Source organism: Sphingobium fluviale (genome assembly GCF_004122115.1).
In the GTDB taxonomy this organism is placed as follows: domain Bacteria; phylum Pseudomonadota; class Alphaproteobacteria; order Sphingomonadales; family Sphingomonadaceae; genus Sphingobium; species Sphingobium fluviale.
The window spans coordinates 1-41,629 of the sequence record NZ_SBKP01000020.1 but is presented as its reverse complement, the minus strand read 5'-3'; the positions used below and the strand labels follow the sequence as shown (position 1 = coordinate 41,629).

The window sequence follows — 41,629 nt, the reverse complement described above, 5'->3', positions numbered from 1 at the left end:
CCCAGCAGGCAAAACCCAAAAAGGAGAAAGCACTATCTTGACCCACAGGAATTAATCGAAACATAATCACAAGACGGGTCACTTCTCAGTGAAAACACCGGGTCAACTCTCAATGAAAATCAACAGCATGCGGCTCCTCTACGCCGTCTATGCACTGGCCCTGGTGTTGCTGGTCATCGTTGTGCCGCTCATGACCCATGGTGGCGGGAGCAGTGCCGTCAAGGGCTGGACAGCACTGGTCGATCCTGGCCCGCTGTCCTTCCAACATGCTTCCTTGAAGGCGGATTGCGAAACCTGCCATACCCCGCACAAGGGGGCCGAGCCGGTCAAATGCATTGCCTGCCATGTCGGAACGGACTTTGGCACCAAGGCATCGACCCGGTTTCACGCCAACGCGAAGCAATGCACAACCTGCCATGTCGAACATGACGGCGGCGCGAGCCTCACACGCATGGATCATTTGGCGTTGCTCGACCCCAAGCTCTGGCAAGGCCCGACCGTAACAGCGGATGCACGTCCGATGAGCACTCCATCCAAGACCAGCAATGCTCTATCGTGCGCAAGCTGTCACGCGGCGCGCGATCCGCATCAGGGCCTATTCGGCAAGGACTGCAAGAGCTGTCACACGCTGACGGACTGGAAAATTGCCGAATTTCGTCACCCGTCGGTCAATTCACGGCAATGCGCCGAATGTCACAAGGCACCGCCAAGTCACTTGATGATGCACTTTGAAATGGTGTCGCAACGCGTGGCCAAAGAGCGCGCTTCCGTCAATCAATGCGTCGCCTGTCATACCACCGACAGCTGGAACAATATTCGCAAGGTCGGATGGTATGACCATCATTGAGCCTGCAAACGCCGCGCTCGACACGCTCGTCCGTTTCGCGGTGCTGTCTCTCGAACTTGCCGGGACGCTGACGATATTGGGGTGACTACACGAAAGTGACGTATCTGCACGCTAAGGGCGAACAAATCCGGTACGATGCCAGCAGATGCTATTCGCAGGCTTTCCTGCCCCTTTTATGTGGTGCCGCCCTACGGGCGCCGATATGGGAGGGCGGCAATCCGATTGACCAACGATCGAGGTAGAACCCTGCTCGCCAAATATGTGAGCTGGTTGCCCATCCCCGGTATGGCGAAGGATTGCCGATAAACCAGAGCGTGGACTGCATGGGCCGCGCACCGGTCAACGTCCATCAAACCCAACCTCCCCCACTTCAAATCGCTGAGGGCAGCCATGTCTGTGTCGATTCCACCGGGTGCAAAAGACCCAACACTCACTCCCGTCCCGGCAAGCTCCACGGAAAGCGCTCGCATGAGGGTGCTCACATAGGCTTTCGACGCGCCGTAGACCGCTTGGAAGGGCACGGATGTTTCGCCCGCCAGGCTCGACACGGCGATTACTGAGGATTCAAACGGCTGCTCCCTGAAAATCGCAATCAGGCGAGCCAGCAAATCCGTGAAACCGAGTATGTTTGTTTCAATTACCTCGGCATAAGTGTCGGCACGGCCTGCATCAAATGAACCAACGCTCGTCATTCCGGCAACCAACAAAGCGGCTGTTACTTGCAATTCTGCAACCTTAGCCGCGATTTTCTCCCTGCCCTCGATTTCACGTTGATCAGCCACTATAATCTCGCACGGCACATTGAACCGCTCGTCAATTTCGGTCTGTAGCTCCCGCAAGTTGTCGAGCCTTCGTCCAACAATCAGGGGCTTGGCCTGGTACGATGCCGCCAAGCGGAGGGCGGACGCTCTGCCCAAACCGGTCGAAGCCCCTGTGACCAGCACCCACGAGTTCTTGATCGCCAGCGGTTTCACGCGTTTTCCAGAGCCTTGTATAGGGCGGTTTTGCCGATCTTGAGCCGGGCCGCCGCCTCACGAACAGTGAGGCCCGCTGCGATATGCGCCCGCGCTTTACGTAGTTTGTCGGGGGTAACGACAGGCCGGCGACCACCCTTGTTGCCCCGCTCGCGTGCGGCCTTGAGGCCGGCATGAGTGCGTTCACGGATCAGGTCACGCTCGAATTGGGCCAGCGAGCCGAAGATGTTGAACACCAGCATGCCGCCCGAAGTGGTGGTGTCGATATTCTCGGTGAGTGAGCGGAACCCGATGCCGCGCGCCGCAAGCTCGCCGACCTTCTCGATCAGGTGGCTCATCGAGCGGCCGAGGCGGTCGAGTTTCCAGACCACCAGCGTGTCGCCGGGGCGCAAATAGGCGAGCGCTTCGGTTAGGCCAGGCCGATCGGCTTTTGCCCCGGATGCGTGATCGTCGAATATACGGTCGCACCCGGCAGTGTTCAGCGCGTCAAGCTGGAGCGACAGCTTCTGGTCTGCGGTCGAGACGCGCGCATAGCCGATCAGCGCCACATGATGCCCGATCCTGTCCGTTTTCCCGTCATTATGCGATCTTGTCCGAATCGCCGTTACAGGTCCAGAGTTAACGGACATATTCCTGTTGGCCGCCAGAGGACCGTCTGACGGACACGCAAAGCGAAGGAGATGATGCTTGGCGAGACGGCGACTGGTGAGCCTGGAAATCTGGGCGAGGCATTATGGCGCGCCGCTCGATGAGCGCGAGATCGCGCGTCATTATACGCTGACCAGCGACGACCTGGAAATTGTCGGCCGCCGTCGCGGCGATGCCACCCGGCTCGGCTATGCGATGCTCATGCTATATATGAGATGGCCTGGCCGTGCGCTGGAAGCGGGCGAAGTCCCGCCCGCTCCTGTGCTCGCCTATGTGGCGCAGCAACTCGGCGTCGCGCCGGCAGCCTTCGCGGATTATGCCCATCGGGACCAGACCCGTCGCGAGCATCTCGTCGAAATCCGACGATCGCACGGGTTCAGGATTTTTGACCGCAACGCTTTCCGTGAAGTTGTCGCCTTCTCGGTCCCAATCGCGCAGACCATCATACACCCCGGCCAGATGGCAGACGTCATCGTCGATGAACTCCGGCGCCTGCAGATCCTCCTGCCTTCTCCGTCGATTCTCGAAGCGGTGCTGCGGCGGGCGCGCCAGCAAGCCGAACAGCTTACCTATGAAGTGCTCACGAATGGCCTGCTGCCTGACACCCTTCAGGGCCTGGACGATTTGCTGGCCCGACGACCGGGGCAGGTCGCGACATGGCTATCCTGGATGCGCAATGCGCCACAATCGCCGGCAGCGCGCAACATCCTGCGCCTGATCGAACGGCTCGCCTATATCCGCGCGCTGGGCCTCGATCGCGCCCGTGCCGACATGATCCCGGCTTTGACTTTTGACAGGCTGGCGGACGAAGGCAGCCGCATCACACCCCAGCACCTTGGCGAACTCAATGCCCTGCGCCGCCATGCGACGCTGGCGGCAACCGGCATCCGGCTTGAGGAAAGCCTGACCGACGCCACCCTGACGATGTTCGACAAGCTGTTGGGCAGCATGGCGCGCCGCGCCGAGAACCGGACCCGCGACAAAGCCCTCAAGACGGTGCGCGAGTTGCAAGGCCACCTCCGGACGCTCACGGGGTCTTGCCGCCTCCTCATCGACGCGCGCAGCAAGGGCGTGGATTCTCTGGCGCAGATCGAGGCGCTGGACTGGCAGCACTTCGCCGTGGCCGTCGAGCAGGCCGAAGTGCTCGGGCGACCGGAAACCGTCGATCGCACCGCCGAATTGATCGAGCGGCATCGGACGGTGAAGCTCTTTGTCGGCGCTTTTCTCAACGCCTTCGAGTTTCGCGGCGCCGGCGCGGTTCAGGGGCTCCTGTCAGCGCTGGCCATCATCGCGGAGCTATATCGGACCGGCAAACGGCGCTTGCCTGATCGCGTGCCGCTACGCTTTGTGCCGCCCGCATGGCGCCCGTTCGTCCTGCGGGATGGCATCGTTGATCGTGCCGCTTATGAACTATGCGCCTTGTCGCAACTACGCGAGCGGTTGCGAGCCGGGGATATATGGGTCGCGGGAAGCCGGCAGTTTCGCGATTTCGACAGCTATCTCATACCGCCGGCGACCTTTGCGGCGCTGCGCGAGAAGGGGCCGTTGCCGCTCGCCATCGAAACGGATTTCGAGCGCCATATCGAGGAACGGCGCACCAGGCTCGACACGGCGATCGAGCAGGTAACGGTCCTTGCACGGCAAGGGGAGCTGCCCCAGGTTAAGCTTGACGAAAACGGTCTCATCATCTCGCCGCTGAAGGCGGCAACACCGCCCGCCACCGAGATTGCCCGTCGCGCCGCCTATGATCGACTGCCGCGCGTGAAGATCACCGATCTTCTGCTGGAGGTCGATGCCTGGACCGGGTTCAGCGAATGCTTCATCCATCGTCGTTCGGGCCGGGAAGCCGACGATCGCAATGCGCTGCTCACGGTCATCCTCGCCGATGGCATCAATCTCGGCCTCACACGCATGGCGGAAACCTGCCGGGGCGCAAGTCTGCGTCAGCTCGCCCATCTTCACGACTGGCACATCAGCGAAGCCGCCTATGGCGAAGCGTTGGGAAGGCTGATCGACGCCCATCGCGCCATGCCGCTCGCCGCGCTGTGGGGAGACGGCACCACTTCGTCGAGCGACGGACAGCAATTTCATGCCGGGGGCCGTGGGGCCGCGATCGGCGACATCAACGCGCGCAGCGGCAACGAACCAGGCGTTGCCTTCTACACCCATGTCTCGGATCGATATGACCCCTTCGCAAGTCGGGTGATCGCGGCGACCGCTGGCGAAGCGCCCTATGTGCTGGATGGCTTGCTGTATCACCAGACCGGCCTGACGATCGAGGAGCACTACACCGATACGGGCGGGGCATCGGACCATGTGTTCGGCCTCATGCCCTTCTTCGGCTACCGCTTCGCGCCGCGCCTGCGCGACATCAAGGAGCGTCGTTTACACCTCCTTCCCGGCCAAGAATCCGGCCCCTTGCTTCCCGGCATGACGGCCGAACCGATCGCATTGGGTCATGTCGCGGCGCATTGGGACGAACTGCTGCGGTTCGCCACGTCGATCCGCACCGGCACCGTCACTGCTTCGGCAATGCTGCGCCGCTTGTCCGCCTATCCGCGACAGAACGGACTGGCCCTCGCACTACGCGAGCTGGGCCGCCTCGAACGCTCCATTTTCATGCTCGACTGGCTGCGCGACATCGACCTGCGCCGGCGCACCCAGGCGGGCCTCAACAAAGGCGAAGCCCGCAACGCGCTCGCCCGCGCGCTCTTCTTCAACCAGCTCGGCGAACTGCGCGATCGTCGGTTCGAGAACCAGACCTATCGCGCCTCCGGCCTCAACCTGCTCGTCGCCGCCATCATCTTGTGGAACACTCGCTATCTCGAAATGGCGCTGGCGGACATCGGCACAGCCGACGAAATCGCACGCCACATCGCGCCATTGGGCTGGGAGCATATCTCGCTGACCGGTGACTATAGCTGGAATGTTGAAGATCAACCCGATCCGGACGCCTTGCGACCGCTGCGCGCCGTCAACTCCCTACTTGCCGCGTGACGTTCGCTATCCGTTCGCCCTTTCCGTGCAGATACGTCACTTTCGTGTAGTCACCCCATATTGGCAGGCGCTGTTGCCGCCATTTTCCTGTTCGTGTCGCGCGTGCGCGCCTGCGGCATTCAGGCCGCTTACCAGCCTGTCCGAGCCGTTTTGGGCCGCAGCATTCTGCTTGGTCTCGAGTTTCTGGTGGCTGGCGACATATTAAAGTCGCTCGTCATCAATCCCAGCCTCGATGATCTTCTTGTCCTTGCCGGCCTTATTCTCGTCCGAACATTTTTGAGCGTTTCGCTCGGGGTTGAGATCAACGGCCATTGGCCTTGGCAGGAAACAGCCATAGCGGCACGGGCCCAACCCGTTGCACGCCCCAACAATCGCGCGAAGAACAATCAACCAGGAGGCCGGGATGAGGGATAGCGATCGCCCGGCTCCAGGCGAAAATCGGCTTGCTCGCGCCACTGCCCGCCATGTCCAAAGCCTTTGCGCGCAGGCCCCGCATTGCCACACTCCCGCTCATCCCGACGAGGGTTGCCAATGAGCCGACAAGCGGAGCCGGGCCAGACCGGTGCCATTCCCCATGGTCCAACCGGACATGGCCTCAAAGCTCGGAAATTGGGGCTGATTGCGGGGTCGGCCGAGCCGATTGCGGTGATGCCCGAAGACTGCGCCATATGCCGGGCCGAGGGATTGACGGCGCGCACTACGATTCTTGTCGAAGCAGGTGATCGCCAGATCGTTGCCCGATTGATGCGATCGACAAACGATCTGGTGGCCGAGGGCGAGATCGGACTTTCCGATGAAGCCTGGACCAGGCTCGGTCTCAGCGGCGGTGAGCCTGTCAATGTTCGACATCCGCAGCCGGTGCCGTCGCTCAGCGCCTTGCGCAAGCGCATCTACGGCAACCGACTCGCCCAAGCCGACTTTACAAGTATCATGTCTGACCTTGTCGCCGGGAGGTACAGCGATGTCCATCTCGCCTCGTTCGTGACCGCCTGTTCGGCCTTTCCCCTCGACCTCGATGAAATGATCGCGCTCACGCAGGCGATGATCGGCGCGGGCAAGATGCTGACCTGGCATCAGCCGGTTATCGTCGACAAGCACAGCGTCGGCGGACTACCCGGAAATCGGACAACACCGATCATTGTCTCTATCGTCGCCGCCTTGGGTTTGGTCATGCCGAAAACGTCGTCGCGGGCCATTACCTCTCCGGCCGGCACCGCCGACACGATGGAAACGCTTGCACCGGTCGATCTCGACATCGAACAAATCCGCGACGTGGTTGCGCGGCAGAACGGCTGCCTGGTCTGGGGGGGAGCCGTCGACCTCAGTCCAGCCGATGATATCATCATCGGGGTCGAACGCATTCTTGACCTCGATTCCTCAGGCCAGCTGGTCGCATCTGTGCTATCAAAGAAAATTGCGGCAGGTGCCACGCACCTGGTCATCGATATGCCGGTCGGTCCGACGGCAAAGGTCAGGACCGCCCAGGCCGCTGATGAATTGAGCTATTGGCTCGAGGCGGTTGCCGCCGCATTCGGTGTCAAGATCCGTATCCTTCTGGGCCGCGGAGACCAGCCCATTGGCGGCGGCATTGGGCCAGCGCTCGAAGCCCGAGATGTGTTGGCGGTGTTGCAGCAGCGCGACCCGCCCGCCGACCTTGCCACTCGCGCATGCGACCTGGCCGGTGCGCTGCTTGAGCTCGCCGAGTTCGCGCCCCAAGGCAGCGGAGCGATGCTCGCCCGAGATGTTCTCGAAAGCGGGCGAGCCTGGGCCAAATTCCAGGCAATTTGCGCGGCACAGGGCGGATTGCGCGAGCCGCCGGTGCCGAGCCATAGGCAGGTAGTGCTTGCCCCGCATGCCGGAACGCTGGGCTCCATCGATAACCGCCGCCTGGCCCAGCTCGCCAAGCTCGCCGGTGCACCGGCGGCGAAGGCGGCAGGCGTCGAACTACACTACCGGCTCGGAGACGCAGTTGAAGCCGGCTCCGCGCTGTGCACCGTTCACGCAGAAAGCCGCGGCGAGCTTGACTATGCCATGCAATTCTATGCCGGAGCTGGCGCAATATTCGGAATCGAAGAGCCATGAACTCGCCCATTCTCATCCCGCTACCGGGAAACGAGCACCTCGCTGCCGGCATTGCCGGCGCCATCGATGCCGAAATTGGTATGCTGGAGATGCACCAGTTTCCTGACGGCGAAACCTATCTGCGCTTTGCCTGCGGAGTCGCTAAACGCCCGGTCATCCTGCTGTGCACGCTCGCGCGGCCCAACGAACTCGTCATGCCGCTGCTGCTGGCCGCCGATGCGGCCCGGGACCTGGGGGCGAGCGAAGTGGCTCTGGTTGCGCCCTATCTGGCCTATATGCGTCAGGACCGGCGCTTCAGATCAGGCGAGGCGATCAGTGCGCGGACATTTGCGCGTCTGCTGTCGAACGCGTTCGACTGGTTCGTCACCGTCGACCCCCACCTTCACCGCTATGCGTCGCTCGATGCGATCTATTCGATTCGCTCCCGGGTCGTCCAATCCGCCCCGTCGATCGCGCGCTGGATAAAGGCGAACGTCACTGACCCTGTGATCGTCGGTCCGGACATTGAGAGCGAACAATGGGTGAGCAGTGTCGCCCAGCAAATTGGTGCCCCGCACTTCGTCTTGAGCAAATCCCGTACCGGAGATCGCAGGGTCAGCGTCACCCTGCCAGACATCGAACCCTTCGCGCACCGCCGACCCGTCATTGTCGATGATATCGGCTCGTCGGGCCAAACGCTTGTGGAAGCTGTGCGCGCACTCAACCATGCGGGCTTCGAAACCAGCTGCTGCATTGTCGTCCATGCGCTGTTTGATTGCAAGGTCGAGGATGTCTTCGATGATCGATCGGTCCAGATCCTCAGCACCGACACGGTCGCGCATGACACCAATGCGATTGCCTTGGGCGATGTCCTCGCCAAGGCGGTCGAAGAGATGCGCCTGGGTACCGAACCGGCGCGCAAACCAATTGAATGAAGGGATAGAGAGATGGCGAGCTTTGGAATCTATGGATTGGGTCGGATGGGCCAGGCTATCGCGCTTCGGCTGCTCAGAAATGGTCATCGACTTCATGTTTACAATCGAAGCCCGGGGCCAATCGACTTGCTTGTCCAAGCGGGTGCTCAAGGAGCGACTTCGCTCGCCCACCTTGTCAGCCAGTTGGAAGCGCCGCGTTGCATCTGGCTCATGCTCCCGGCTGGCGAGCCTACCGATGAGGCGCTTGTTGCCCTGTCCGAATTGCTTTCCCCAGGCGATGTGCTGATCGATGGCGGCAACTCCTATTGGAAGGACGCAGCCAGACGTGCCGCCATGCTTGAGAAGCGCGGAATCGCATTTCTTGATGTCGGAACCTCAGGCGGGGTACATGGGCTGGACCGCGGCTTCTGCCTGATGGTGGGAGGGCCAGCTGAAGCGGCCGACTTAGTTGATCCGATTTTCGCCAGTCTGGCCCCGGCAGAGCTTGCACCCAATGGCAAGGAACCGCATGGCAATCGTCCGGGATTCGTCAGAACCGGTCCTTGCGGGTCGGGCCATTTCGTGAAGATGGTCCACAACGGCATTGAATATGGCATGATGCAGTCGATCGCCGAAGGTTTCGAATTTCTGGCAGCGGCGGCTGCACCGTCCAGGCTGGCGAACGAGAAATTTGAGCTGAAACTCGATGAAATTGCGGAAGCCTGGCGCCGTTCGAGCGTCATTTCCTCATGGCTGGTCGATCTTGCCGCTGAAGCTCTGCTCAATGATCCGCAGCTTTCGGCCTTTTCGGGAAGGATCGAGGATTCAGGTGAGGGTCGCTGGATGCTGCACGAAGCGATCGAAAATCGCATTCCGGCACCCTCTCTCGCAGCTGCCCTATTCGCCCGGTTCGAATCCCGAACAGACGCCAGGTTCGGCAATCAGCTGCTCTCTGCCATGCGCATGGGTTTTGGGGGGCATAAAGAGCCCCCCAGCCCAAACTGAGGCGCAAACCCAATCAGTGCCGGGCGTAAATCTTTTGACCTGCCGATCCGAAAGAATAGACGATATAGGATTGGGGTTTTTGCCCCGGCACTTCCATTCCGGGCGATCCCAGTGGCATTCCGCCGACAGCGAGACCGCTCACGCCCTTGGGCTTTGCCGCGAGAACGCGCTTGATGTCAGCGATCGGAACATGACCTTCAAAAGCAATCCCGTCGATGAACGCCGTGTGGCACGATTGCAGCGACGAGGTTATGCCGAGCCTCTTCTGAAGTGCAGCCCGATTTACATTATCGACCACCTTGACCGATCGGCCAAGCGCCGCTTTGACCTGAGCTGCCCACTTCATACAGCAACCGCAGCCGGGGTCGCGGTGCATAACCATTTCGGACGCGGCGAACGCCGGCGTCGCAACAAGGGCTAAGGCCAAAAATAGCTTTCGCATGAAAAACTCCTTTTAATTCGGAATGCGGGAGGCTGTCACCAGCCTCCCGCCAAGGTTGTTCACTTGTGATCCATACCGCCCATGTCGTGGCCTTTGTGATTATCTTCGGCTTTTTCAGCCTTGTCCTTGCAGCAGGCCATCTTGCCCTGCTCGTCCTTCTTGCAGCAACAGCACTCCTTCTTGGGCGCGGGTGCCGGTTCGGTGGCAAAGGCAGCACTGGACATGCTGAGCGCAAACGCGCCGATAAGATATTTGATTTTCATGATCTCACTCCAATTAAAATGTTGATTCCTGGTCTTGCGTGGGCGGCGCGCGGCGGCGGTACCGGCGGCTCGGGAACATGGCCAGCAGATGGCTGCACCACTCCTAGTGTGTGCGGCAGCTCGGCCCAATTCCGGAGCACGGTCTGCGGGCCAAGTCCCGCGACTGGAAAGGCGCAAGCGTGGCAGAGCCTCGCCTCGGCCGTCGGTTCGTGCTGGTCTCCGGGCACTACATCCTTGGCCATATCATCGCAGCTGAAGCTTGTCGAAATTGTCGAACTTGCCGCCGTCGCCGCGCATGAGGGGTCGGCGCGTAGCAGGATGGCCAAGGCAAGCAAAATGACGCTCAAAAGCTTCATGCGGTGCGTTTCTTCCGCCTGAAAGGCCAGCGCATCACGAGCAAGGCCGTGCCCGCCAATCCAAGCAGCAGTCCGCCGACCGCGAAAGCGAGCAGCCACCATGAGTTGAAGTTCTCATGATTCTTCCAGTCCATGATGTGAAGGCTCCAGAAGAAGTCATAGAGCCGCCATGTGCCGGTACGCACGGCAGTGATCCTGCCAGTGTCAGCGGCAACGAATATGCTGGTATTGTCGGGGTCGGCGAACGCGATCCGCCAAGCAGGAAGCGCAGCTCGATATTCGGGGCTTTCCTGCTTGATCAGGCTTGCCTCTGCCTTGGGTTTTTTCGCGGATTTCCAGGCTGCTTCGGCAATCCGCGTTGCGAGTTTTGAATCAACTGGAGGAACGGGCCTGCCGGTCACGGCATCAAAGAGCTTGATACCTCGCTTGGTTGCCACCTCGGCAATAGGTCGACCATCGAGCATGCGCCAGGTCATTGCCTCGACGGGTGCACCGGCTTGGGCCACGATCCGCTGCGGATCGGCAAAAACGGCGCCGCCAGGAATTGCAACGATAGTCTCGCGGTCAACAAGATGTTCACCGCGCACCTTGTCGATCGGCAGGAAGCTCATGATTGCGCCGCTGGCGAACCAGATCAGCAGCTGCGCGCCGATAACTAACGCCAGCCATTTGTGGATGCGGCTCGCGGCGAGATGGAAGCGCGTCCTGAGTGCCATCAGCTGCGGAGCGACGAACGAAGGGGACGATGGTTCATGGTTCGGCGGTCGTGATGGTCTATTTCATTCAAGGTTGCGTGCCTTTCATATCATGTCCGGCATGCGGATCAGGGGTTCGTTCGGCAGGCGCCGCGGTTTCGCGGGCCGCGGGAGTTTTGGGGCCGGTTTCTGTCTTGGCAGCAGGTTTGGCCGGCTTCGCTTTGTCTCGCACGGTCACCGTCTCGGCGCGGCGCGCGGGAACTACCGCCGGAACGCCGTCGTCTGGAGCGACGGCCTTTTTGTCCGCCGCTGCGGGTTGGGGCACGGGATCTTTGGCAGGCACAGCCTCCGTATTGACCTGCGTGTTTACCTCCGGTGTATTTTTGTCATGAGCCTCTTGAGTGCCGCAAGCAGCAAGTACACCGGACAATAAGGCGGCTCCGAAAATCGCTGTTGGCCGTCTCATTTCCCTATTCCTTCCATTTCGCGGCATCCCTTGCCCAGACAATTCGCATCCCAACCATCGCAAGGATCGCCACATGACGCCGGGGCGCTTCAAAACCAGACCCGCACACCCATTACGAAGTGCGGATCGGATACCTGCCCGCCGCTCGCTCTGGTGAAACGCGCCGATTCGCCAAATTGGCGGACCCACTCAAAACCGATATAGGGTGCGAACTCTTTTTTGATTTCGTAGCGAAGGCGCGCGCCCAATTCGAGATTGTTGAGACCGGCACCAACGCCAAGTTCGCGAATGGTTTGTGCGGACAGATTTGCTTCGAACCGCGGCTGAAATATCAGCTTCTGCGTGATGCGTTGGTCGTAATAGCCTTCAATGCGGCCCCGGACTTCGCCCTTGTTCGAAACAAAGGCCGCTGCTGTGATCTCAAACCAGTAGGGTGCCAGGCCTTCGACGCCAATAACCGCGTAAGTCCGCGACGGATCGGGTTTGACATCGTAGCGGACACCGGCCTGCAAATTCCAATAGGGTGATATCGCACGCGAATAGAGCCCGAAGAGTTCCAGATCGTCGAGCGGTCCGCCAAATTCTCCTTCACCTTCATATTTGAACACAAAGCGGTTGATGTCACCGCCGAACCACGCCTCGCCGTCCCAGCGATAACTCTCCTTGCCTTTGTGGACGACAAACTCAGCCAGATCGAAAGAGAGATAACGGAAGGTCGAGCCCCCGCTTTCCTTCATCATCTCCTCGCGCGATTTCGCCATCTCCTCGCCGGGGAAGATGCGATCAGCATACCAGTCAGATGGCGGCGCCGGGGCCGGTGCATCGCCGGGTTCCAGATCCGTGCCGCTCGCAGCACCCGCTGCCGAAGACAGTTTTGGCATTGATTTGGGCGTGCAATGGCCCATCTGTGCGTGTTCGGGCGGACAATCGGGATCGACCGCAGGCTCAGCCATGGGCGAACCTGGCATCGTCATACCAGACATGCCTTCATCAGCCGGGGTGCAATGCCCCATTTTGGCGTGCTCGGGCGGACAGTCGGATGTGGTACTTTGCCCCTCCATTGGCGCGGCCATTTCCGGCATACTACGATGATCCATTTTTTGCATAGGATCGGAGGCCGGCTGTGCGGCAGGCTTTTGCGCCACGGGCTGCTTTGGCTTTGCGTCCGGCTTTTTGGGTTTGGCCGCAGGCATTGAGGAATGATCCATGCCTTGCATCGATTGGGCCTGCAAGGGCATGGTGAAGGCCAGTGCCGCGGTCGCGACCAACATGATACGGGTCAAGCTCATGCTGCTTCTCCCCGCGGGCGCACACTGACAACGCGCATCATCCCTGCATGCATATGGTAGAGAAGATGGCAGTGGAAGGCCCAGTCGCCAAGCGCATCGGCGGTAAAATCAAAGCTTGCCTTGCCGCCCGGTTGAACGAGCACAGTATGCTTCCTCGGGGCATAGTCCCCTTTGCCCGTGACCAGTTCGAAAAAATGCCCATGCAGGTGGATGGGATGGCTCATCATAGAATCGTTGATGAGATTGACGCGAACCCGCTCACCCTCGAGGAAGGGAATGGGTTCGTGATAGTCCGACATCTTGATGCCGTCGAACGACCACATGAAGCGCTCCATATTGCCCGTAAGGTGTATGTCGAGCGAGCGTTCGGGGGCGCGCACGTCAGGGTTTTTGTCGAGCGCGACGAGGTCATGATAGGTGAGCACCTTGTGACCGGCATTTTCGAGGCCCTGTCCAGGCTCGCCCATACGATCCACCGGCATAGGCGAAATTGTCTGCACGCTTGGATCGCGCTTGACCTGCGGGGCAACGCTGAAATCGCGCATGCTATGGCTCATGCCCGCGGCACCATGCCCCATCGCACTATGATCAACTGGCGCTGCCGCCGCATCGGCAGGGGTGCAATGACCCATTTTGGCATGTTCGGGCGAACAATCTGGCACGGGTGCTGCACCTACGGACGTCGGGTCCATCCCTTCCATCGCACCGCCTCCGGACATGTCCATGTCCCCCATGCCCATGTCTTTCATGGTTGCCAGCGGCCGCTCCCGCAAGGCGGGAACTTCTGCCGCCATCCCGGCACGCGGCGCGAGTGTTGCGCGGCCCAATCCCGAACGGTCATTTGCTTCGGCCACCAGCGTATAGGCGCGGTCGTCGGTCGGCGTAACAATCACATCATAGGTTTCAGCAACGCCCATCTGGAACTCGTCGACCTCGACGGGACGGACGTTCAATCCGTCCGCTTGCACGATCGTCATACGCAACCCGGGGATGCGAACGTTGAAGATCGTCATCGCTGCCGCATTGATGATGCGAAGGCGCACCCGCTCGCCGGGTTCAAAAAGCGCCGTCCAATTGTCTTTGGGACCATAGCCGTTCACAAGGAAATTATAGGTCGATCCATTGACATCGGCGACATCGGTTGGGTCCATGCGCATCGCACCCCACTCCAGCCGATCCTTAAGAGGCTGATCCTTACCGGCAAGCAATCCGCCCAATGTCTGACGCTGCATGTTGAAATGGCCTGGATTGACCTTCAACTTGCGAAAGATGGCCTCCGGTGAGATCTCGCTGTGATCGGAGAGCACGACAACATGCTCACGGTCATAGCCGATTGGATCGGTTCCTTTTGGATCGATGACGATGGGGCCATAATGGCCAAGTTGCTCCTGAAGCCCTGAATGACTGTGATACCAATAGGTACCGGATTGAACCACCGGGAATTCATAAACGAAGGTCGAACGCGGCTTGATGCCAGGAAAACTGACGCCCGGCACCCCGTCCATATGGAAAGGCAGTATCAGACCGTGCCAATGAATTGAGGAGTCTTCATCGAGATCGTTCGTCACCGAAAGCCGGACATTCTGCCCTTCGCGAAGCCTGATCAAAGGTGCTGGAACCGTCCCGTTAATGCCAATAGCCCGACTGACCTTGCCATCGACGCGCATTGTCTGGCGCGCAATGCGCAAACTGATATCGGTGCCCGACACTGTAGGAAGGGGAGCAATAATGCCTGAGGATACAGGTTGTGCCCAAGCGGGCATCCAGCCAGCCAGCGCCAGAGCAGCGCCGCTTCCCATCGTTCCGCTTACAAAATGTCGTCGATTGATGTTCATATTGGCTCCATGAGCAAATGCCTTACCTAACTCCATACGCAGCCCAGCGGTACACCCCTTGCCTCGACTTCTTCTTCTGGTCGAAATAAACTAGAAACCCGAAGGCTCAGGCAGCCATGCCACAGCAGCCTTCCTATCGGCGCAGGCCTATTCCGTTACACCAATTATGCGATTCACCGGCGGAACGCTAAGAAGCCTGCCTTTCTCGCGCCCGGGACATGAAGAGTGTACCGGCTTCACATCGACAGCCATGATATAATCGCGCATCCCATTCTTCTCGCGGGGAAATTACCCAAGCAACTGTTCAGCCTCGCCCAGCACTTCTTTTAACCTTGTTCGAGCACGATATAGCCTTGTTTCGACCGCCTTTTCACTGATCCCCAAAATGGCGGCAGTTTCGGCCTGGCTGAGCTCTTCGATCGTGCGGAGCGTTAGGACTTCGCGAAGCGGTGTTGGCATGTCCATCATTGCCTTTTGAACGAGCTTGAGTTCGGATCTGCTCTCGGCTTCGCGGTCCGGCCCTGGTGCATCGCTCTCCAATATGTCATCGGCTTCGATCGGCTTGGCCAGCCAGAAAAAGGACCGCACTGCACGCCTTCGGGACCAATCGCGACACTTGTTGAGAGCAATGCGTGAGATCCAGACCTGGAACGGGCGTGCCGGATCATAGCGATTGATCGCCGAGAAAGCCGAGACGAAACTCTCCTGAACGAGCTCGAGTGCTTCATCGGTGTCGCCAACATTATTCCGGATCAGGCGGAAAACGGCACCTTTATGGCGTCCCACCAGCTCCTTGAATGCCTGTTGCTGACCTGCAACCGCCAGGCTTGCCAGTTCCCGGTCGTCACATTGCGATAGTTCCAGCGTCACCGCGCATCGGCGGTCAGGGCTTTGACCACAGTTCTGTCGAACATCTTTGCTTGCTCGGGATTCAGGATTGCACGCATGGCAAACAGATGTTCCAGCGTCTCCTTTTGTAGTTCACCCATCATGATGTGGCTGTTGTCGATCGCAGCCGTGACCTTAGGCCCATATCCATGTTCTTCGTCAATCGCCTCTGCCAGCCGCGCATTGGCCGCGCGCATCTCGAGTTCAAGAGCCTTGCGGCGGACCGCAAACCGCGCCTCCTCCTGGTCTAGTTTTACCTGCTGTTGGCTCGTCAGTTTCAGGTCGTCGTGGAGTAAAGCATGAAGCTCGGTTTCGGTTGCGCGAGGACGATCAGCAACAGCCCGTCCGACAAAGACACCGCAAGCAGCCGACACAAAAGCCACGAGCGCCAGAAGCAGCAACTGCCGCGAACGCATATCAGCGCGCGTCCAACAAGGACGAAGGCGACAACATAGCGGCCGGAGCAAAGGGTGACAAAGGCTGCACGGCAACCGCAGGTTCACCCATGGCGATCCCGGCAAAGGCGCCTCCGCCAAGCGACACGACGGCAGCCAAGGCAATGAACTTCCGTGATTCGCGCGTTTCGCGTTGTCGCATAGCAAGCGCTGTCATCACCCGGTCGTCCAGTCCATCAAGCATGCCAGCTTGCGGACTACGCTTCATCTGCATCAATAAGTTGTCCATTACGTCCTCATCCAAGTTGGCATCTCCCTTAATATACGCGCTTGCGACTAAAACCCCTCAACCTCGGGTCATATGAGGGGTGGCACCATTGCATGCGTATCTATCATGACGCACAATTTTTTGGAGAATTTTCATGCAAAAGACACTTATGCCCCTTATTCTTGCCGCGCTAGCCATGGTTGCAGCACCGGGTGCGGCACTCGCGCACGCGAAACTCCTGTCGTCGACACCCGCGGCCAATGCCACGGTTTCGAAGGACAAGGCAAAGTCGATTACCCTTATGTTCAATGAAAAACTAATGGCAGCGACGGTTAAAGCTGAGCTGGTCATGACCGGTATGCCGGGAATGAAGGACCACCCACCCATGAAAATCGCCTTCACCTCGATGATGGGCAAAGACGGCAAATCGATGATGCTGATGCCCAAAAAAGCGCTCGTTCCGGGGACATATAAAGTTTCATGGTCAGCGGCCGGAGCGGACACGCACCGGATGGGCAGCGAATTCAGCTTCACGGTTAAATAAGACGTGGACACCGATTGGGGAATGATCGCGATCAGGCTCGGATTGTATCTGAGCCTGATGCTGCTTGTAGGTTTCGCCGCGTTTCCGCTGTACGCCCTTCGCAAGGGTGAGCGATGCGACGGGGCCATATTGGCGACCCGAAGAGTGCTCATTTTCTGGGCGGTTGCGGCAATTCTATTGTCGCTGCTTGGCTTTCTCGCGCTTGTTGCCGCGATGATGGGCAGTTCGATTGCCGAAGTCGATTGGCAAACAAGCCGCTCGATCATTGTCGAAACGCCAATTGGTGCAGCTTGGGTCGTGCGCGTAGTTGCGCTCATTGCATGTCTGTTCGCCGCGATCCTAATCAAGCGCTCCGACGAAGCTCGGCTGGTCGCCATTCTTGGAACAAGTACGGCGGCGCTTGCGACGCTGGTGTGGACCGGACATGCTGGGGCGACCGAGGGCATGGTCGGCGGCATCCACAAAGTGAGCGACATGTTGCACATGATTGCCGCCGCCATCTGGCTCGGCGGCATTGCCGCTTTTCTCAAAATGTTGCGGGCGCCAGATGACGGACTTTGGGGAGACCGCCCGAATGTTGCACATCGGGCGCTCGACAGCTTTGCCCGAATCGGAACGATTTCTGTGGCGGTGATTGTCGTGACGGGCCTGATCAATGGTCAGATCCTGGTCGGCATCTCCAACATCACGGCCCTTTTCGATAGCACCTATGGCTGGTTGCTGATTGTGAAGCTGCTGCTGGTTGGAATGATGATGCTTCTGGCGGCCCAAAACCGTTGGCGGCTGACGCCTGGTCTTGCTATAGCGCTGTCCGACGGCGATATAGCGAAGGCCGTTGCAGCGCTGCGAGCCAGCCTTTTGCTTGAAGCAGCGGCGGGCATTTTAGTTCTGGGCGCGGTCGCATGGCTTGGCACGCTCGAACCGACAGCAAGCGCGGCGATGTCGTGAACGGCAAAGGCTCGCCCTGGTCGGGGGCAATGACCCTTGGTATGGGCTGGGCCTGGCTCGATGCACGGATTGGCGACAACCGCGCGCACCGCCATGTCGCCCACCAAATCAGTCTTGCGCTGGATGATGAGTGCGAAATCGGTGGATCAAGCCCATTACGGCTAAGGCAAGGCGACGCATTGCTCATTCCGGCTGGGACATTACATTGTCTCGCCCCAGCCGGGATCGCGGTCCGGACAATCTATGTGGATCCGATGTTTCGGGGAAGAAATAGCCTAGCCGCTCAGACTGTCTGCACTCGCCTCAACCGAGACGATGCGTCAGCGCTGCTTGCGATACAGGATGGTAAGCAAGCAAGACAGTGGATAGCCGACTTTCTCGGTCTTGTCGGCTCGCGCATCATCGACAGAAGATTGCGCGCCGGTCTTGCCGAAAGCGATGCTGACACCAGCACGACCGCGCTTGCCGGGATGATCGGACTATCGCCAGCACGAGTACGCGAGATTGCAGTTCGTGACTTCGGCGTGCCTCCTTCAAAATTGCTGCAATGGCTACAGCTGCAACGCGCGATCGATGCGCTTCGTCAATCGCGCAATCTGGCAGATGCGGCCGCTACCGGGGGCTTCTCCGACCAAGCACATTTTACCCGCCGGCTTGTCGAATGGTTCGGAGTTACACCGGCCTCTGGGCTGAACGGACTCGACATTTCGGTGAGCGACTGAGCTTTACCAGCGAATCGTTCAAGACCGGGAGAGAGAAAAAAGGCCATTGATATCGCCTATATTCTGCCGGAGTCCCTGGATGTCGCTGTTTCGCATCATTTATGCCCCCTTCTATTTTCTTGGCTTTGTCGGCGGAGCCGCCCTGCTTGTATCGAGCGGTGCGTCCCCACTTATGCTTGTCGCATTGTTGCTTGTAGCCATCACCGCGTCGCTCATAGCCGAGCGCATTGCGCCATTCGAGCCCGCTTGGAACCGCAGCCATGGTGACGCCTCGCGTGACGTAGCGCATGGCTTGGTCAACGAGGGATCAATTATCCTATTGGTGCTTCTACTGCCCTTTTTCGCAAGCTTGGTTCCATGGCGCTCGATTTGGCCGACGAGCCTGCCTTTCTGGGCCGAAGTGCTGCTCGCAATCGTTCTTTTGGACGCCGGTATCAGCTCTGCCCATTTTGCCAGCCACAGGGTGCCTCTGCTCTGGCGCTTTCATGCCGTCCATCATTCGGTTCGCCGACTATACGGGTTCAACGGACTGCTCAAACATCCCGTCCACCAGCTGATCGAGATTTCGGTTGGAACCTTGCCATGGCTCTTGATGGGCATTCCACAAGATGTCGCTCTGGTCGGAGCATTTGCGGTCGCGATCCAGCTGCAGCTCCAGCATTCGAATGTCGACATGCGCGTGGGGCCCCTCGCCTATCTCTGGGCGGTAGCACCAGTCCATCGCCACCACCATCGTGCCTCGGAGACCGAAGGTGATGTCAATTTCGGCCTGTTCCTCACGGTCTGGGATGTCCTGTTGGGGACAGCGCAATTTCGGAGCAGCGACAATGTCCGGGCAGGTGCAGTCGGGATCGATGGTCGATCCGATTATCCGACAGCCTATTTCGCGCAGTTGCTCGAACCCTTTCGGCCCACGACCCCGGTCACTTCGACGACCGCGAAGGCCGCAACCGGACTGACGGAATGAGCCAATATGAAAACAATCCGGGGGCAACCTATACGCCCGCTGCAGGCCACCATTTGCTGACGCCGCTTTACGATCTTGGCGTCGCGCTGACCACACGCGAGGCGCTCTGGCGCAACAGGCTTGTCGAACTCCTTTCACCGCAAGACGACGATGTTATTCTTGATATTGGTGCGGGCACTGGCAGCCTCGCCACGCTTCTTGCGAGGCAAAATCCTGCTATGCGCTATTACGGCATCGACCCGGACGAGGCGGCAATCGACATTGCACAAGCCAAGGCTGTACGCGCAGGTACTTCTCCGGTCTTCAAAGTTGCTCATTTCTCGAAAGACGCCGTATCGGGCTGGCCCAAGCCGACAAAAGCCACCTTGTGCCTTGTCCTCCATCAAGTTCCGCTTGACGAAAAATTGCGCCTTCTTCAGGAAATCCATTCGACCCTAGACGCGGATGGCATGCTCTTCATCGCCGACTATGGCGAGCAACGTTCATGGCTGATGCGCACGCTTTTCAGTTCAACCATCCAACGGCTTGACGGCGTTTCCGATACACAGCCCAATGCGGATGGGGTGCTCGTTCCGCTGATGGTGCAAGCCGGTTTTGCGGAAATCGAAGAACCGGCGCAATTCAACACCGTCACGGGCTCAATCTCCATCCTCAAGGGCATAAAAGCCGGACAGCACACAGAATGAACCGCGGATGCGTCCTATATCCGCATGACTCCTTGCCCTTCGGGTCGCACCGAAGAAAGGCATGGGGCGGGAGTGAAGCCGGACCACAAAGAGCGCACCCCGCCCCAAAACCACTTTTGCTTGCGATGTTGTCGATTTTTGATGGGGCTTCGATAGGCACAGCCGGGCTGGCTCACCCGCCAACAATTTGGCTTGACCCTAGACCTTGGTCCAAAGCTAAACCTCAACGCCCAAGCTGCGACAACGCATCTAAAGATAGGATTTGAAAGGAAAATACCATGACGGACGCCCAAGCACAAATAGCAACCAAAACATCAGCCATTTCCCAATCTAGACTGGCAATAAGCCGCGCGGCGCTGACTGGCGCATTGTCCACAACAACCTTCTTTGTTCTTTGCTGGTTGGCGGGGGCGCTGAACCTGTTCCCATCGACGCATATGTTGATTTCACTCTTCACCCCCGGCGATCCGACATCATTGGTAACGCTTGGTTTCGGGGTCGTTTCAGCAGTACTTTCCGGTGCGCTCGGTGGGACGCTCCTCGCCCTGTTTTGGAACCTAACCAAGGGCAATTCCTGACAGCTTTTGGAGCTGTGAAAGGCGCGCATGCCAAGAGCGGTACTGTCATCTTCAACGGGAATTTCCGACTTCGCGAACCTCGAAGTCTGCCCGGTTTGCGGCGGTTTGAAAAACTGCTGCCCTGACCATGAGGGATAACGTGCTGCGGTGCGTATTTAGAGTAAAGGCCAGCGACCTCCCCCCTCGCTCGGCTTGCCCGTCGGGTCGCCCCGTCTGCGGGCTGTGGGGGCGGGAAAAGAAGATGGAGAAAATTCATGTCATCTCGCCCCCCCATTTGCACCACCAGCCTAGGGCGTTTGGGTCCCAGCCCAAAATCTGTCAGTCGCCCTGCCCAGCGATTGACCCAGCCCCCCGCGCGGCGAGAATTGTGTTCCATTGATGCGGGCCGCGCGCTATGACGATCCCTGCAGCGACCCAGTACGGCCATCAGCACAATAAAGAGCGTAGTGGGCAACGCGTCAAGGATCCCGTCTGCGGCATGGACGTCGACCCTGCCATCACCCAACATGTCGCGGCGCATGCGGAAAAATTTCATTATTTCTGCAGCTCTGGTTGTTTGAGCAAATTTAACGCCGATCCCGGGCACTATCTGAACAGCGACACGTCCCTACCCAGCGACTTCCAGGACGGTGCGATCTGGACCTGCCCGATGCACCCCGAGATCCAGAAATCCGGACCAGGGAGCTGCCCCATTTGCGGCATGGCTCTTGAGCCCTTGATGCCGACGGCCGATACCGGCCCAAGCGAAGAATATCGCGACATGCTGCGACGATTCTGGATCGGTCTCATCCTTACTCTACCCGTGCTCGGTCTTGAGATGGGAGGTCACCTGACGGGTCTGCACCAATGGCTCGAGCGCCAGACGGGCAATCTGATCCAGATGGCCCTAGCGACACCCGTGGTTCTTTGGGCGGGCTGGCCATTTTTCGAGCGCGCCTGGAATTCGCTTAAGACGCGAAGCCTCAACATGTTCACCCTGATTGCCATGGGGACCGGCGTTGCATGGACTTACAGCATGGTTGCGGTATCGGCGCCGCAAATCTTCCCTGCTGCCTTTCGCGCCGCCGATGGATCGGTTGCTGTTTATTTCGAGGCGGCGGCTGTCATTACCGTTCTCGTCCTTCTGGGCCAGGTGCTCGAACTGCGCGCCCGTGAAACAACAAGCGGTGCCATCCGGGCATTGCTTGATCTGTCTCCGAAGCTGGCCCGTCGAGTCCGCGCTGATGGGACCGACGAAGAGGTTGCTCTTGCGGAAATCCAGGTCGGCGATACACTTCGGGTCCGCCCTGGCGAAAAAGTCCCGGTCGACGGAATCGTCCTTGAGGGACATGGCAGCGTCGATGAATCGATGGTTACCGGCGAGTCGATGCCTGTCGCAAAAGCTTTAGGAGCAGCGTTGATCGGAGGTACGATCAACCAGTCGGGAGCATTGCTGATGGCCGCCGAGAAGATCGGGCGCGACACGATGCTGGCGCGCATTGTCCAGATGGTTGCCGATGCCCAGCGAAGTCGGGCTCCGATCCAGCGGCTCGCTGACACCGTTGCCGCCTGGTTTGTTCCAGCGGTGATTCTTGTTGCGATCGCCGCCTTCGTTATCTGGTCGCTATTTGGTCCGCCGCCAGCGATGGGTTATGGTCTGATCGCCGCGGTCGCGGTCCTGATCATTGCCTGCCCCTGCGCATTGGGGCTCGCCACACCAATGTCGATCATGGTCGGCGTCGGACGGGGCGCGCAGGCCGGCATCTTGATCAAAAATGCCGAAGCCCTCGAACGGATGGAAAAAGTCGACACGCTCGTCGTCGACAAAACGGGCACGCTTACCGAGGGCAAACCCGCCGTTGTCGGCATCGAAATTACCGACGGTCACACAGAAGATGAATTGCTGCGGATTGCGGCCAGTCTTGAGCGCATGAGCGAACATCCGCTCGCAAAGGCCGTGGTCAAGGCCGCTCTGGACAAGGGACTGGCCTTGAGTGAGCCCCTCAATGTCGACCAGCCGGTTGGCAAGGGCATAAGCGGCATGGTCGACGGCAGCGCCGTCTTGGTCGGCAAAGCCGGATTCTTCGAGGAGCTCGGCGTACCGACCGGAGTACTAGGTACCCGCGCCGACGCAATGCGCGCCGACGGCGCAACGGCGATATTTGTTGGAATTGATGGCGGCATCGCCGGCGTCATTGCCATTGCGGATCCTGTCAAAGCGACGACCCCGCAGGCGCTAAAGGATCTGGCGCGCGCGGGCGTCCACGTCATCATGCTGACCGGCGACAACCGGATCACAGCCGAAGCAATCGGACGCCGTCTTGGCATTGCCGACATCGAGGCGGATGTCATGCCCGACCAGAAAAGCGCTGTCGTGCAGAGATTGCGTTCTGAAGGCCGGATCGTCGCGATGGCCGGCGACGGCGTCAACGATGCGCCAGCGCTGGCAACGGCCGATGTGGGCGTGGCCATGGGGTCCGGCACCGACGTCGCGATTGAAAGCGCCGGCGTGACCCTCCTGAAGGGCGATCTGACCGGAATCGTGCGCGCTAGGCATCTTAGCAGAGCGACGATGCGCAACATTCGACAGAATCTGTTTTTTGCATTCGCCTATAATGTTGCAGGCATCCCGATTGCCGCTGGGGTGCTCTATCCGGTCTTTGGCCTGCTCCTGTCCCCTATTATCGCTGCAGCCGCCATGGCGCTGTCGTCGGTCAGCGTGATCGGCAATGCGCTGCGGCTGAAACGCGTCGAGATCTGAATGTTTTTGAGACGTGCCTTCATGCTCGCGACCGCATCGCTTGCCGTCATCATTCTCTTCTATCTGTTGCGCGAGCATTGGGCGCATGCGCTCGGTATTCTGCCTTACGCCATATTGTTGCTCTGCCCGCTCATGCATCTGTTTCACGGATCGCATGGCCATGATCATTCGGGCAAGGCACATTGAGCTTACCAACAAAATTACAACCCTGGGGGAGATTGAATATGCGAATGACGATCAAGGCTGCAAGGTGCGCTGTGGCTGCAACATGTCTTTTGATGTCAACACTGGCTAGCGCTGAGCAGCCTGACCGCGACGGCGCTGCGGCCGTTCTGTCAGCCTATAAAGCCGCGATTGAGCGCCTCGATATTACGGATGTTGAAAAACTCTTCTCGCCCGACGCCATTGTCATCGAGTCAGGAAAGGTCGAGGGCAATTTCAATACCTATCGCGACCATCATTTGGGCCCCGAACTCAAAGAGTTCAAATCCTTTGCCTTCGGCAACTACAAGGCCGACATCAGGTTGGAAGGTCCTATTGCACTCGCGACAGAGACCTACACATACCGGATTGTGCTGCAATCGGGTGAAGCGATCGACCGGCTCGGCGTTGCCAGCACCGTGCTGAAATGGAACGGGCAGGCTTGGCAAATTGTCTCGACCCATAGTTCGTCGCGCAAGCCCAAGGCACCAGCCAACTGATGCAGATGGTCGATCGATCCTCGCTCATCCGCCAGATGATCGAGCGCTGGCGCGATGATCCAGGCGCCACCTACCAAAGCTGGTTCCTCTGGGACGAACGTATCAAGAATTTCCGTTCGATCCGCCGAGGCATCCAGCAAGTTGTGGCCGAAATCGAGGCCGGGTCATTTGGCGTTGCCTATCGCGGGTCATCGCTTGAGACGGTCGTGCATTCGATCGCCGAGCAGCGTCAGATCTTCAAAGGCGCCGACCATGCTTTCCTCTGGAAGCCCAAGCTCCGTATTCCCGACATTTACGAGCATCCCGTTAACCAGCGCGCCTTCGGGCGCCTGCTCCACAATTGTGTCTGCTGTGATACGGCCGAAGACGTTATTGCCCATATCCGGGCGATCGACAGCCTCAAGATCAAAGGTCTGGGGCCAGCAGTCGCCAATTTGCTCTATTTTCTTCATCCGACGTTGATCCCGCCGTTCAACACGGCCATCGTCAACGGCTACAACGCTCTTACTTCGTCGAAGGTCAAGCTTGGGAGCTGGGAACAGTTTCTCGCCATGCGCAGCGGCATCCTCGACCTGAACGACGAATATCGCGACCTTCTCTCCAATGATCTAGGTGCTATTGGCGGGCTTTTATTCGACATTGGTTCAGGACGTTACCCCTCCCCCTCACCATCGGACGAAAGCTCAGACGACTGGATCAACCGCCTCGATGCGGTCCGCGCCGAAGCGCACCAGCTCGGCAAGGCGCAATTGGCGCGGAACGATGATGACCGCACCCATAGCGAAGTACAGGCATGGTTGCGCGACCTTGGGCATGCGCTTGGCTATCGCATATGGATTGCCGCGAACGACCGAGGACGGATCCATGACGGCATTCCGCTGGGAAAAAATTGTCTCGAGCATCTTCCGCCGGAAATCGCAATTGCGCCGGGTGCAGATGCCGTGCGCCTCATCGACGTTTTATGGATAGCGCCAGATTCGCCGCGCGTCGTAGCGGCGTTCGAAGTTGAGCATTCGACTTCCATCTATTCGGGTATCGTCCGGATGCTCGACCTGGCGCTGAGTGGCGGCGATATCGAGAATGTCGCCGAGCTCTTTCTGGTTGCCCCGGATGCCCGCGAAAAAGATGTGCGGGCACAGCTTGCGCGACCGGCATTCAGCCGCATCGCGGATCTCAAAATAGCCTATCTTCCCTATGCGGAGCTTGCCTCCCACCGCGAACAAATTGCACGCTTTGGCAGCGGTATGAAAGCAATCCGGGCAATCTCCCGTCCCCTTTCAACGCTCGATGGCCAGAATGATGACAAATAAGCTGTTCATGCGCTCCGGTTGCCGAAGTGATCGCGCTCCATGCTAGTTAGAGAGACCGTCCAAGACCTTCCCGTGTCGGCGGTTATATTGTGGCCGATCCTCGCGCGGTTGGACGGGGTTTCCGAATGGAACCCAATGATTGCATTCAAGGGCAGCGCGGAATTGAACGCCGAACTGCGAATCATGTTCAAGGAGCTCCTCACAACATGGCCTAGCGCCAGCGGACCAGCTCGCCTGGTCTTATATGACCTGCCCCATGCGATAGGATAGCGTATCCGCATCCCCTTGCTGCTCGAAATCGAAGAAACAATTACCCTGCTCGAAAGCGGCACAGGAAAGCGTGTGACCCGACGCGTAGTCGCGACAGGACTGCTTGCAAGAATTGCACGCTCCTGGCTGTCGCGACAATTGGAAGGCTATCTTCATGACGGCGACAACGGCCTGAAAATCTCGGCTTCGCGTTTACCGGCGGCGCGGAGTGGCGGGTTTGCACGCACGAAAAAGCGGAAGCGCTGAGAGATTGTTGCTGTAACCTCTCACGCCCTGCAAACGAATTGACTAATGGGTTTCTGGAGCCTAGTGAAATGCTATGAAGCGGTGGCTTTCCATGCTGATGCTCGTAGGAGCGATGATGGGCCTTTTGGCCCAGGAAGCCGCGTTTGCGCGGGCGATGCCTTCTACAATGACCGAACAGTTTAGTACGTCATTGCAGATGAGTGCGGACTGTGCCGAAATGATGGGCTCTGCACAGCAAAATCCTCAGCCCGACGAGCCATGTGAGGGCATGACGCCAGACTGTATCGCCAAAATGGGATGTGCAGTCCCGGTTGCGCTAATTCCTCCGCTGCTGAGCACCCACCCGGCCGAAATGTGTCTAACGACGCCGCTACAAATGCCAGTCGCGCCACTTGTCGGGCGTGAAACCAGTCCGGAACCACATCCACCTTCCCGCCTTGGCTGAACCCCAGCGGCGCACGACGGACCAGCATGTCCGCAGTGCGTCTCGAACTAGTTCAATCAAGGATATTTAGCATGAAAATTCTACTGACAATCGCCGCAACGCTTGCGGCATTTGCTTCTGTATCGGTTCAAGCCGCAAACGATCGCGGACCGGGCCATTGGGAATGGAAGTCGCGCCCGACCCATGGACCGAGCAAGTCCAACCTGCCTGCGCGTGTCCGCGTCTGGGTTAAGGATGACCAGGCCAAGATGGCCAATTGCGATTGCGACATGATGAAGGTCGCCCCTGCCGATTGCATGATGACGCCCGGCAAGGGCGCTTCTTCCTCCAAAGGCTGACGGATTTCGTCCCGGTCTGCGCTTCAGGCGTAGGCCGGGGCGGCTCCGTTCGCCACTCAAGATTAAGGGGGATATTCATGCACAAATCTTTGGGTGCAGGACTCTTGCTGCTGTTACCAGCGGCGCTCCGTGCCGAGCCGCTGACGTTCGACGCCGCGCTCCAGCGCGCGCAAAACGAAGCGCCCAGCCTGAACGGGCGTGAGGCAGGCGTCAGAGCGGCACAGTCGGCCGCGATCGCGGCTGACCGGTTGCCCGATCCGACGCTGGATATTGGGATCCGCGATTTTCCTGTAACAGGACCGGATGCGGGACGCTTCAACCGCGACGATTTCACGATGACTACAATTGGTGTCAGCCAGCAGTTCATCAATCCCGCCAAACGCCGTGCGCGGGCTGAGCGGGCGAGCGCGGAGATCGGTCTCGCCGAGGCTGAGGTGTCGGTGGAAGCTCGCAACGTCCGGCTCGAAACCGCGCTTGCCTGGATCGATCTCTATTACAGCGTGCGCAGACTTGAGCAGCTGAAGCTGCTCGATGAAAGCCTTTCCGATCTACAGGCGACAGTGTCAGCACGACTGGCATCGGGGAGCGCGCGCCCTTCACAAGCCTTCGAGCCTGAACAATTGCGCGCGCAAGTGGCTGACCGTCGTAGCGCCTTGGTAGCCCAGATTGCCAAAGCGCGTGCGAGGCTCGCCCGCTACACAGGGGATCCCAATCCTTCGATTCTCGGCACGCCGCCGGAGCTGACAGTCAATCGGGCCGCGCTACTCGCAGGCGTCAATGATCTGCCAAGTCTGCGCACGCTAGATGCACAGACCGCAGCGATGGACGCCGAAACCCGGCTCGCCCGCGCCGACAAGACGCCCGACTGGAAAGTCAGCGCTTCTTATGGTCGCCGCGAGCCGCGCTTCGGCGATCTTGTTTCGGTCGGTGTGTCGATTGATCTGCCGCTCTTTGGTCGCAAGCGCCAAGATCCCAGGATTGCAGCGCGCGCGCTCGAGGCTGAACGTGCTCGCTTCGACAGACTTGCTGGCGAACGCGAAGTGATTGCGGAGCTGGAAGGCGATTTGGCCGAATATAATGAACGCCAAGCACGTCTGGAGAATGCACGGGACAATCTGGTGCCGCTCGCCCGAAAGCGAGCAAAGCTTGACTTTGACAGCTACGGCGCTGGCACCGTCGATTTGGGAACGGCTTTGCTGGCCACGCTCAGAGTTGCCGAGGCCGAGGTCGATTTGCTCGACCGCGAGGCCGAAGTCGCCCGCGACGCGGTGCGCATCAACATGACATATTCAGGAGAGCAGCCATGACGGATGCGACACAAAGTGCGGCACGTTGGCGTGCCGGAATATTGGCTGCAACTTTGGTTGCAGGAGGCGGCGGATATTATCTGGGACAGCGCGGAGACGTTCCCGCAACAGCCTCAACGAGCGCGGAGGGGCGCAAGGTTCTCTATTATTATGATCCGATGTTTCCGAACCAGAAGTTCGACAAGCCCGGCAAATCTCCGTTCATGGATATGCAACTCGAACCCAAATATGCGGATGACGCCACCGGAGCATCGGGCGCCGTATCTGGGGTCAGCATTGATCCTACGGTGATGCAGAATTTGGGGATCCGGATTGTTGCAGCCCAAATGGGAAATCTGGCCGCCACGCTCAATGTCACCGGCACGGTCGATTTCAACCAGCGCGATGTTGCAATTGTCCAGTCGCGCGCGGGTGGATTTGTCACACGCGTCTATGCGCGCGCGCCCGGCGATGTGGTGCGCGCGGGCGCACCGATCGCAGATGTACAACTACCCGAATGGGGCGGTGCACAAACCGAGTTTTTGAGCGTCAAGCGACTGGGACGACCCGACCTGACGGCCGCCGCGCGTCAGAGGTTGCGGCTAATGGGTATGTCCGATGGGTTGATCGCCAGCGTCGAACGAACGGGGCGCACCAATGGCACTATGACCATATCGTCACCGATTTCAGGTGTGATCCAGACGCTGGACGCACGCGTTGGTGTGACGCTTGGCCAAGGCCAGACGCTCGCCCAAGTAACTGGGCTCGGTACCGTCTGGCTTAACGCTGCGGTGCCGGAAGCACAGGCAGGCGCAGTCAGCATCGGACAAAATGCCACCGCGACGCTTACCGCGTTTCCAGGCGAAACATTTGGCGGGCGGATCATCGCCATTCTGCCGACCGCACAAGCCGATAGCCGCACACTCACCGTCCGTATCGAGCTTACAAATCGCAGCGGTCGTCTTCGACCCGGAATGTTTGCAAGCGTCGCGCTTGGCGGAGATGCAAGGCAAGCACTGCTCGTGCCCAGCGAAGCGGTGATCCGCACCGGCACACGGACGATTGTAATGTTGGCAAAGGGCGATGGCCGCTATCACCCCGCCGAAGTACGCACCGGCTGGGAGGGCAGTGGGCAGACCGAGATATTGGAAGGGCTTGCGGTCGGCGAGAAAGTTGTCGCATCGGGGCAATTCCTGCTCGATTCCGAAGCCAGCCTGACCGGCATCATGGTTCGTCCGCTCGGCGGTGCCAAATGATTGAGGCCATCATCCGCTGGTCGGTGAAGGCGCGTGGGCTGGTCGTGATCGCAGCCCTTGTCCTGGCCGTTATCGGGGTCGGCGCGGTGCGAACAACGCCGGTCGATGCGCTGCCTGATCTCTCCGATGTGCAGGTCATCATTCGCACGACCTATCCCGGCCAGGCGCCGCAGATTGTCGAGAACCAGGTCACCTATCCGCTGACGACCACTATGCTTTCGGTTCCCGGTGCGCGTGTCGTTCGCGGCTATTCCTTCGTCGGCGACAGCTTTGTCTATGTGCTGTTTGAGGACGGCACGGACTTATATTGGGCACGCAGCCGGGTACTGGAATATCTCAGCCAAGTGCAGGGGCGATTGCCGGAAGGAGCGACCGCCTCGCTTGGTCCCGACGCCACCGGCGTGGGCTGGATTTACGAATATGCGCTGGTGGACAAAACGGGCCGGCATGATCTGGCGCAACTCCGCAGCATACAGGACTGGTTTCTGCGTTTCGAACTCAAGTCCGTCCCTGGCGTCGCCGAGGTCGCCAGCATCGGCGGGATGGTCAAACAATATCAGGTGATAGTCGATCCCCAGAAACTGGCCTCCTACGGCGTGACTGCAAGCGAAGTATCCGACGCCCTCAAACGCGCCAATCAGGAAACCGGCGGTGCAGTCGTCGAGATGGCCGAAGCCGAATATGTCGTGCGTGCCACCGGCTATCTGAAAACACTCGATGACTTTCGTGCTGTGCCGCTACGCAGCGCAGCGGGCGGCATCCCTGTCACCGTCGGAGATGTTGCCACGGTGCAAATCGGCCCCGACATGCGGCGCGGGATTGCCGAACTCAACGGCGAAGGCGAAGTGGCAGGCGGCGTCATCGTCATGCGCCAAGGCAAAAATGCCCGCGAAGTCATCGACGGCGTCCGCGAAAAATTGACCGAATTGAAAGCCGGTCTGCCCAAAGGCGTCGAGATTGTGACAGTCTATGACCGTTCGGGCCTGATAGATCGCGCGGTCGAGAACCTCACCTCCAAACTTCTCGAAGAATTTGCGATTGTCGCTCTCGTTTGCGTGCTGTTCCTGTGGCACGCGCGCTCTGCGCTCGTTGCAATCCTGACGCTGCCGCTTGGCATCTTGATCGCCTTCATCGTCATGCGGCTGCAGGGACTCAACGCCAATATCCTCTCGCTCGGCGGCATCGCGATCGCCATCGGTGCGATGGTCGATGCGGCGGTGGTGATGATCGAAAATGCCCATAAACATCTCGAACGCTGGGCGCATGACAACCCCGAGAAGGAGCTTAAAGGCACTGAACGCTGGCGGGTCATCACCGATGCCGCCGCCGAGGTTGGTCCGGCACTGTTCCTGAGTTTGCTGATCATAACCTTCTCGTTCATCCCGATTTTCTCGCTGCAAGGTCAGGAGGGGCGACTGTTCGCCCCGCTCGCCTTCACCAAGACCTATGCGATGGCAGCGGCTGCATTGCTCTCGATTACCTTGGTACCGGTGCTGATGGGGTGGCTGATCCGGGGACGGATTCCCGCCGAAGAGGCAAACCCAATCAACCGGTTCCTCACCCATATCTACAGACCCGCACTCGATTGGGTGCTGGCCAAGCCAAAGCAGGCTTTGCTTATCGCCGGCCTCGTCTTCGCATCGAGCCTATGGCCGATCAGCCAGACCGGCGGCGAGTTTATGCCGCAGATGAACGAGGGCGATCTGCTCTACATGCCTTCGGCGCTGCCAGGAATATCGACCGCCAAGGCGTCGATGCTGCTCCAGCAAACCGACCGGCTCATCAAGACCGTGCCGGAGGTGGAAAGCGTGTTCGGCAAAGCCGGCCGTGCCGATACTGCGACTGACCCTGCGCCGCTCGAAATGTTCGAGACCACCATCCGCTTCAAACCAAAAGGCGAATGGCGCCCGGGCATGACGCAAGACAAGCTGATCGACGAACTCGACCGCACGGTCAGAGTCCCAGGCCTAGCCAATTTTTGGATACCGCCGATCCGCAACCGGATCGATATGCTCGCGACAGGGATCAAAAGCCCGATCGGGATCAAGGTGTCAGGCGCAAACCTCGATGAAATCGATCACGTTGCCGCAGAGATCGAGGGTGTGGCAAGGACGGTACCCGGAATCAGCTCGGCATTGGCCGAACGGCTGACCGGCGGGCGCTATATCGATGTCAGCATCAACCGCGCCGCCGCCGCACGTTACGGTATGAATATAGCTGATGTGCAGACCATCGTGTCGGGCGCGATTGGCGGCGAAGTCGTCGGCCAGACGGTCGAAGGACTGGCGCGCTATCCGATCAATGTCCGTTACCCCCGTGAAATCCGCGACAGTCTGGACGAACTTGTCAATCTTCCCGTTCTGACACCCTCACGCGCGCAAATTACGCTTGGAACGGTGGCGGATGTCCGCATCACCAATGGCCCACCTATGCTTCGGAGCGAGAATGGTCGGCCTGCCACGTGGGTCTATATCGATGGCAGGGGTCGAGCCCTAACCGAGATCGTTGGCGATCTTCAAAGGGTGGTTGCCGAGAAAGTCAAACTGCCGCCAGGCATCAGCATCGCCTATACAGGCCAGTTCGAGTTTCTCGAACGCGCAACGCAGCGGTTGAAGATCGTTGTGCCCGCGACCCTGCTCATCATCTTCGTCCTGCTCTATGCGACCTTTCGCCGCTGGGATGAAGCCGCACTCATCATGGCGACATTGCCGTTCGCGTTGACCGGCGGCGTCTGGCTGCTCTACCTGCTCGGCTACAACCAGTCAGTCGCAACAGGCGTCGGCTTTATCGCACTTGCCGGCGTTGCCGCCGAGTTCGGTGTGGTGATGCTGATCTACCTCAAACATGCGCTGGCCGAACACAGACCGGAAGACGTCGAAGCGGCGGTCCGCGAAGGCGCGCTGCTGCGCGTGCGGCCCAAAGCGATGACAGTGGCGGTGATCCTCGCCGGTCTGTTCCCGATCTTGATCGGTACCGGCACCGGCTCCGAAGTGATGAGCCGGATTGCTGCCCCCATGATCGGCGGGATGTTGACCGCGCCCCTGCTCTCAATGCTGATCATTCCTGCCGCATATCTGCTGATGCGGCGACAGAAAACGCAAGTTCAACACCAAGGAGAAGCAAAGTGAAGAAACGACTGACAATTGCCGCCCTGATGGCCGCGCCAATCCTGCTGTCTGGTTGCGGCAAGCAGCCGCACGCGCCCAAAGAGGTGGCCTCGCCGGATGCGATGGGAGATGTGGCGATGCCCGCTGAGGCAAAAATGGCCAAAGGCACTGGGACTGTCACTGCGATCGATCCTGCATCTAGCAAAATAACCCTCGCCCATGAGCCGATACCGGCCGTCAAATGGCCCGCCATGACGATGGGCTTTACGGCCAAGCCGGAACTGTTCGCGGGCATTGCTGTTGGCGACAAGGTCGATTTCGACCTCACGGTGACCGGCAATGCCGGCGAAGTGACGTCAATCCGGAAACGATGAAGCGCTCAAGCGCCAAAATCCGCAGTGCGCCTCGTTTCAGTTCGCGGGGGTGTGGGGAACTGGTGAACTTGGGTGATGGCCTTGTCGGTCGTTGCTAACCGCACAAAACGGTCAACCACGCCTTCGCGACAGCGCGCGGGTCGTTCTGGGTATCTACACGCCCACAATCATTCGTCATTTTCTCAACTCATCAAACACCCGCGATACGGCGCCACCCTTGACTGATTGTTTGCGGACATAGCGCAGCGCCGTCGATACCGACTTCCAACCAATCGCCTGACAGACCCCTGCACCATCCTCGCCGCTCGCAAACAAATCCTGCGTGAGCCCGACCCGCATCGAATGCGTGCTGATTGTGCGGAGCAGGTCCCCTTCCCTGCCCGGCTCCTCTTCGACCAACTCGGCATCGATGGCGGCGCGCGCGAGACGCTTGTAGATCGCGTTTATACCTTGTCGGGTTAGCGGCCCGTCGCCGATCGCATAGCGAGTCCGGGGCGGCTCGGCGGGGCTGCCCTGCAACCGTTCGCGCCAATAGCGCGTATGGCCCGGAATGCTAAAATACTCCTGTGGTGCCCGTGCAGGCCGTCCTTGGCGCCGGTCCACGCCCACACGGCGGAACAATGGCCCTCCATTAAACTGCGACGCCTCGAGCCACCTGCCGATCCGGCGCATTGTATCGATCGACAACCAGGCATAGCGCCCCTCCCCTTCCTGGTCGGTCTTGGTCTTACCTATGGCGAGTATGCCGCGCCCATCGGATTGCGGATCAAGATCATGGATCTGGATTGCGGCCAGCTCGCTGACGCGCAGGCCGGTTTCAAAAGCAACGGCGATAAGTGCGCCGTCGCGCAGGCCCTGCAGATCAGACCCACACACCGAGAACAGCATCGCCAGCGTCACGCCTCGAACCTCGTCCTGCGGGTTCATCGCTGTTCCGAGCCTTATCCCTACTGCTTGCCGTTGCTGCGCGCCTTTGCGCCGACGCGCGGCTTTCAAAGCGTCGGCGACCATTGCTGCGCGCGTGGGCAGGCTTTCGCGCGAGCACAGTGCCAACATCCGATGAATACGCGCTATGCTGGCGATGCGGCGGGTAAGTGTTGCTGGCTTGTACCCCCTGCCCTGCTCGAGCCAGCGCAGATAGCGCACCAGATCTTCGGGTTCAGCCGGAAGAGCCTGCCGCTTCTCTTCCCGGCACCAAGTTATGTAGCAGCTCAGATCATCGGTGAGCGCGCGGCGGGTTTCTGCGGCCATAGCTTCCCATGCGGTTTCAAAACCGATCAGACTGACCCCGCCAAAATTCTCCGGGAGCACCTCGGATACCATCGCAGCCAGACGATCGACGCTGACGGGCTTTGCCCTACCCTTCCCCCGCACCGGCAGCTGCGCAGCACCCGCCAGCTCGATCACGACACCCTCCTCCGTCTGTGACGCGCGTGAAGGAGACTGTGCGGCGTCAATGTCGGAGTGCGTGCTCATAGACAGCGTTTTGCCCGCCAAAGTCGCGATTGTCGAGATAATATAGTTTCCGTAACATATTATTACGGAAAGTGGCTGAAAGGCTCTAGACGGAGCAAACCCAATGGGCTAGTTAGGTTTTTCCAAATTCATCGCGCTCGACCTGCGAGGAGCCGGAATTGTGCAAGGGATGATCGCCATCACCGACTCGACAAGCCCTGCCCTTGCCATTTTCATGCTCGGCCATGCCGGTGCAAGCCTTTCGTTTCTCACACTTTTACCAGAGACGTCCCGCGACAATGTCACCGCCATCCTGGCCTACCGGCTGCTGTCGAAGCTCTGGGCACAATACCGGGTTGATTGCGGAATAGGCCACGGCCGCACTCTCTTTAGTCTCGACAATGGCTATGAACTGCGTCTGTTCGCGGCGCTGGTCGATGAGCTGGCCGAATGGGCACCGCTTCGATCGGCCGTCGCGGCGGTTCGGGCGCACTCCCCTGCCCTATCAGGCCCTGAACGCCTCATCTATGTGAGCGAATTTGAAGAGAAGCAGCAAAGGCTCCTTGAGGTCTGCGACCAGCTGCAGCGACTTCCGGTCGATCTGGATCCTACAGGTCGTAGCGCCTTGCTGATCGATCGGTGTCAGAAGCTTGAAGAACTGGACGACCGCGATATTTGCTGGGCGCTAAACCTCGCCGGCGCTTTCCATATGAAGGTCCTGGGGGGCACTAAAGCGTCACCCCCCTTCCCCGCCCTCTTCCTGCGTGAAATGCTGCGCTTTGATCGGTCGAGATCATGGCGCGATCGCGCTTTACGCTCGGCCCTTGCTGGGTCTGCCCATACGCTCTCAGAGGCAATTTTGGGTGCTATCCATGGGCAAAGAGCCTTTGAAGCCGAGTTTTCCGGGCTTAGACACCATTCCCGACTTGGTTTGGCCTATGCCTATCTGGCTGGAATCGGGGAATTGGCCCCTGCCCTGCTTGGCAAGTTGCTGGACTGTTCTGAGCCTGGCGCGCGGAAGATGTTGAGACAGCTAGTGGCCGCGGGCTTTGCGCGGCACAGCCCCCCTGCCCCGGCTTATGGACATGTGGAGCGCTTTCGGCTTGGGTGGGCACAAGCGCCCTGGCTTCGGTCCTATTCGGTCGATGAGGAGCCGGCGACATTGGATCGTTTTGACGATTAGCTGCGACTTTCCGAGTGTAAGCGCTTTACATTGTGCGTTACCTATCGCCTTGCAATGCGCTTCGCATTGTCTAGCGCTTTCGCGTTGCAACGCTTTTTATAGTGCGTTTTCGCTTGCGCTATCACGTTACCTTGCACTATCGAACGGCAATGTGCTTTGTCTTTCCGAGGCGGAAGCGCGTTACATGTCACGTTACAAATGCAAAGCGAGTCTCCTATGCCAGTCATCACCGTGGGATCATCGAAGGGCGGTTGCGGCAAAACCACCACCGTTCTCGCGCTTGCCTCAGAAATCCGCTCGGCAGGGTCCGAAGTCTGCATCATCGACGCCGATGACCAGCTGAGCGCCTATAATTGGTACCAGAAATGGCAGGCCAAGGACGGGATTACGGTGATCGATGCCTCCAACCTCAATCGCGACATCGATATTCGCGCCCATATCAAGGATGCCGCCGCCAAATATCCGTTCGTGATCGTCGATCCTGCCGGCATGCGCTCACAGCGCATGCAATGGGCCGCATCGCTATCCGACATGTGGATCATTCCGCAAAAAGCAACGTCGCTCGACGCCGCGGCGACCGCCAATCTGCTCGATGTCGATATGGAAGCGATCGTCGAGATGAGGGGAGGGCGGCCCATTCCGCATCGCATCCTCTTTACGATGACCAACCCGCTGATCATGTCGAAGAACGAACGCCATGTCGTCAACGCCACGCGCAACAAGGCGCCGGTCTTCGACGCCGAGCTGCGTCAGTACGATGCTTATGCCGCGATGGACCTTTACGGACTGACGCTCGAAGAAGTGGCAGAGCAAGGCGTAGCCAACGCCCAAAAGCCCAGGGCATATGCGGCAGAGATACTGCACCAGGCAATCGAAGACATCAAGGCCTCCGAAGCAGAAGAAAGGAAATAGGCCATGGGAGAACGTCCAACGCCGCCCGATCCCTTTGCGCGGACACAGGCGCCCAAATCGGCTGACTCGAAGCCGTCATTGACTGATACGCTTTCCGCCTTTGCCCCTAAGCCAATTGAAGACTCGCTGCCAGCCACAATTCCGGTTGCCAATATTGCGCCAGACACGGGCAGGGGAGGGCGCCCCAGGAGGCGAGGGGACCTGGAAACCAGGACCAAGGCGATAAACTTTCGGATGAAGCCAAGCGAGCAGGCGGCGCTCAATGCGCTTTGCGACGAGCTGAATCGATCAATCCCAGACACGATCATGATCTTGATCGCGCACTATAAACAAACGCAGACATAACGCCGGGGCAGGGGAGGGGCATACTTCAACTTCAGCCCTACTTGGGGCTAGTTCTGGCCTAGGAGCCCGCTTTATCGCCATGGTTCAGCTTCACCGCCCTCGGCGTCATTTGCCGTCTCGGTGATCGCTGGATGCGGCCAACCGCAAGTCTATCCGGTCAGCCTGGCCGGATCTCGGCAAGACCGGTTCTGAATCCAAGCGACACGAGGATCTTGGAAATCAGCCGAGCCTGACTTGCGTGCATCGAGTCTCCAGGAGCCTTAACCTCGACAAATCGAATTTCGCCCTCACGCCACAGCGTCAAATCCGGCCAACCAGCACGCAGATCATAAGGGGCCTGGGCGAACCGCTCGGCAATCTCGCGCAACCGCTTAGTGCCGAGGCAGTCGAAAAGGCCGAGGACATGTTCGCGTCTGACCGCCGGATAATATGCCGGGCTATGACCCGCGGTTGCCGCAATGATCGCCCAGTTGCTCTCGACCTGCCTGCGCGAAGCGTTGCCCAATGTCCCGAGAAGCTGTTCATTATCGAGGCGGTCCTCGGGAAAAGCGACATTCTGGGCATAGAGTGCCTCAATGAATGTGTCGGCATGGCGCTGGGGAAGGGGATTGAACGATGCTGCCTTTATCAAGGTAAGGATTAGCCCGCCCTCGGCTGCGGCACCGCTCCACCCATCTGCCGCATAGTGATCGAGCGCCGCCAGTTCCACCGGCTTCATCGTATCGTCCCGGCGCAGGCGCCATTCCTTTCCAGCCCCCCGCTCGAGGTGGATAACTTCATGCTCGATGCCGAAGCGTTGGACTTGCTGCTCGAATTTCCCAATCCTGACTGTCGCGCGCGCCGAGTTCTTCGGCACGGCAGTTCGCTGCAGTTTTGCCAGTTTCCTGGAGACGCCTACCTGAGGATCTATTGAAAGCGCCTTGTCATAAGCGGCGATCGCTGCCTCGGTTTCTCCGGCGTGCTCGTGCAACTCGCCGCGCAGGCGAAGGGCTTGCGCCTGCCGCCAGACCTCTGCGCTAGCTTCCGCAACGTCGAGCCCGGCAAATATGGCAGTCCGCTGTTCCTGCGAAAGCTCGCCAGCAGCAGCGTCCGAGATTGACCGTATGATCCGGATGTCGCCGGTCGCTATGCGATTGCGCTGCCAGCCCTCGCGATCGATCATTGCTCCGCCGAAATCATAGCCGAAGCGCTCACCTTCTTTGCCGATCAAATAGACGCGGCGGTTGGCCGGATCGAACGCATAGTCTTCGCTCCAGCCTGTTTCCTGCTCCCAGTTCGCGATCTCGCAGCCCTGGTCGAGATCGAACAGGAAATAGCGGCAACTGTCAGCGCTGCCTGGTGCATTGGCGGTCTGGCAGATTGCAAAGCGGCCATCGGCGGAGACGTCGCTGCTTGCCAGGTTGGCCGAGAACTCACGCTCGACGAGTTTGTGACCATCGGCGCGGAAGGCGACGAGCCTGCCGCTCAAGCCATCGCCGAACATCCAGTCGCTCAGGATGAACGTGCCAGTGTCTGCGACATGACCATGCTGCGGCCTTTCGAGACGGCCCGTAGCCAGCCTATTTCCATTGCCGCTCAACAAGGACCAGGATCCGTGGCCTTCATAGCGATGGCCGCTGATAGTGCCTTCCGGGTTTCGGTCCTGCCAGATGAGATGAAACCGGCCATTGGGCGATGCGGCATGTGGGCCGAAGAAGTCGAGGCTGGGAATGCTGACAAGCCCGTGGCCGAATGGCTCGATTTCCAGGGGTACGGCGCGACCGGGTTGAGCTGCCCGTTCCACTTCACGGCCACCGCCGAACAATCCTTTGAGAAACCCCTTCATGCGGCAGCGTTTAACGAATTTTGAAGCTCGGCAATGGCCTCGATCACATCATCGAACCGAGGCGGATCGCCAAAGATCATTCCGCTCATTGCCTGATAGTCCTGTCGCAGTTGATCGATCATGGCGCCTTCCGGGCATAACGCGAATGTCGGGACGCGTGCGGACGCCAGGTCGAAGTCGGGCCGGTTGAAGAACATGCGGGCGTGAACAACGCAGTCTTCGCCAAGCTCCAGATTTGCCGTCGCGGCCTTGCCAGTCTCGGAGTGGATCAGGCGATAAAGGTCGTAATAGTGACGCGAAATTCGCTGGCCGTTGCCGCGCAGTTGGTCGCGTATTTCATACCACCGGCGCAGCCCGTGAACGATGACCACTTTGTCCCAGAATGTCCGCTCGGCATCGACCACGGTCACGTTGGGCACAGCGAGGTCAATATCCGGGACATCGGCATCGACATAGGGCGTGATCGTCCGGCGTGAATGCGGGTCGAGCGCCGACTTGGCTCCGGATTCGATTTTCACCGACTTGGCGATATAGGCATCGGTCGGCGTCACGCTCGCATAGACCAGCATGAGCGTTTGGCCGTCGTACGCATCAGGCTCGACGCGAATGGCATCCTTTCCAAATCCTGCGCGCGCGCAGGTTTCGGCGCAGATATCGGCCAGTCGTTCGGCCAGTGGCCCGTTTATGTAAGCCTCGCAGGCGCTGCGTATCGCGTCGAGAGCAGCTTGGCGCTTCTTGCCGCTGAGCGCCGCAAGTTCCTCGATCGATGCCGCTTGGCCCAGATCGTCGCGGAAGACGGTCACGTCGACGTCTTCGGAAAATCGCTCGATCAACCCAAATGCCTTGGAGAGCGAGGTGCCGCCTTTGAAGAGCAGGCGCGGTCCCGCGCCCAATCCGTTGAACAGCGCATCCAGCGTCCAGCAAACCCAGAAGTCCTTCTCGACATTCTGCGGCGTCGTTCCGAGGCGTTGAGCCGTGGCGATGAACAGCCCGCTGCGTGTTCGTGCGTCTGCGCGCAGGATTTCGTCAAAAGCGGCATTCATGCCAGAGGTATCTCGCTGCTCACGAGCGGCCGCAGCATATCCTGCATCCAGGCTGGAAGCGTGGTCAGGCCATCAGCAAGATCGGCCCTGAGCACAGCGCCGTGCCTGGTGTCGGCCAGCAGGGATGATAGCCGGCCGCGCCATTGGTCGGTTTCGCCGCCGGACATGGTGTCGCGCAGCCAGTGCAGCGCCTGGACGATGCGCATGGCGGGGCGCCCGGCCCAGAACAGCTTGCTGGCCGCGGTCTGCTTGAAGGTTATCGTGAGATTGTCGAGCTTGATCGACTTCGGGCGCGCCTCGCTATGCACAACGATCTTCGCGGGCACGGCATTGGTGAAGCCGAGATCGTTTGCCGCCGTCATGCCATCGACCAGTACACGAATCTGGTCACGGCGCGCGACGGCATCGATGACCGCCCGAGGATCGGGGGCGCTGTCGTTTTGTGTCAGGCAGTTGAAGCACGGCTTGTCATAGAGTCCTCGGTCGATCCGGCGCAGATCGCTCCCTTTGACCAAGCGCTGGAGCGTCTTGTCGACGGCATCACGCCCGGCGAGATCGAGGAAATCGGACGGTGTCCAGACAGCACCCTGTGCTCCCCGGCCGATACGATCGAGAATTTGTGCTTTCAGACCGGATGGCACATCGCTCATGTCCGAAATATGTAGCAGGATTTCGGACAATGTCCATTTATTCATGTCCGAAATATGTAGGCGGATTCCGGACATGTCGCACCGAACCTTGACCTAACCAAGACATCGATACCGAGCGCTCAGTGCATAAAGCAGCGTATGGACCATCTCCGTTAACTCTCTGATTCAATCGCAGAATTCTGGGACGATGTGAGCAAATTTACTTGGAGAGTCTCGAAAATTTCGAACGAACACTGTTGGCGCAGAGGGCAGGGCACAGCTGGTTTCCAAACCCACAGGCCGGAGGCCCGCATCCGAAGCGTTGATGCACGACGCCAACTAAGTCTCTGATCATGGAATAGCGATCACGTTCGGACGATGCGTGCAAGGCGACCCGAGGGATCAATCTCTATCGCTCCACTCCAATCACCGGGCGCTGCGGCAAGATCGTCTGAACAGTGCTCTGTGCCGATCAGCTTGGTCCAGAACACACAGACTGGAGCGATGACAGATTTGCTAAAACCCGCAAGCTCGATGCGCGCCTTTACCTCGATCCGGTTCTCATCGTTGGCAAAGCCTGCGACAAGCTCGAACCGTGAGCCGCCATCCATGACCACCGTCGAATCGTGCATCAATGCTGTGACATATAGCGCAAGGAAGGCTTGGTTCGCATCAAATGCGTGACGTTCTTCCTCCAACAGGGCCCCGCACTTGATGAGTAGGGCCGCTAAATCTTCGGTCACTTGTTCATCTGTAAACGCCGGGTTCCAGATGAATGCGGCCGAGAGGTAGTTGAAGACCGCTCGCTCCCGCTGTGTCAGCTTCTCGAAGCGATCACTCTGCATCTTTTTGATGGCTTGGTTGAGAGCGGATTTCACTACTTCGCGCCTTAGATTCAGACGTGCATCCAGTTGCGCATCAGTGGCTGTCCGTAGGTTGGCTGCACTGATCCGTTTGGCCGTTGCTAGGTCAGGAAAACGGCCTTCGCCCTGTTTGAGCCAGGACTCCAGGCTAAGCTGGATGTCTCTGATCTTGTCGGTTACTGGCCCTTTTTCCCGCTGATTGCGATGCGCGACGAAGTCGCCAATCTCTCGAATGGTGGCAAGTCCGTAGCAGTGGTCGCGCAAACCCAAAAAGATCCGGTCGAGATCTGCGACTCTGCAGTCGCCATGGATGTAGCGCTGGACGCGCTGGCGGAGTTCAGCCGGCTTCACGCAATCAAAACTAACGACATCTTTTTCTGGATAGACTGTTGATTTTCATTGAGAGTTGACCCGGTGTTTTCACTGAGAAGTGACCCGTCTTGTGATTATGTTTCGATTAATTCCTGTGGGTCAAGATAGTGCTTTCTCCTTTTTGGGTTTTGCCTGCTGGGC

41 protein-coding genes are annotated in these 41,629 nt (G+C 59.2%); 26 read left to right on the top strand and 15 right to left on the bottom strand.

From position 1 onward, the window contains the following. The first annotated feature begins 112 nt into the window (after positions 1-112). Entirely contained in the window at positions 113-847 is a 735-nt protein-coding gene (locus tag EQG66_RS14150) for a cytochrome c3 family protein (protein ID WP_245988114.1), read from the top strand. Between the two features lie 188 nt (positions 848-1,035). On the opposite strand, the gene EQG66_RS14145 is transcribed toward EQG66_RS14150, so the two are convergent. Further along, the gene (locus EQG66_RS14145) at positions 1,036-1,821 is read right to left on the bottom strand and encodes an SDR family NAD(P)-dependent oxidoreductase (protein WP_004213209.1); all 786 of its coding nucleotides are present in this window, start codon (positions 1,819-1,821) and stop codon (positions 1,036-1,038) included. After that, positions 1,818-2,369, bottom strand: coding sequence for a recombinase family protein (locus tag EQG66_RS14140; protein ID WP_004213210.1), 552 nt, complete (start codon positions 2,367-2,369; stop codon positions 1,818-1,820). Before EQG66_RS14140 ends, EQG66_RS14145 begins: the two co-directional genes overlap by 4 nt. Positions 2,370-2,508: 139 nt before the next feature. On the opposite strand from EQG66_RS14140, the gene EQG66_RS14135 reads away from it, so the two are divergent. From EQG66_RS14135 to gnd, 5 genes are all read left to right on the top strand, one after another. Further along, positions 2,509-5,466, top strand: coding sequence for a Tn3 family transposase (locus tag EQG66_RS14135; protein ID WP_008829513.1), 2,958 nt, complete (start codon positions 2,509-2,511; stop codon positions 5,464-5,466). A 60-nt stretch (positions 5,467-5,526) separates the two neighbouring features. After that, complete coding sequence (locus tag EQG66_RS14130; protein WP_245988113.1) at positions 5,527-5,880, top strand: DUF1622 domain-containing protein; 354 nt, start codon at positions 5,527-5,529, stop codon at positions 5,878-5,880. Positions 5,881-5,997: 117 nt separating this feature from the next. After that, a complete protein-coding gene (locus tag EQG66_RS14125) occupies positions 5,998-7,548 on the top strand; it encodes a thymidine phosphorylase family protein (protein WP_129405203.1) in 1,551 nt (516 codons plus the stop codon). Continuing rightward, positions 7,545-8,462, top strand: coding sequence for a ribose-phosphate diphosphokinase (locus tag EQG66_RS14120; RefSeq protein WP_129405196.1), 918 nt, complete (start codon positions 7,545-7,547; stop codon positions 8,460-8,462). The genes EQG66_RS14125 and EQG66_RS14120 overlap by 4 nt, the downstream gene beginning before the upstream one ends. Before the next feature lie 12 nt (positions 8,463-8,474). Then, a complete protein-coding gene (gene gnd / locus EQG66_RS14115) occupies positions 8,475-9,446 on the top strand; it encodes a phosphogluconate dehydrogenase (NAD(+)-dependent, decarboxylating) (RefSeq protein ID WP_129405195.1) in 972 nt (323 codons plus the stop codon). A 13-nt stretch (positions 9,447-9,459) separates the two neighbouring features. On the opposite strand, the gene EQG66_RS14110 is transcribed toward gnd, so the two are convergent. From EQG66_RS14110 to EQG66_RS14100, 3 genes are all read right to left on the bottom strand, one after another. Continuing rightward, positions 9,460-9,888 (bottom strand): DUF411 domain-containing protein, encoded by a 429-nt coding sequence (locus EQG66_RS14110; protein ID WP_245988112.1) that lies wholly within the window; start codon positions 9,886-9,888, stop codon positions 9,460-9,462. Positions 9,889-9,947: 59 nt separating this feature from the next. Next, complete coding sequence (locus tag EQG66_RS14105) at positions 9,948-10,151, bottom strand: hypothetical protein (RefSeq protein ID WP_129405194.1); 204 nt, start codon at positions 10,149-10,151, stop codon at positions 9,948-9,950. A 352-nt stretch (positions 10,152-10,503) separates the two neighbouring features. After that, positions 10,504-11,223 (bottom strand): PepSY domain-containing protein, encoded by a 720-nt coding sequence (locus EQG66_RS14100; protein WP_129405193.1) that lies wholly within the window; start codon positions 11,221-11,223, stop codon positions 10,504-10,506. Between EQG66_RS14100 and EQG66_RS15375 the strand changes: the two genes are divergently transcribed. Beyond that, positions 11,117-11,635: a hypothetical protein gene (locus EQG66_RS15375; protein ID WP_164975695.1), complete on the top strand. Its 519-nt coding sequence runs from the start codon at positions 11,117-11,119 to the stop codon at positions 11,633-11,635. The genes EQG66_RS14100 and EQG66_RS15375 overlap by 107 nt on opposite strands. A 122-nt stretch (positions 11,636-11,757) precedes the next feature. Here the strand turns inward: EQG66_RS15375 and EQG66_RS14095 are convergent, their stop codons facing one another. The 5 genes from EQG66_RS14095 to EQG66_RS14075 form a co-directional block, all read right to left on the bottom strand. Further along, a complete protein-coding gene (locus EQG66_RS14095; protein ID WP_129405192.1) occupies positions 11,758-12,957 on the bottom strand; it encodes a copper resistance protein B in 1,200 nt (399 codons plus the stop codon). Then, a complete protein-coding gene (locus tag EQG66_RS14090; protein WP_129405201.1) occupies positions 12,954-14,792 on the bottom strand; it encodes a copper resistance system multicopper oxidase in 1,839 nt (612 codons plus the stop codon). The genes EQG66_RS14095 and EQG66_RS14090 overlap by 4 nt, the downstream gene beginning before the upstream one ends. Before the next feature lie 288 nt (positions 14,793-15,080). Beyond that, positions 15,081-15,662 (bottom strand): RNA polymerase sigma factor, encoded by a 582-nt coding sequence (locus tag EQG66_RS14085; RefSeq protein ID WP_129405191.1) that lies wholly within the window; start codon positions 15,660-15,662, stop codon positions 15,081-15,083. Next, positions 15,659-16,096 (bottom strand): periplasmic heavy metal sensor, encoded by a 438-nt coding sequence (locus EQG66_RS14080; RefSeq protein ID WP_129405190.1) that lies wholly within the window; start codon positions 16,094-16,096, stop codon positions 15,659-15,661. Before EQG66_RS14080 ends, EQG66_RS14085 begins: the two co-directional genes overlap by 4 nt. Before the next feature lies 1 nt (position 16,097). Beyond that, entirely contained in the window at positions 16,098-16,379 is a 282-nt protein-coding gene (locus tag EQG66_RS14075) for a hypothetical protein (RefSeq protein ID WP_129405189.1), read from the bottom strand. A 118-nt stretch (positions 16,380-16,497) separates the two neighbouring features. Here EQG66_RS14075 and copC point away from each other — a divergent pair, with 118 nt between their 5' ends. The 16 genes from copC to EQG66_RS13995 all read left to right on the top strand — a co-directional run bounded on the left by copC (position 16,498) and on the right by EQG66_RS13995 (position 32,861). After that, a complete protein-coding gene (copC, locus tag EQG66_RS14070; RefSeq protein WP_129405188.1) occupies positions 16,498-16,887 on the top strand; it encodes a copper homeostasis periplasmic binding protein CopC in 390 nt (129 codons plus the stop codon). Positions 16,888-16,908: 21 nt separating this feature from the next. Next, positions 16,909-17,835 (top strand): copper homeostasis membrane protein CopD, encoded by a 927-nt coding sequence (gene copD / locus EQG66_RS14065; protein WP_129405187.1) that lies wholly within the window; start codon positions 16,909-16,911, stop codon positions 17,833-17,835. Beyond that, a complete protein-coding gene (locus tag EQG66_RS14060) occupies positions 17,832-18,557 on the top strand; it encodes a helix-turn-helix domain-containing protein (protein ID WP_164975697.1) in 726 nt (241 codons plus the stop codon). The genes copD and EQG66_RS14060 overlap by 4 nt, the downstream gene beginning before the upstream one ends. Before the next feature lie 79 nt (positions 18,558-18,636). Beyond that, positions 18,637-19,524, top strand: coding sequence for a sterol desaturase family protein (locus EQG66_RS14055; RefSeq protein ID WP_129405185.1), 888 nt, complete (start codon positions 18,637-18,639; stop codon positions 19,522-19,524). After that, positions 19,521-20,210 (top strand): class I SAM-dependent methyltransferase, encoded by a 690-nt coding sequence (locus EQG66_RS14050; RefSeq protein ID WP_129405184.1) that lies wholly within the window; start codon positions 19,521-19,523, stop codon positions 20,208-20,210. Before EQG66_RS14055 ends, EQG66_RS14050 begins: the two co-directional genes overlap by 4 nt. Before the next feature lie 278 nt (positions 20,211-20,488). Continuing rightward, entirely contained in the window at positions 20,489-20,788 is a 300-nt protein-coding gene (locus tag EQG66_RS14045; RefSeq protein ID WP_129405183.1) for a hypothetical protein, read from the top strand. 394 nt (positions 20,789-21,182) lie between these two features. Next, on the top strand, positions 21,183-23,528 hold the full coding sequence (locus EQG66_RS14040; protein WP_129405182.1) for a heavy metal translocating P-type ATPase: 2,346 nt from the start codon (positions 21,183-21,185) through the stop codon (positions 23,526-23,528). A 21-nt stretch (positions 23,529-23,549) separates the two neighbouring features. Beyond that, positions 23,550-23,714: a DUF2933 domain-containing protein gene (locus tag EQG66_RS14035; protein WP_245988111.1), complete on the top strand. Its 165-nt coding sequence runs from the start codon at positions 23,550-23,552 to the stop codon at positions 23,712-23,714. Positions 23,715-23,758: 44 nt separating this feature from the next. Then, positions 23,759-24,229, top strand: coding sequence for a nuclear transport factor 2 family protein (locus EQG66_RS14030; protein ID WP_129405180.1), 471 nt, complete (start codon positions 23,759-23,761; stop codon positions 24,227-24,229). Positions 24,230-24,234: 5 nt separating this feature from the next. Then, complete coding sequence (locus tag EQG66_RS14025) at positions 24,235-25,539, top strand: type II restriction endonuclease (protein ID WP_129405200.1); 1,305 nt, start codon at positions 24,235-24,237, stop codon at positions 25,537-25,539. A gap of 285 nt (positions 25,540-25,824) precedes the next feature. After that, on the top strand, positions 25,825-26,055 hold the full coding sequence (locus EQG66_RS14020; RefSeq protein WP_129405179.1) for a hypothetical protein: 231 nt from the start codon (positions 25,825-25,827) through the stop codon (positions 26,053-26,055). Positions 26,056-26,571: 516 nt separating this feature from the next. Continuing rightward, complete coding sequence (locus tag EQG66_RS14015) at positions 26,572-26,838, top strand: hypothetical protein (RefSeq protein ID WP_129405178.1); 267 nt, start codon at positions 26,572-26,574, stop codon at positions 26,836-26,838. Positions 26,839-26,915: 77 nt separating this feature from the next. Next, entirely contained in the window at positions 26,916-28,145 is a 1,230-nt protein-coding gene (locus EQG66_RS14010; RefSeq protein WP_129405177.1) for a TolC family protein, read from the top strand. Continuing rightward, the gene (locus EQG66_RS14005; protein WP_129405176.1) at positions 28,142-29,380 is read left to right on the top strand and encodes an efflux RND transporter periplasmic adaptor subunit; all 1,239 of its coding nucleotides are present in this window, start codon (positions 28,142-28,144) and stop codon (positions 29,378-29,380) included. The genes EQG66_RS14010 and EQG66_RS14005 overlap by 4 nt, the downstream gene beginning before the upstream one ends. Continuing rightward, entirely contained in the window at positions 29,377-32,508 is a 3,132-nt protein-coding gene (locus EQG66_RS14000; protein WP_129405175.1) for an efflux RND transporter permease subunit, read from the top strand. Before EQG66_RS14005 ends, EQG66_RS14000 begins: the two co-directional genes overlap by 4 nt. Next, positions 32,505-32,861: a copper-binding protein gene (locus tag EQG66_RS13995; RefSeq protein WP_342775150.1), complete on the top strand. Its 357-nt coding sequence runs from the start codon at positions 32,505-32,507 to the stop codon at positions 32,859-32,861. The genes EQG66_RS14000 and EQG66_RS13995 overlap by 4 nt, the downstream gene beginning before the upstream one ends. A gap of 174 nt (positions 32,862-33,035) precedes the next feature. Here the strand turns inward: EQG66_RS13995 and EQG66_RS13990 are convergent, their stop codons facing one another. Then, a complete protein-coding gene (locus EQG66_RS13990; protein WP_129405174.1) occupies positions 33,036-34,337 on the bottom strand; it encodes a site-specific integrase in 1,302 nt (433 codons plus the stop codon). 169 nt (positions 34,338-34,506) lie between these two features. Between EQG66_RS13990 and EQG66_RS13985 the strand changes: the two genes are divergently transcribed. The 3 genes from EQG66_RS13985 (at position 34,507) to EQG66_RS13975 (ending at position 36,756) form a co-directional block, all read left to right on the top strand. Continuing rightward, a complete protein-coding gene (locus EQG66_RS13985; protein WP_129405173.1) occupies positions 34,507-35,499 on the top strand; it encodes a hypothetical protein in 993 nt (330 codons plus the stop codon). Positions 35,500-35,715: 216 nt separating this feature from the next. Next, entirely contained in the window at positions 35,716-36,411 is a 696-nt protein-coding gene (locus EQG66_RS13980; protein ID WP_164975696.1) for a ParA family protein, read from the top strand. 3 nt (positions 36,412-36,414) lie between these two features. Next, positions 36,415-36,756, top strand: a complete 342-nt coding sequence (locus EQG66_RS13975) for a hypothetical protein (protein WP_129405171.1) — start codon at positions 36,415-36,417, stop codon at positions 36,754-36,756. Positions 36,757-36,913: 157 nt separating this feature from the next. Here EQG66_RS13975 and EQG66_RS13970 read toward each other — a convergent pair whose 3' ends face one another. The 4 genes from EQG66_RS13970 to EQG66_RS13955 all read right to left on the bottom strand — a co-directional run bounded on the left by EQG66_RS13970 (position 36,914) and on the right by EQG66_RS13955 (position 41,467). Continuing rightward, positions 36,914-38,581: a VRR-NUC domain-containing protein gene (locus EQG66_RS13970; protein ID WP_129405170.1), complete on the bottom strand. Its 1,668-nt coding sequence runs from the start codon at positions 38,579-38,581 to the stop codon at positions 36,914-36,916. Next, a complete protein-coding gene (locus tag EQG66_RS13965) occupies positions 38,578-39,624 on the bottom strand; it encodes a nucleotidyl transferase AbiEii/AbiGii toxin family protein (protein WP_129405169.1) in 1,047 nt (348 codons plus the stop codon). The genes EQG66_RS13970 and EQG66_RS13965 overlap by 4 nt, the downstream gene beginning before the upstream one ends. Further along, the gene (locus EQG66_RS13960) at positions 39,621-40,349 is read right to left on the bottom strand and encodes a DUF6088 family protein (protein ID WP_245988109.1); all 729 of its coding nucleotides are present in this window, start codon (positions 40,347-40,349) and stop codon (positions 39,621-39,623) included. Before EQG66_RS13960 ends, EQG66_RS13965 begins: the two co-directional genes overlap by 4 nt. Before the next feature lie 269 nt (positions 40,350-40,618). Beyond that, entirely contained in the window at positions 40,619-41,467 is an 849-nt protein-coding gene (locus EQG66_RS13955) for a hypothetical protein (protein ID WP_129405168.1), read from the bottom strand. Positions 41,468-41,629: the final 162 nt, after the last annotated feature.

Coding starts and splice junctions, on each gene's coding strand:
- EQG66_RS14150 (WP_245988114.1), top strand. CDS start 113: ATGAAAATCAACAGCATGCGGCTCCTCTACGCCGTCTATGCACTGGCC.
- EQG66_RS14125 (WP_129405203.1), top strand. CDS start 5,998: ATGAGCCGACAAGCGGAGCCGGGCCAGACCGGTGCCATTCCCCATGGT.
- EQG66_RS14120 (WP_129405196.1), top strand. CDS start 7,545: ATGAACTCGCCCATTCTCATCCCGCTACCGGGAAACGAGCACCTCGCT.
- gnd (WP_129405195.1), top strand. CDS start 8,475: ATGGCGAGCTTTGGAATCTATGGATTGGGTCGGATGGGCCAGGCTATC.
- EQG66_RS14110 (WP_245988112.1), bottom strand. CDS start 9,888: ATGCGAAAGCTATTTTTGGCCTTAGCCCTTGTTGCGACGCCGGCGTTC.
- EQG66_RS14105 (WP_129405194.1), bottom strand. CDS start 10,151: ATGAAAATCAAATATCTTATCGGCGCGTTTGCGCTCAGCATGTCCAGT.
- EQG66_RS15375 (WP_164975695.1), top strand. CDS start 11,117: ATGATTGCGCCGCTGGCGAACCAGATCAGCAGCTGCGCGCCGATAACT.
- EQG66_RS14100 (WP_129405193.1), bottom strand. CDS start 11,223: ATGGCACTCAGGACGCGCTTCCATCTCGCCGCGAGCCGCATCCACAAA.
- EQG66_RS14095 (WP_129405192.1), bottom strand. CDS start 12,957: ATGAGCTTGACCCGTATCATGTTGGTCGCGACCGCGGCACTGGCCTTC.
- EQG66_RS14090 (WP_129405201.1), bottom strand. CDS start 14,792: ATGAACATCAATCGACGACATTTTGTAAGCGGAACGATGGGAAGCGGC.
- EQG66_RS14080 (WP_129405190.1), bottom strand. CDS start 16,096: ATGCGTTCGCGGCAGTTGCTGCTTCTGGCGCTCGTGGCTTTTGTGTCG.
- copC (WP_129405188.1), top strand. CDS start 16,498: ATGCAAAAGACACTTATGCCCCTTATTCTTGCCGCGCTAGCCATGGTT.
- copD (WP_129405187.1), top strand. CDS start 16,909: ATGATCGCGATCAGGCTCGGATTGTATCTGAGCCTGATGCTGCTTGTA.
- EQG66_RS14055 (WP_129405185.1), top strand. CDS start 18,637: ATGTCGCTGTTTCGCATCATTTATGCCCCCTTCTATTTTCTTGGCTTT.
- EQG66_RS14050 (WP_129405184.1), top strand. CDS start 19,521: ATGAGCCAATATGAAAACAATCCGGGGGCAACCTATACGCCCGCTGCA.
- EQG66_RS14045 (WP_129405183.1), top strand. CDS start 20,489: ATGACGGACGCCCAAGCACAAATAGCAACCAAAACATCAGCCATTTCC.
- EQG66_RS14040 (WP_129405182.1), top strand. CDS start 21,183: ATGACGATCCCTGCAGCGACCCAGTACGGCCATCAGCACAATAAAGAG.
- EQG66_RS14035 (WP_245988111.1), top strand. CDS start 23,550: ATGCTCGCGACCGCATCGCTTGCCGTCATCATTCTCTTCTATCTGTTG.
- EQG66_RS14030 (WP_129405180.1), top strand. CDS start 23,759: ATGACGATCAAGGCTGCAAGGTGCGCTGTGGCTGCAACATGTCTTTTG.
- EQG66_RS14025 (WP_129405200.1), top strand. CDS start 24,235: ATGGTCGATCGATCCTCGCTCATCCGCCAGATGATCGAGCGCTGGCGC.
- EQG66_RS14015 (WP_129405178.1), top strand. CDS start 26,572: ATGAAAATTCTACTGACAATCGCCGCAACGCTTGCGGCATTTGCTTCT.
- EQG66_RS14010 (WP_129405177.1), top strand. CDS start 26,916: ATGCACAAATCTTTGGGTGCAGGACTCTTGCTGCTGTTACCAGCGGCG.
- EQG66_RS14005 (WP_129405176.1), top strand. CDS start 28,142: ATGACGGATGCGACACAAAGTGCGGCACGTTGGCGTGCCGGAATATTG.
- EQG66_RS14000 (WP_129405175.1), top strand. CDS start 29,377: ATGATTGAGGCCATCATCCGCTGGTCGGTGAAGGCGCGTGGGCTGGTC.
- EQG66_RS13990 (WP_129405174.1), bottom strand. CDS start 34,337: ATGAGCACGCACTCCGACATTGACGCCGCACAGTCTCCTTCACGCGCG.
- EQG66_RS13985 (WP_129405173.1), top strand. CDS start 34,507: ATGATCGCCATCACCGACTCGACAAGCCCTGCCCTTGCCATTTTCATG.
- EQG66_RS13980 (WP_164975696.1), top strand. CDS start 35,716: ATGCCAGTCATCACCGTGGGATCATCGAAGGGCGGTTGCGGCAAAACC.
- EQG66_RS13975 (WP_129405171.1), top strand. CDS start 36,415: ATGGGAGAACGTCCAACGCCGCCCGATCCCTTTGCGCGGACACAGGCG.
- EQG66_RS13970 (WP_129405170.1), bottom strand. CDS start 38,581: ATGAAGGGGTTTCTCAAAGGATTGTTCGGCGGTGGCCGTGAAGTGGAA.
- EQG66_RS13965 (WP_129405169.1), bottom strand. CDS start 39,624: ATGAATGCCGCTTTTGACGAAATCCTGCGCGCAGACGCACGAACACGC.
- EQG66_RS13960 (WP_245988109.1), bottom strand. CDS start 40,349: ATGTCCGGAATCCGCCTACATATTTCGGACATGAATAAATGGACATTG.